Source organism: Cryobacterium tagatosivorans, from assembly GCF_004402215.1.
Taxonomy (GTDB): domain Bacteria; phylum Actinomycetota; class Actinomycetes; order Actinomycetales; family Microbacteriaceae; genus Cryobacterium; species Cryobacterium tagatosivorans.
Genome location: NZ_SOEZ01000028.1, coordinates 1 through 42,263 on the forward strand (window position 1 = coordinate 1; position 42,263 = coordinate 42,263).

Annotated in this window: 36 protein-coding genes and 1 pseudogene; 25 read left to right on the forward strand and 12 right to left on the reverse strand. The window is 71.3% G+C overall.

Going from position 1 to position 42,263, the window contains the following annotated elements; all coding sequences use genetic code 11:
- Positions 1–698: pseudogene (locus E3O23_RS18265) on the reverse strand (DEAD/DEAH box helicase); the annotation flags it as partial.
- Positions 699–1,043: 345 nt separating this feature from the next.
- On the opposite strand from E3O23_RS18265, the gene E3O23_RS05315 reads away from it, so the two are divergent.
- Both E3O23_RS05315 and E3O23_RS05320 read left to right on the forward strand, forming a co-directional pair.
- Complete coding sequence (locus E3O23_RS05315; protein ID WP_134488885.1) at positions 1,044–2,189, forward strand: FUSC family protein; 1,146 nt, start codon at positions 1,044–1,046, stop codon at positions 2,187–2,189.
- 76 nt (positions 2,190–2,265) lie between these two features.
- Complete coding sequence (locus E3O23_RS05320; RefSeq protein ID WP_166790411.1) at positions 2,266–3,270, forward strand: alpha/beta hydrolase; 1,005 nt, start codon at positions 2,266–2,268, stop codon at positions 3,268–3,270.
- A gap of 95 nt (positions 3,271–3,365) precedes the next feature.
- On the opposite strand, the gene E3O23_RS05325 is transcribed toward E3O23_RS05320, so the two are convergent.
- Positions 3,366–4,229 (reverse strand): IclR family transcriptional regulator, encoded by an 864-nt coding sequence (locus E3O23_RS05325; protein ID WP_134488889.1) that lies wholly within the window; start codon positions 4,227–4,229, stop codon positions 3,366–3,368.
- A 97-nt stretch (positions 4,230–4,326) separates the two neighbouring features.
- Between E3O23_RS05325 and hutH the strand changes: the two genes are divergently transcribed.
- The 8 genes from hutH to E3O23_RS05365 all read left to right on the forward strand — a co-directional run bounded on the left by hutH (position 4,327) and on the right by E3O23_RS05365 (position 14,878).
- Positions 4,327–5,877: a histidine ammonia-lyase gene (hutH, locus tag E3O23_RS05330; RefSeq protein ID WP_134488890.1), complete on the forward strand. Its 1,551-nt coding sequence runs from the start codon at positions 4,327–4,329 to the stop codon at positions 5,875–5,877.
- A 194-nt stretch (positions 5,878–6,071) separates the two neighbouring features.
- Positions 6,072–7,724: a M23 family metallopeptidase gene (locus tag E3O23_RS05335; RefSeq protein ID WP_134488892.1), complete on the forward strand. Its 1,653-nt coding sequence runs from the start codon at positions 6,072–6,074 to the stop codon at positions 7,722–7,724.
- Positions 7,725–7,872: 148 nt separating this feature from the next.
- A complete protein-coding gene (locus E3O23_RS05340; protein ID WP_134488894.1) occupies positions 7,873–8,547 on the forward strand; it encodes an IclR family transcriptional regulator in 675 nt (224 codons plus the stop codon).
- An 82-nt stretch (positions 8,548–8,629) separates the two neighbouring features.
- Positions 8,630–10,318 (forward strand): urocanate hydratase, encoded by a 1,689-nt coding sequence (hutU, locus tag E3O23_RS05345; RefSeq protein WP_134488896.1) that lies wholly within the window; start codon positions 8,630–8,632, stop codon positions 10,316–10,318.
- 124 nt (positions 10,319–10,442) lie between these two features.
- Positions 10,443–11,633, forward strand: a complete 1,191-nt coding sequence (locus tag E3O23_RS05350; protein ID WP_134488939.1) for an allantoate amidohydrolase — start codon at positions 10,443–10,445, stop codon at positions 11,631–11,633.
- The gene (locus tag E3O23_RS05355; protein WP_241983333.1) at positions 11,630–13,114 is read left to right on the forward strand and encodes a formimidoylglutamate deiminase; all 1,485 of its coding nucleotides are present in this window, start codon (positions 11,630–11,632) and stop codon (positions 13,112–13,114) included. The genes E3O23_RS05350 and E3O23_RS05355 overlap by 4 nt, the downstream gene beginning before the upstream one ends.
- Positions 13,111–14,289, forward strand: a complete 1,179-nt coding sequence (gene hutI, locus E3O23_RS05360; protein WP_134488898.1) for an imidazolonepropionase — start codon at positions 13,111–13,113, stop codon at positions 14,287–14,289. The genes E3O23_RS05355 and hutI overlap by 4 nt, the downstream gene beginning before the upstream one ends.
- Positions 14,282–14,878, forward strand: a complete 597-nt coding sequence (locus tag E3O23_RS05365) for a HutD/Ves family protein (protein WP_134488900.1) — start codon at positions 14,282–14,284, stop codon at positions 14,876–14,878. Before hutI ends, E3O23_RS05365 begins: the two co-directional genes overlap by 8 nt.
- A 395-nt stretch (positions 14,879–15,273) precedes the next feature.
- Here the strand turns inward: E3O23_RS05365 and E3O23_RS05370 are convergent, their stop codons facing one another.
- Positions 15,274–18,438 carry an efflux RND transporter permease subunit gene (locus E3O23_RS05370; RefSeq protein ID WP_134488902.1) on the reverse strand — a complete coding sequence of 1,055 codons (3,165 nt, stop codon included), beginning with the start codon at positions 18,436–18,438 and terminating at the stop codon, positions 15,274–15,276.
- Between the two features lie 121 nt (positions 18,439–18,559).
- Between E3O23_RS05370 and E3O23_RS05375 the strand changes: the two genes are divergently transcribed.
- Positions 18,560–18,763, forward strand: coding sequence for a dodecin family protein (locus E3O23_RS05375; RefSeq protein ID WP_134488904.1), 204 nt, complete (start codon positions 18,560–18,562; stop codon positions 18,761–18,763).
- Positions 18,764–18,806: 43 nt separating this feature from the next.
- Here the strand turns inward: E3O23_RS05375 and yczR are convergent, their stop codons facing one another.
- A complete protein-coding gene (gene yczR / locus E3O23_RS05380; RefSeq protein WP_134488906.1) occupies positions 18,807–20,267 on the reverse strand; it encodes a MocR-like transcription factor YczR in 1,461 nt (486 codons plus the stop codon).
- A 63-nt stretch (positions 20,268–20,330) separates the two neighbouring features.
- Here yczR and yczE point away from each other — a divergent pair, with 63 nt between their 5' ends.
- The 5 genes from yczE to E3O23_RS05405 all read left to right on the forward strand — a co-directional run bounded on the left by yczE (position 20,331) and on the right by E3O23_RS05405 (position 25,998).
- Entirely contained in the window at positions 20,331–20,963 is a 633-nt protein-coding gene (gene yczE / locus E3O23_RS05385) for a membrane protein YczE (RefSeq protein ID WP_134488908.1), read from the forward strand.
- 162 nt (positions 20,964–21,125) lie between these two features.
- Complete coding sequence (locus E3O23_RS05390; RefSeq protein WP_134488943.1) at positions 21,126–21,884, forward strand: LamB/YcsF family protein; 759 nt, start codon at positions 21,126–21,128, stop codon at positions 21,882–21,884.
- A 1-nt stretch (position 21,885) separates the two neighbouring features.
- Entirely contained in the window at positions 21,886–23,517 is a 1,632-nt protein-coding gene (locus E3O23_RS05395) for a 5-oxoprolinase subunit B/C family protein (RefSeq protein WP_134488910.1), read from the forward strand.
- A 4-nt stretch (positions 23,518–23,521) separates the two neighbouring features.
- Positions 23,522–25,276: an acetyl/propionyl/methylcrotonyl-CoA carboxylase subunit alpha gene (locus tag E3O23_RS05400; RefSeq protein WP_134488911.1), complete on the forward strand. Its 1,755-nt coding sequence runs from the start codon at positions 23,522–23,524 to the stop codon at positions 25,274–25,276.
- A gap of 35 nt (positions 25,277–25,311) precedes the next feature.
- Positions 25,312–25,998 (forward strand): GntR family transcriptional regulator, encoded by a 687-nt coding sequence (locus E3O23_RS05405; RefSeq protein ID WP_134488913.1) that lies wholly within the window; start codon positions 25,312–25,314, stop codon positions 25,996–25,998.
- Between the two features lie 139 nt (positions 25,999–26,137).
- Here E3O23_RS05405 and E3O23_RS05410 read toward each other — a convergent pair whose 3' ends face one another.
- From E3O23_RS05410 to E3O23_RS05420, 3 genes are all read right to left on the reverse strand, one after another.
- The gene (locus tag E3O23_RS05410) at positions 26,138–26,959 is read right to left on the reverse strand and encodes a putative hydro-lyase (protein WP_134488915.1); all 822 of its coding nucleotides are present in this window, start codon (positions 26,957–26,959) and stop codon (positions 26,138–26,140) included.
- A 9-nt stretch (positions 26,960–26,968) separates the two neighbouring features.
- Entirely contained in the window at positions 26,969–28,207 is a 1,239-nt protein-coding gene (locus tag E3O23_RS05415) for an NRAMP family divalent metal transporter (protein ID WP_241983334.1), read from the reverse strand.
- Positions 28,208–28,377: 170 nt separating this feature from the next.
- Positions 28,378–29,544: a M20/M25/M40 family metallo-hydrolase gene (locus E3O23_RS05420; RefSeq protein ID WP_134488917.1), complete on the reverse strand. Its 1,167-nt coding sequence runs from the start codon at positions 29,542–29,544 to the stop codon at positions 28,378–28,380.
- Positions 29,545–29,601: 57 nt separating this feature from the next.
- On the opposite strand from E3O23_RS05420, the gene E3O23_RS05425 reads away from it, so the two are divergent.
- From E3O23_RS05425 to E3O23_RS05435, 3 genes are all read left to right on the forward strand, one after another.
- Positions 29,602–30,441, forward strand: coding sequence for a CPBP family intramembrane glutamic endopeptidase (locus E3O23_RS05425; RefSeq protein WP_241983335.1), 840 nt, complete (start codon positions 29,602–29,604; stop codon positions 30,439–30,441).
- 212 nt (positions 30,442–30,653) lie between these two features.
- Complete coding sequence (locus E3O23_RS05430; protein ID WP_134488919.1) at positions 30,654–31,511, forward strand: DUF4097 family beta strand repeat-containing protein; 858 nt, start codon at positions 30,654–30,656, stop codon at positions 31,509–31,511.
- Positions 31,508–32,131, forward strand: coding sequence for a PadR family transcriptional regulator (locus E3O23_RS05435; protein ID WP_134488921.1), 624 nt, complete (start codon positions 31,508–31,510; stop codon positions 32,129–32,131). Before E3O23_RS05430 ends, E3O23_RS05435 begins: the two co-directional genes overlap by 4 nt.
- A gap of 81 nt (positions 32,132–32,212) precedes the next feature.
- On the opposite strand, the gene E3O23_RS05440 is transcribed toward E3O23_RS05435, so the two are convergent.
- Positions 32,213–32,446: a hypothetical protein gene (locus E3O23_RS05440; RefSeq protein WP_134488922.1), complete on the reverse strand. Its 234-nt coding sequence runs from the start codon at positions 32,444–32,446 to the stop codon at positions 32,213–32,215.
- A gap of 44 nt (positions 32,447–32,490) precedes the next feature.
- Here E3O23_RS05440 and E3O23_RS05445 point away from each other — a divergent pair, with 44 nt between their 5' ends.
- The 4 genes from E3O23_RS05445 to crcB all read left to right on the forward strand — a co-directional run bounded on the left by E3O23_RS05445 (position 32,491) and on the right by crcB (position 35,957).
- Positions 32,491–32,946 (forward strand): MarR family winged helix-turn-helix transcriptional regulator, encoded by a 456-nt coding sequence (locus E3O23_RS05445; RefSeq protein WP_241983336.1) that lies wholly within the window; start codon positions 32,491–32,493, stop codon positions 32,944–32,946.
- Positions 32,947–33,029: 83 nt separating this feature from the next.
- Positions 33,030–35,168, forward strand: coding sequence for an APC family permease (locus E3O23_RS05450; RefSeq protein ID WP_134488924.1), 2,139 nt, complete (start codon positions 33,030–33,032; stop codon positions 35,166–35,168).
- Between the two features lie 4 nt (positions 35,169–35,172).
- On the forward strand, positions 35,173–35,592 hold the full coding sequence (locus tag E3O23_RS05455) for a fluoride efflux transporter FluC (RefSeq protein ID WP_134488926.1): 420 nt from the start codon (positions 35,173–35,175) through the stop codon (positions 35,590–35,592).
- Positions 35,589–35,957, forward strand: coding sequence for a fluoride efflux transporter CrcB (crcB, locus tag E3O23_RS05460; RefSeq protein ID WP_166790413.1), 369 nt, complete (start codon positions 35,589–35,591; stop codon positions 35,955–35,957). Before E3O23_RS05455 ends, crcB begins: the two co-directional genes overlap by 4 nt.
- Before the next feature lie 85 nt (positions 35,958–36,042).
- Here crcB and E3O23_RS05465 read toward each other — a convergent pair whose 3' ends face one another.
- On the reverse strand, positions 36,043–37,128 hold the full coding sequence (locus E3O23_RS05465; protein ID WP_134488930.1) for an NAD(P)-binding domain-containing protein: 1,086 nt from the start codon (positions 37,126–37,128) through the stop codon (positions 36,043–36,045).
- Between the two features lie 151 nt (positions 37,129–37,279).
- Here E3O23_RS05465 and E3O23_RS05470 point away from each other — a divergent pair, with 151 nt between their 5' ends.
- A complete protein-coding gene (locus E3O23_RS05470; RefSeq protein WP_134488932.1) occupies positions 37,280–37,513 on the forward strand; it encodes a DUF3073 domain-containing protein in 234 nt (77 codons plus the stop codon).
- A gap of 273 nt (positions 37,514–37,786) precedes the next feature.
- On the opposite strand, the gene purM is transcribed toward E3O23_RS05470, so the two are convergent.
- From purM to E3O23_RS05485, 3 genes are read right to left on the reverse strand one after another with little or no spacing between them, the layout of a single operon-like run.
- Positions 37,787–38,890: a phosphoribosylformylglycinamidine cyclo-ligase gene (gene purM, locus E3O23_RS05475; protein ID WP_134488933.1), complete on the reverse strand. Its 1,104-nt coding sequence runs from the start codon at positions 38,888–38,890 to the stop codon at positions 37,787–37,789.
- The gene (gene purF / locus E3O23_RS05480) at positions 38,887–40,476 is read right to left on the reverse strand and encodes an amidophosphoribosyltransferase (RefSeq protein ID WP_241983337.1); all 1,590 of its coding nucleotides are present in this window, start codon (positions 40,474–40,476) and stop codon (positions 38,887–38,889) included. The genes purM and purF overlap by 4 nt, the downstream gene beginning before the upstream one ends.
- 24 nt (positions 40,477–40,500) lie before the next feature.
- Positions 40,501–40,818 (reverse strand): hypothetical protein, encoded by a 318-nt coding sequence (locus E3O23_RS05485; RefSeq protein ID WP_134488935.1) that lies wholly within the window; start codon positions 40,816–40,818, stop codon positions 40,501–40,503.
- Positions 40,819–40,886: 68 nt separating this feature from the next.
- On the opposite strand from E3O23_RS05485, the gene E3O23_RS05490 reads away from it, so the two are divergent.
- Positions 40,887–41,864, forward strand: a complete 978-nt coding sequence (locus E3O23_RS05490; RefSeq protein WP_134488937.1) for a ribokinase — start codon at positions 40,887–40,889, stop codon at positions 41,862–41,864.
- Positions 41,865–42,263 lie beyond the last annotated feature (399 nt).

Here is a 42,263-nt window from a genome sequence, read left to right on the forward strand (position 1 = left end):
TCGGTGCGGTTCGGGCGGTCGTTGTTGTACGCGGGACGGTCCGTGCGGGCGGGACGGTCCGTGCGGGCGGGACGGTCGCCGTAGGACGGGCGCTCGGTCCTGTTCGGGCGGTCACCGTACGACGGTCGGTCGGTGTTGTACGCCGGACGGTCCGTGCGCGCCGGACGGTCGCCGTACGACGGACGCTCGGTGCGGTTCGGACGGTCGCCGTAAGACGGACGGTCGGTGTTGTACGCCGGACGGTCCGTGCGCGCCGGACGGTCGCCGTACGACGGACGCTCGGTGCGGTTCGGACGGTCGTTGTTGTACGCGGGACGGTCGGTGCGCGGGGCGCGGTCGCCGTAGGCGGGACGGTCCTTGTTGTAGGCGGGACGATCCGTGCGCGGGGCGCGGTCGCCGTAGGCCGGACGCTCGGTGCGGTTCGGGCGGTCGCCGTAGGCCGGGCGCTCGCCGCGCTGGCCGGTGGCCGGTCGCTCGGTGCGTGCGCCGTAGGCCGGACGATCGCCGGCGGGACGCTCCGAGGCACGCGCCGCGCGCTCGTCCGCGTTCCAGCGCTGCTTCTTGGGCGCACCCTCGTCGGCGCGGTAGCCGCGGTGACCAGGGCTCTTGCTGCCGGAGTTCGAGCCGCCCCTGCTGGGGCCGCCCTTCGAGGCGTACTTCGGGTCGAAATTCTTGGCTGGCTTCTTGTCAAAAGGCATAACGGTGTTTCTGGGTTGTGTTGAGTACATGGCAGAACGACGACGCACATACGCGACGCAACCTGAGCACCCGGGCAGTCGATGGCCGGGCCGTTCACATACAGTGATTTTTCACCAGCGGATTACTGGGAAACCGGCCCATCCTGACTTACAAACCCATCCGCGCACACGTGAAAATAGCGCGGTGTCAAGAGCCGACTTACCTACGTTACCCGATTGTTCCCCCAATGTCACGGACCAATCTCAATTAGCCTGTAGCCATGCGCACGACCATTGCCATCGAATCGCCCCGTCAGGGCTACCGCGAGATCCCGCAGTTCGGCCAGTAAATCGGCGAGGAGTTCAGTGTCTGTTTCGCGAAAAGCCTCTGACCGGGCGGAGGACGGCCGCCTCAGGCGGGCCGCCGCACGGCTGAAATCCGGGGTGCGGCATCCGGAGCTTCTCCTGGCGGCCAAGGCCGCCCTCGCCGTCGGGATCTCGTGGTCGATCGCGCCGTACCTGCCGGGCGTCGCCAACGACTACCCGTACTACGCCCCGCTCGGGGCGCTGGTGAGCATGGCCCCGACGTTGATGGGTTCGGTGAAGAACGGCCTGCAGACCGTGGCCGGGCTGGCCATCGGCGTGCTCCTGGCGGGCGTGGTCATCGTATTCAGCGAGCCGAATGTTTTCACGATCTCGCTCGTGGTCGGCATTGGATTCCTTATCTCGGGCAACCACCGGATCACCACGGCCCGGGAGTTCGTGCCCGTGACCGCGTTGTTCGTGCTGATCGTGGGTGGGCCGAACGCGGACTCGTACTCGATCGGGTACCTGGTGCAGGTGTGCCTCGGCATTTCCGTCGGCCTGGCCGTCAACCTGCTGATCCTGCCCCCGCTCAGGCAGAACGCCGCCGCGGCAGAGCTCTCACGCTTCCGCACCACCCTGGCCCGGCACCTCCGGGACATCAGCGAAGCCCTGACGGAGAGCTGGCCGCCGGAGCACGAAGCCTGGGCGACACGCGGCGACACGCTCAGCCGGACGGCGGGCGAGGTGCGTGCGGCGGTGGTGCACGCGGACGAGAGCCGCCGGGGGAACCCGCGCGCGCTCATCCACCGCCGGGATCTCCCGGCCGACTACGACGACGTGGCGGCCCTGGAGACGGTGTCCTTCCATGTGCGGAACCTGACCGACGTGCTGGCCGGGGCGGTCTGGGGCAAGCCACTCCCGGTCGAGGTGCCCGGCGAACTGCGGCCTCCCCTCGGCGCCGCCATCCGATCGGTGGCCCGGATCCTGGATGAGTGGGACTCCGGCACCGGGGTGCTGGCGCCGCCCCGCGACGAGGCCGAAGCGGAGCTGCGCTCGCTCAGGGCGGAGCTGGACCGGCAACGGCACTCCGGGGCCGAGGCGATCAGCGCCGCGGCCGCGGTGGAAATGGACCTGCGGCGCATCCTCGTCGCCCTGCGCCCCAGCGTCGAGCGCGACGCCGAAGACATCCCCACCCCTGCCCCCTGAAGGGGATTCGCCGCCCGGGCACGAAGGGAACTATCCTCAACTCACCCGCACCCCCACCCTTCAGCCCGGAGCAGCCGTGACACCTGGCCATCGCCCGTCCCGCCGCCTCCGGCTCCTGGCCATCGCCTGCGCGGGCGGAATCGCCGTGGCGGCCACGGCCCTCCTCGGCGGGTTCCACACCGAGCTGCACCCCGTCACCCCTGACGAGCCGGGGGCCACCCGAAGTGAGCTGGTCACGACCGAGGTCGTCGGCATCCGCACCTTCAGCCGGCCCGACGGCATCAGCGTGGCCACGGATGTCGTCTACGGCACCCAGTCGGACGGCGCGCTGCTCACCCTCGACGTCTGCTCGCCCACCGGCGACACCGAAGCGGGTGCGCCGCGGTCGGCCGTCGTCTCCATCCACGGCGGCAGCTGGGCTCGCGGCGACAAGGGCAACTCGGACTGGCGGGCCGTGTGCACCTGGCTGGCCAGCGAGGGCTTCGTCGCCTACTCGGTGAACTACCGCCTCGTGCCGGATGCCCTGTTCCCGGCCGCCATCGACGACCTGGGCCTCGCGGTCGAGTGGATCCGCCAGGCGGACAATGCCGCGCGGTACGGCATCGATCCCGACCGCATCGGCGCGTTCGGCGGCTCGGCCGGCGGCAACCTGGCAGCGCTGCTCGGCGCGCGCGGCTCCGGATCGCTCACCGAGGGTGCCCGCGTCGCCGCCGTCGCCGAGCTCTCCGGGCCCACCGACCTGGGGCACGAGGCGCTCGTCGTCGGCAACGCGCCCGCCGGGCTGCAGCGGATCGTGCAGAGCTACCTCGGCTGCGCGTCGCTGGCCGATTGCCCGCAGGCCAGGGCCGCGTCGCCGCTCAGCGAACTCGACCGGAGCGACCCGCCCGTCTTCATCGGCGCGGCCGCCGAGGAGTTCATCCCACTCGCCCAGTCCATCGACTATGTATCCAGGCTCGACCGGCTCGGCATCCCGAACGAACTGGTGACCGTGCCAGGCACCCTGCACTCGATCGGCATCCTCGACGCGACGATGCGCGTGAAGGTCGCCGCCTTCCTGCACCGACACCTCGTGGCGCCCTGACGGCAGTCGGGTTGAGTCGCGGAGAAAGTACCTTCGTTGCGAAATTGAAGGTACTTTGTCCGCAACTGAACTGGGAACCTCCGGGGGCGTCCCGCTCAGGCCGGCTGCCGCCCGCGGATGCGCCGGGACAGCTCGGCCGCCGTGCCCGAGATCCGCTCGGCCAGGGCCGGCCAGTCCGCCTCCGCGATCGCTTCGCGGGGAAAGGTCACCGCGATGCTCGCGGCCGGCCAGCCGGCGTGGTCGCGCACGGCCACCGCGACCGAGGCCATGCCGGCGGTGATCTCACCGTCCTCCTGCGCGTAGCCCTGCCGGCGGACCTGATCGAGCAGGCGGCGCAACTCGGTCGCCGTGCGCGGGCCGCGGCCGTCCCGCTCCTGGAAGGCGGCCGCGTTCGGGTACAGCGCCCGCAGCTGGGCCGCCGGCAGCGCTGCGAGGAGCGCGCGGCCGCTCGCGGTGAGGTGTCCGGGCAGGCGCACCCCGACATCCGTCACCAGCGACGGCCGGAGAGGGGCGCGTTCCTCGACCAGGTAGATGACGTCGCGGCCGTGCAGCACGACAAGGTGTGCGCTCTCGCCGAGCCGGTCGACGAGCTGCGCGACCAGCGGGCGGCCGAGGTGGGACAGCGGCTCCTGGCGGGAGAACCCCGTGCTCAGTTCGAACGCGGCCAGGCCCAGACCGTAGCGGCGTTCCTCGGGCAGGTGCACGACGAAGCCGCGCTCGGCGAGCACCGCGAGCAGCTGGTACACGGTCGACCGGGGCAGGCCGAGGGCGGTCGCGATGGTGGAGGCCGGCACCGGCCCGCGCTGGGTGGCGAGGTGGGAGAGGATGCGCAGCGTGCCCTCCGCCGCGGGAACCTTGGACCGCGCGGGGGCCTTCGACCGCGCGGGGGCCTTCGACCGCGCGGGGGCCGTCGATCGTGCCGGCCCGTGGGAAGGTGCCGATTCCGTCGCCTGCGCCATCGCTCCGCCCTGCCCGGTCCGTGAAGTGTCCGGGATACCGGACGGTAACGAGTCTAGACACGCCCGCGGCAGCCCGGCGGTGGTGTGCAATCGGAGTATGACCTTCTCCGCAGCATCCGTGACCGTGGGCACCGGCCCGGTCTCCTTCGCCGACGTCGTCGCCGTGGCCCGCCAGGGCGCCCCGATCACGCTCGACCCGACCGCGCTCGAGGGGGTCACGGCGACCCGGCGCATCATCGACGCGCTGGCCGAGGACGTCGACCCGCACTACGGCATCTCGACCGGCTTCGGCGCCCTCGCGACGACGTTCATCACCGCCGACCGCCGCGCCCAGCTGCAGGCGAGCCTCGTGCGCTCGCACGCCGCGGGCAGCGGCCCCGAGGTCGAGCGCGAAGTGGTGCGCGCGCTCATGCTGCTGCGGCTCTCCACCCTGATGACCGGGCGCACCGGCGTGCGGCCCGCCACGGCACAGACCTACGCCGCCCTGCTCAATGCCGGAATCACCCCGATCGTGCGCGAATACGGCTCGCTCGGCTGCTCGGGCGACCTCGCCCCCCTGGCCCACTGCGCGCTGGCGATCATGGGCGAGGGTGAGGTGCGGGATGCCGCCGGAACCTGGCTGCACGCCGGCGACGCGCTCCGCGCGGCCGGCATCGAACCGGTCGTGCTGGCCGAGAAGGAGGGCCTGGCCCTCATCAACGGTACCGACGGCATGCTCGGAATGCTGGTGCTCGCCCTCGACGACCTCGGCCGGCTCCTGACGACGGCCGACATCGCGGCTGCCATGAGCGTCGAGGCCCTGCTCGGCACGGATGCCACGTTCGCCGCCGACCTGCAGGCCCTCCGCCCCCAGCTGGGCCAGGCCCGGAGCGCGACGAACCTGCGCGCCCTGCTCGCCGGTTCCCCGCTGCTCGCCAGCCACGCCGGGCCCGAGGACCCGACGGTGCAGGACGCGTACTCGCTGCGCTGTTCGCCCCAGGTGCACGGCGCGGCCAGGGACACCGCCGACCATGCCGCGCTGATCGCCGGACGAGAGCTGGAGAGCGCCGTGGACAACCCCGTCGTGACCCTCGACGGCCGCGTCGAGTCCAATGGGAACTTCCACGGAGCCCCGGTCGGCTACGTCCTCGATTTCCTCGCCATCGCGGCGGCGGACGTCGCGAGCATGAGCGAACGCCGCACCGACCGCCACCTGGACGCCTCACGGAACAAGGGCCTCCCGCCGTTCCTCGCGCACGAGGTCGGCGTCGACTCCGGCCTGATGATCGCGCAGTACACGGCGGCCGGGATCGTTTCGGAGCTCAAGCGGCTGGCGGCGCCGGCATCCGTCGACTCGATCCCGTCCTCGGCCATGCAGGAGGACCACGTGTCGATGGGCTGGGCGGCCGCGCGCAAGCTGCGGAAGTCGATCGATGGCCTCGGCCGGGTGCTGGCGATCGAGATCATGACCGCGGCCCGGTCTCTGGACCTCCGGGCGCCCCTGCTGCCCGGCCCGGCCACCGCCGCCGTGCGCGACCTGGTGCGCACGGTCGCCGAGGGGCCGGGGCACGACCGGTTCCTGTCGCCGGAAATCGAGGCGATCGTCGGGCTGGTGCAGACCGGTGCGGTGCGGGATGCCGCCGCGCGGATCGCCCCGACCCTGGGCTGACTCGCGCCTGGGGGGCCCAATACAGGTGGTTGTGCCCCCTATGGCCGCATGTAATACTGGCGCAACGCCGGTCCGTTCTGGTCGGTGCATCGAACCATCCATACCCCGAAGATGGATAGCCGGTCGGAATGTCGCTTCAACCGAACGAACTCCCCCGACGCCCAGCGGGCGTCGGAAGGTTGCGCCGTTGGGGCTTGCCGATTGCGAGCCTGCCGATCGCATCCGTGGTGGCGATGTCGCTCGTGGTCTTCGGTGCGCCCGCGATGGCCAGCGCCGAGGAAGTAACGTCGGCGCCTGCCCCGGTCTCCAGCGCGGACCCGGCGGTCTCGGATCCGACGGCTCCGGAACCGACGGCACCCGCCCCAGCGGCGCCGTCGGACGATGGAGCCGACCCCGCCCCGGTCCCGGCTCCCGCGCCGGAACCCGTGCCCGAGCCGGCCGTTGACACGACCCCCACTCCCCCGCCGGACGCCGAACCTACCCCCGTCGCCGAGCCGGAACCAGCGACGCCCCCGGATGCCACGGTCGATCCCGAACCGACGGTGGATCCGGAGCCAGATCCCTCCTCTGGTCCCACCCCCGAACCCACCCCCGAACCACAGACGGATCCCACTCCCGAACAAACCGCGGACCCGGAACCCGGTCCCACGCCTGCGACGCCGACTACCCCGCCCGCCGCACCGACACCGCCGGCACCCAAGCCGAAGCCCGCTCAGCCCGAGGTCGACCCCATCCCCGAGAGGGTGAACCGGCCGTCGGCCGCCCTCATGGCCGAGCGTGCCGCAGCAGCGGCCCGTGCCGCGGCGGCGAGGGCCGCGGAGGACAGGGCTGCGGTCGTCCGGGCCGCGGCCGAGAGGGCGGCGGCGTACTCCGCCGCACGGTCCGCGGTGGCGAGCGCCCAGGCCGCCCTCGACGCGGCGAAACTCGACTACGCGTCGGCCAAAGCCGAGTTCGACGCCGCCCTGGCCCGGGTCGACCTGGTCCACGCCCTCGCCGAAGACGCCGCGGCCACCGCCGACACGTCCAGGCGCGTCCTGGCCGCGCTCATCCGGGCCCTGGCCCAGCAGCAGTCCGGCACGGCGACCGCCGACGTCCTGCTCGACTCGCAGAACGGCGGCAACCTCCTCTACCAGCTGGGGACCCTCGACAAGTTGGCGAAGCTGACCGGCAACATGGACGCCATCCGCGAACGCGTCGAGGCCGACAGCGCGCGGGCGCTGGCCCTGTCCGAGCAGGAGGCCGCGGCGCAGGCGGCCGTGCAGCAGGTCCCCGTCGCGCAGGCGCTCACCGCGATGAACGCGGCCGAGGCCGCCCTGGCCGCCGCCACCGCGCGGCTGGCCCTCCTGTCCGTCAGCGCTCCGGTCGGGATGTCCGGGCTGACCCGGCTCAACGACATCCGCGCGGCGATCCCGGCCGGACGGCCGAACGCGCTGGGCTGGGTGACACCGGCCGTCGGCAGCATCAACGACGTTTTCGGCCCGCGCCCCACACGCCCCGTCCCCGGGGTGGGCGCCGTGCACTACGGCACCGACATCGGGGCGTCCTGCGGCGCGGCGATCTACGCGGCGAACGCCGGGGTGGTCGTGGCCGCCGGCTCGGCCGGCACTTACGGCAATTGGATCCTGATCGACCACGGGAACGGGGTGGAGACCGGCTACGCGCACGTGGCGCCCGGGCAGACCTTCGTGGCGGTCGGCGACGCGGTCATCGCCGGGGAGGTCATCGCGGGCGTCGGCAGCACCGGGGCGTCCACCGGCTGCCACCTGCACTTCGAAGTGCGGGTGAACGGCACTCGGGTCGATGCCCAGCCGTATCTGGCCGAACGCGGAGTCATCCTCGGCCGCTGACCCGCTGACCCGCGGCGCGTCGGCCTCTGGCGTTCCGGCGCGGGTGCGGGCACGCTCACTCCCGGGCGGGACGGGTTGCTCCGGCGCTATTGCCATTCAGTGACATTTGTATTTTACTAGATGGCAGACCGAGCACCGAAGGAGCACCGTGGCCGAGCCATCCACCCGCACCGTGGAACGCGCCCTCAGCCTGCTCGCCGTGATCTGCGACGGGGACGGCCTCACCCTCTCCGCCAGCTCCCGCGCCGTCGACCTCTCGCCGAGCACCGCCCTGCGCCTGCTGCGCACCCTCGAAACGAGCGGATTCGTGCGCAAGGACGACGACGGCAGTTACCGTCCCGGCAGCCGGCTGATCCAGCTCGGCGCACAGTCGCTGAGCAACGAGTCGCTCGCCCCGCTCTGCCGCCCGGTGATGGAGGAACTCGTCGCCGCGACCGGCGAATCCGTCTACCTGAGCGTCGAAGGCCACGCCCGCACGGCGTTGTACCTCGCCATCGTCGAGGGCACGCACTCGGTCCGGCACGCCAGCTGGGTCGGTCGCACCGTTCCGCTCGACCAGTCGGCCTCCGGCCAGGTGCTGGCCGGCCGAACGCCGGCGGCCGGCTACGTCGTCGCCGAGCGCGGCGTCGAGACGGATGTCACCGCGATCGCCGCCCCGATCCGCTCCGGCGAGCGCGTCGTGGCCGCCCTCAGCCTCGTCATCCCGAGCTACCGCGTCACCCCCGCCGACATCGAACTCTACGGCCCCCTGCTGGCCGCCGCCGCCGACCGCGTTTCCGCCGGCCTCGGCGCATCCCCCCTCACCCCTCTCACCGAACCGTGAGTTTGGCACCTTCGTTGGGTGAACGAAGGTGCCAAACTCACGGTTCGGCGCATATGAAAATGAAAATCCCAAGGAGACACCGATGTCTGAATCCCGCCCCGTCCGCGCCGCCCGCGGAACCGAGCTGACCGCGAAGAGCTGGCAGACCGAGGGCCCGCTGCGGATGCTGATGAACAATCTCGACCCCGAGGTGGCCGAGCACCCGGAGAACCTCGTCGTCTACGGCGGAACGGGCAAGGCGGCCCGCAACTGGGAGGCCTACGACGCGATCGTGCGCACCCTCACCACGCTGGAGAAGGACGAGACCCTGCTCGTGCAGTCCGGCAAGCCCGTGGGCGTGTTCCGCACCAACGAGTGGGCGCCGAGGGTGCTCATCGCCAACTCCAACCTCGTCGGCGATTGGGCCACCTGGCCGGAGTTCCGCCGGCTCGAGGCGCTCGGCCTGACGATGTACGGCCAGATGACGGCCGGCTCCTGGATCTACATCGGCACCCAGGGCATCCTGCAGGGCACCTATGAGACCTTCGCCGCCGTCGCCGCGAAGATCGCCGCCCGCAAGGGCGGGCCTGAGGGGCAGAGTGGCGGAACCCTGGCCGGCACCCTCACCCTCACCGGCGGGGCCGGCGGCATGGGCGGCGCGCAGCCGCTCGCCGTCACGATGAACGAGGGCGCCGTGCTGATCGTCGACGTCGATGAGTCCCGGTTGCAGCGCCGCGTCGACCACGGTTACCTCGACGAGCTGGCGACCGACCTCGACGACGCCATCGCCCGGGTGCTCGCCGCCAAGGCCGAGAAGCGCGCCCTCTCCGTCGGCCTGGTCGGCAACGCCGCGACCGTCTTCCCCGAGTTGCTCGCCCGCAAGGTGCCGATCGACATCGTCACCGACCAGACCAGCGCGCACGACCCGCTCTCCTACCTCCCGGAGGGCGTCACCGTGGAGGAATGGCACAGCTACGCGGCCGCCGAGCCCGAGGAGTTCACCGAGCGGGCACGCGCATCCATGGCGAAGCAGGTGAAGGCGATGGTCGAGTTCCAGGATGCCGGCGCCGAGGTCTTCGACTACGGCAACTCGATCCGCGCCGAGGCGCAGCTCGGCGGCTACGACCGCGCCTTCGACTTCCCCGGGTTCGTGCCCGCCTACATCCGCCCGCTCTTCGCCGAGGGCAAGGGGCCGTTCCGCTGGGTGGCACTGTCGGGCGACCCGGCCGACATCGCGGCCACCGACAAGGCCATCGTCGAGCTGTTCCCGGAGGACGAGCACCTGCGCCGGTGGATCACCAAGGCGCAAGACAAGGTGCACTTCGAGGGCCTGCCGGCCCGGATCTGCTGGCTCGGCTACAAGGAACGCCACCTCGCCGGCCTCAAATTCAACGAGATGGTCGCCTCCGGGGAGCTCAGCGCCCCGATCGTGATCGGCCGCGACCACCTCGACTCCGGCTCGGTCGCCTCTCCCTACCGTGAGACCGAGGACATGTTGGACGGCTCCGACGCGATCGCCGACTGGCCGCTGCTGAACGCCCTGCTGAACACCGCGTCCGGCGCCACCTGGGTGTCGATCCACCACGGCGGCGGCGTCGGCATCGGCCGCAGCATCCACGCCGGCCAGGTCATCGTCGCCGACGGCACAGCGCTGGCCGCCGAGAAGATCGAGCGCGTGCTCACCAACGACCCCGGCACCGGCGTGATGCGCCACGTCGACGCCGGCTACGAGCGGGCCGAAGAGGTCGCCAGGGAGCGCGGCCTGCGCGTGCCGATGATGGAGTCGAAGTGACCACGCCGGCCCGTTTCCCACGTGAGGGGTCGCAGATCGACGTTCCCGGGGCCAACGAAGGTCGATATGCGACCCCTCACGGGCTGAACGCGGTCCGCCGGTGAGCGGGCTCACCGCGCACGGCATGCTGGCCGGGCTCGACGAGATCGCCGAGACCGGCCGGGACGCCCACCGCGGCGGCTACTCCCGGCACGTCTGGCAGGCCGCCGACCTCGAACTGCGCGCCTGGTTCGTCGAACGGGCCCAGCGCCTCGGGCTCGATGTCGAGACCGACCGCAACGGCAACGTCTGGGCCTGGTGGGGAACCCCGGGGCCGGATGCCGTCGTCACCGGCAGCCACCTCGACTCGGTGCCCGGCGGCGGCGCCTACGACGGCCCCCTCGGCGTCGTGTCGGCGCTCGACGCCATCGCCCGGCTGCAGGCGACCGGCTTCACGCCGTCGCGCCCCTGTGCGATCCTCGTCTTCGCGGAGGAGGAGGGCTCCCGCTTCGGCATCGCCTGCCTCGGCTCGAGGCTGATGACCGGGGCGCTGGGCGCCGACCGCGCACGGGCCCTCGTCGACCCGGACGGGGTGACGCTGGCCGAGGCATCCGCGCGCGCCGGACTCGACCCGGCGCACCTCGGCACCGACCGTGAGGCCCTGGATCGGATCGGCCTGTTCGTCGAGCTGCACGTCGAGCAGGGACGCGGCCTGATCGACCTCGGCCACCCGGTGGCCGTGGCCTCGTCGATCCTCGCGCACGGACGCTGGCGCCTCACCGTGACCGGCCAGGGCAACCACGCCGGCGCCACCCTGATGGCCGACCGGCGCGACCCGATCGTCGCGGCCGCGCGCGCCGTGCTCGCCGTGCAGGACGCGGCCTCGGCCCGCCCGGGAACCCGCGCCACCGTCGGCCGGATGAACATCGTACCGGGCGGCACGAACGTGATCGCGTCAAGCGTGCAGGCCTGGCTCGACGCCCGGGCGGAGACCGACGAGGAGACCCGCGCCCTGCTGGGCGAGATCACCACCCGGGTCGACGAGGCGGTGGCGGAAAACGGATGCTCCGTCGCCGTCGTCGAGGAATCCTGGGCCGGCGCGGTGCACTTCGACCCCGCCCTGCGCGACCGGTTCAGCGCGGCGCTGGGCGGCGTGCCCGCCCTACCGACGGGCGCCGGGCACGACGCCGGGGTGCTCGCGGCGAGCGTGCCGAGCGCGATGCTCTTCGTGCGCAACCCCACCGGCATCTCGCACTCGCCCGAGGAGTTCGCCTCCGCCGAGGACTGCGTCCAGGGCGTCGAGGCGCTGGAGAAGCTGCTGAGGAGCCTGCTGTGAGCGACGCCGCGGGGGACGCTGTGAGCGGCACGGGCGCGAGGGGCGCGGCGAGCCCTCCGCTGGGTGACGCGGCCGGCGCGCCCGGACCCGCCTACTGGTGCGAGACGCTGCTCGTCGACGGCGTGCCGACTCCCGGGGTCCGCCTCGAGGTCGGCGCCGACGGTCGCTTGTCCGGGGTCACGGCCGGCTCCGAACCGCTGCCGGACGACGTGCGCCTCGGCACCGTGCTGCCGGGGATGGCCAACGCGCATTCGCATGCCTTCCACCGCGCCCTCCGCGGCCGCACCCACGCGGACGGAGGCGACTTCTGGCAGTGGCGGGAGGCGATGTACCTCGCGGCCGGCCGGCTCGACCCCGACCGGTACTACGCCCTCGCCCGCGCCATGTTCGCCGAGATGCTGGTCTGCGGCTGGACCGCGGTCGGCGAGTTCCACTACCTGCACCACCGGCCGGACGGCTCCGGGTACGAGACCGAGCACGCCATGGAGCTGGCGCTGGCGGCTGCGGCGCGCGAGGTGGGCATCCGTCTCGTGCTGCTCGACACCGTCTACCTGGCCGGCGGAATCGGGCTTCCGCTCGCGCCGGGGCAGCGCGCCTTCGGCGACGGCTCCGCGGCCGGCTGGCTGGCACGCTGGCACTCTCTGGGCGAGACGCTCGGCGCGGACCCGGACGCCCGGGTCAGCCTCGGAGCGGCGATCCACTCCGTTCGCGCCGTGCCCCCGGCCGCGATGCGGGAGGTGCTCGCGGGCCTGCCGGCGGCGGTGCCCGTGCACATCCACCTCTCCGAGCAGCCGCAGGAGAACGCGGACTGCCTGGCCGAGTACGGCCGGACGCCGACCGGCGTGCTCGCCGGCCTCGGCGCGCTGACGCCGCGGCTGAGCGTCGTGCACGCCACCCACCTCACCGGCGATGACGTCACGCTGATCGGGGCAGCCGGCGCGACGGTCGTCATGTGTCCGACGACAGAGGCCGACCTCGGCGATGGGATCGGCCCGGCGCGGCGGCTCGCCGACGCCGGCGCCCGGATCGCGCTCGGCTCCGACCAGAACGCCGTCGTCGACCCGCTGCTCGAGATGCGCGGCCTCGAGGCCGGCGAACGGCTGGCCTCCGGCGAGCGCGGACGGTTCGACCCGGGCGCCCTCCTGGCGGCCGCCTCGACCAACGGCTACGCCTCCCTCGGGCTCGGCGAGAACCGGCTGCGCCCGGGCGACCTCTGCGACCTCGTCGAGCTGTCGACGCAGAGCGTGCGCACCGTCGGGTCGGCGCCGGCCCAGCTGCCGCTCACGGCTACGGCGTCCGACGTGCTTCGGGTGATCGTGCACGGCGCGGTCGTCGCCGACTCCGGGCGGCTCGTGCCCACGGACGGCGCGGCCGGCCGGTTGCCGGGGACCATGCTGCCGGAAGACCTGCTTCGGGAGGCCCTGGCCGCCCTCGACGCAGCCCTGCCCACCCATCACGCCACGTCGGGAGACCCCGCATGACCACCGAACTGATCACCGGCATCCGCGAGCTGACCAGCCAGGCCGACGACGGACCGCGGCTGCGGGACGCCGCGCTGGTCATCGAGGACGGCCGGATCGCCTGGATCGGCCCGGCGGCCGACGCGCCGGCCGCCGACCGGCGCACGGATGTCGGCGGTCGCGCGGCGCTCCCCGGCTGGGTGGACACGCACACCCACCTCGTCTTCGCGGGCGACCGTGCGGCGGAGTTCGAGGCCCGCATGGCCGGGCGGCGCTACGAGGCCGGCGGGATCAACACCACCGTGCGGGCGACCCGCGCGGCGACCGAGGAGCAGCTGATCGGCAACGCCGCGCGGCTGCGCCGGGAGGCCGAGGCGCAGGGCACGACGTTCCTGGAGACCAAGACCGGCTACGGCCTCGACCTCGAGAGCGAAACCCGTTCGGCCCGGGCCGCGGCGGCCGTGGCCGACGTCGTCACCTACCTCGGCGCCCACCTCGTGCCGCAGGGCGTCGACCGGCGCGACTACCTCGACCTCGTGACCGGGCCCATGCTCGCGGCGGTGGCCCCGTACGTGCAGTACATCGACGCGTTCTGCGAGGCTGGCGCCTTCGACGTGGAGGAGACCCGCGAGGTGCTCCTCGCCGGCCGCGCCGCCGGCCTCGGCCTGCGCGTGCACGGCAACCAACTCGGCTTCAGCGGCGGGGTGCGGCTCGCGGTCGAGCTGGGTGCGGCGAGCGTGGACCACTGCAACCACCTCGAGGCCGCGGACATCGACGCGCTGGCCTCGTCGTCGACCGTGGCGACCCTGCTCCCGGCCTGCGACCTGTCCACCCGCGAACCGTTCCCGCCGGCCCGGCGGCTGCTGGACGCCGGGGCGAACATCGCCCTGGCCACCAACTGCAACCCGGGCACGTCGTACACGACCTCGATGCCGTACTGCGTGGCCACGGCGGTGCTGCAGATGGGCCTGACGATCGAGGAGGCCGTCTTTGCCGCGACCCGCGGGGCCGCCAGGGCCGTCGGCCGCGAGCACGGCCCGGATGCGGTGGGGTCGCTCCGGGTGGGCGGCCTGGCCGACCTGCAGGTGCTCGACGCGCCATCCGTCGCCCACTTTGCCTACCGGCCGGGCGTTCCCCTGACGGCCGCGGTCTGGCGGCGGGGCGTGCGGCGGGGGCTCGGACACCGCGGTGTCTGAGCCGGGCGGGGTGCGGGTGCCGGGCGGGGTGCGGGTGCTGACCGCGGCCGGCCGAGTCGCCCGGCCGTGGCTCAACGGCGACGGCGTGACCAGCGAAGTGGCGGCGCGTCCGCTCGGCGGCGACCCGGCCGCGTTCGACTGGCGGCTCAGCATCGCCACGATTGCCGGTGACAACCCGTTCTCCGGTTACCCGGGCGTGGACCGCCTGCTGATGCCGCTCTCGCCGCAGGGGCTCGACCTGCTCGACGGGGGCACTCCGCTGCACCTCGGTCAGTTCGACGTGCACGGGTTCGCCGGCGAAGACGACGTGGCATCCTTCGGCGTGACCGAGCCGACCCTCGACCTGAACCTGATGACCAGGCGAGGCCGGTGCACCGGGTCATTGCGTTCGGTGGACTTCTCCGGGCTGTGGACTGTGGAGGCCGGAGAGGGGGAAGACGTCGCGCTCGTGGTCCTGGCCGGGTCCCTCAGCCTGGGCGAGCGCACTCTGCCCGCCCTCGATGCCGTGCTGCTCGAGCAGGGCGGTCGCGCCACGTTGGAGGGAACCGCGCGCGTTGCCCTGGCCCGGGTGGCGCGCCTCCGTCGCTGACCCACAGCATCCTCCGCCGAGATTGACACTGCCGGTCGAGTTTGCCCCGCACACCGGCCAAACTCGACCGGACCACGCAAGGTCGGCGCCCGGCGGCGCCCGAAACCGCGCGGCGGATGCGAGACTCGGGGCATGATGAGCCTGCGATGGGCGGCACTGGGGTGCTGCTCGCGCCCGGATCATCCGCCGACGGCCTGCTCCACCTCACCCAGGCCGGGGCGCACGGATGCCCGGAAGTGCGCGTCACGCAAACGGGCAGCGTCCGAGGCGCGCGCGTGCAACGCCGCTGCGCGCGTAGTGCGCCACGCGCGCAGCGGCGTGTCACCCGCGCAGCTCTGATCGCCGGCCCATCGGCGTGTGGGGCACACGCCGATCGCGGGCGGCTGGGCCCTCGGCTAGGTGGTTGGCGCGGCCTCGACGGCGGCAAGGCGGCGGCCCCGGCGCTCGGCCCGACGCTCGCGCCGACCCTCGACGAGGAAGTACAACACCGGCAGCACGACGAGGGTGAGCAGCGTCGACGAGACCAGTCCGCCGATCACGACGAGCGCGAGCGGCTGCGAGATGAAGCCGCCCTGCCCGGTCAGGCCGGCCGCCATCGGCAGCAGCGCGAAGATCGTGGCGAGCGCCGTCATAAGGATCGGCCGAAGCCGGCGTGATGCCCCGAAGATGAGCGCCTCGCGCACCGAGAGCCCGCGCCGCCGGTACTGGTTCACCAGGTCGATCAGCACGATCGCGTTCGTGACCACGATCCCGATCAGCATCAGCACGCCGATCAGCGAGGGGACGCCGAGCGGGATGCCGGTGATGACCTGCAGGGCGATCGCACCGGTCGCCGCGAACGGAACAGAGACGAGCAGCAGGAGCGGCTGCAGCAGGGAGCGGAAGGTCGCCACCATGACGACGTAGACGATCAGGATGGCCGCGAGCATGGCGAGGCCGAGCTGCTGGAAGGCCTCGGTCTGGTCGGCGGTCACGCCGCCGAGCGTCGCGGTGGCGCCGGTGGGCAGCTCGGTTTCGGCGAGCACGGTGGCCATCTGACTGTTGGCGGTGCCGAGGTCGTTGCTGTCCGGCGTGGCCGAGACCGTCGCCGTGCGGAGGCCCTTCGTGGTCGTGATCGTCGACGGACCGTCGACCTGTTCGACGGTCGCGAGGGTGTCGAGGGCGACCGGGCCGGCGGTCGTGGGGATGGGCAGGGCGGCGAGCTCGGCCGTCGAAGCGGGCGTTGCAGCCGACTGGAGGTAGACGGAAAGGTTCGATTCGTCGATCACGATCGACCCGATGACGCTCGGCTGCATGGCCTGCGAGACCAGCGTGCCCAGGGCGAGCTCGCTGAGCCCGGCGCGGGCGGCGGCCTCGCGGTCAACCGTCACCGCGATGTACGGGCGTGAGGCCGCGAGGTTGCTCGTGCTCTGCTTGATCGCGTCGAGGTCCTGCACGCCGGCCAGGATCGCATCCGTCGCCGTCTGCAGGTCCGCGCTCGTGGCGGCCGTGACCTGCACCTCGATGTCGGATGATCCGCCGAAGCCGCCGGCGGACGCCACCGAGATCTCGCCGACGTCGTCCAGCTTCGCCAGCTCCTGCCTGACCTCGTCCTGCACCTCGTCGGGGTCGACCGTGTCGTCGGTCGTGATCGAGTAGGTCACGGCGTTCGAGGTGGGAGCGCCGCCGCTGAAGACCGCCGCGGCACTGCTGCCGCCGATCGAGAGCTGCACGATGTCGATGCCGTCGATGCCGTCGAGTGTGTCTTCGACGACGGCGGCGGCCTCGTCCTGCGCGGCCAGGCTCGTGCCGACGGGCAGGGTCTGGATGACGCGGAAGGTGGTCTGCCCGGTCGAGCCGAGGAAGTTGACCTTCATCAACGGGAGCAGGGCGATCGTGCCGCCGAGCACGAGCACCGCGAGCAGCAGCGTGGCGACGGCATGCTTGAGGGTCCAGCGGATGACCGGGAGGTAGCCCTTCTGCAGCCGGCTCGGGTGCTCGAGCGACTCGATGGCCGTTGCCGCGGCCTCGGCCCTGGTCGCGGTCGCGGTGATGCCTGGCTCGGCAGCCCGCGCCGGCTCATCGACCGCAGCATCGGCCGTGGCCTTGGGCGTCTTGAGGAACCAGAAGGCGAGCACCGGCACGATCGTGAGCGACACGAGCAGCGAGGCGAGCAGGGCGATCGTCACCGTGAGGGCGAACGGCCGGAACAACTCCCCGGTCGAGCCGCCGACGAAGGCGATCGGCAGGAACACCGTCACCGTTGTGACTGTCGACGCGGTGATGGCGCCGGCGACCTCGCGCACGGCCCGAACAATGGTCGCCGCGCGGTCGGGGCCGGCGACAAGGTTGCGGGTGATGTTCTCGATCACGACGATGGAGTCGTCGACCACGCGCCCGATGGCGATCGTGAGCGCGCCGAGCGTGAGGATGTTGAGCGAGTAGCCGACCGACTGCAGCCCGATGAACGTGATGAGGACCGAAGTGGGGATCGAAATCGCCGTGACCAGGGTGGCCCGCACCGACAGCAGGAAGACCAGGATCACGAGCACCGCGAAGGCGAGGCCGAGCAGGCCCTCCTGGGTGAGCGAGTCGATCGACTCCTGGATGAACGGGGCCTGGTCGAACACGACAGTGAAGGTCGTGCCGGCGACGGCCGCCTCGAGGGTCGGCAGCAACGCGCGGACCTGCTCAGAGACGTCGACGGTGTTCGCGGCCGGAACCTTCGTCACGGAGATCGTCAGCGCCGGCTCGCCGTTCACCCGGGAGATGCTCGTCACCGGGTTGGTGGTCAGTTCCACCGTGGCCACGTCGCCGATCGTCGCGGCGGGGGCGCCGGGCACCCGCGAGACGAGCGGGAGCGCGGCGATGTCCTCGGCCGAGCCCAGCTTCGAGCCGGTTTGTACCGAGAGGGTCTTGTCTTCCTCGGTGATCGACCCGGCCGGCAGCAGGGAGCCGTTCTGGGCCAGGGCCTCCCGAATGGCCTGGGCGCTCAACCCTCGGGCGGCGAGGGACGCGGCATCCGGTGTGATGCTCACGCGCTGGCCGACATCGCCGACCAGGGCCGCATCGCGCACGCCCTCGACGTCACGGATGTCGCCGAGCACGCTGCGCCGGAGGTCGTCGGCGAGCGTTTCGGGGTCGCCGCCGGACACGGCGATCGAGAGCACCGGGAAGTCGTCGATGCTGCCGCTGATCACCTGCGGGTCGATGTTCTCCGGGAGGGTGGACTTGATCCGGTTGATTGCCTGGCTGATCTTCGACTCCGCCTTGACCAGGTCGGTGCCATAGGTGAAGGTCGCGCTGATCAGGGAGGAGTTCGTGCTGCTCGTCGTCGAGGTCGATTCGAGTCCGGCGATGCCCTGGATCGCCGTCTCGATCGGAGTCGACACGTCGTCGTTGACGACCTCGGGCGAGGCGCCGGGATAGCTCGTCGACACCAGCAGCTGCGGCAGCTGGAGCGAGGGGATCAGCTCCTGCTTGAGGCTGGTCAGGGCGAGGCTGCCGAAAACCGCAGCGACGATCGTGATCAGCGCGATGAGCGCCCGGTTCTTCATACTCAATACGGCGAGAATGTGCACCCGCCCAGTATCTCATTGCAGTCCCTGCAGAATCCCGCTTTTCCGCCCCGCCGGGACGGGCTGTTGCGGTTGGTCGGGTGGGCGTACTGTCGGCCGAACAAGCCCAAACCCTGGAGGAACCATGACTGTTGCACGCGTGACCACCCTGAGCGTGAGGTCCGACACATCGTTCGAGGATGCCGTTGCGGCCGGGATCTCGCGCGCCCACAAGACCCTGCGCGGCATCTCCGGAGCCTGGGTCAAGGAGCAGAAGGTCGTCGTCGAGGGCGGCGCGATCACGGCCTGGGACGTCGTGATCGAAGTGACCTTCGTGCTCGACGACTAGCCCGCGCCGATCCGCCGGCCCGCCGGCTGACGAGCTCGACTCGCTAGACCACGTCGGCGAGGTAGCCGGTGTCGGCCACCGGATGCCGCAGCAGCGATTCCCAGGCGAGCCCGAGCGCGTCGACGGCGCGGTCCATCTCGTCCGCGCTGTAGCAGAACGGAACCCGCAGGAACCGCTCGAAGGCGCCGTCGATGCCGAATTGCGGGCCGGCGGGCACGAGGAGCCCGTAGGTGCGCGCGGCGAGCGCGAGCTGGGAACTGACCGGGATGCCCAGGTTCACCCAGGCCGTGATCCCGCCGTCGACGTGCGGCACGTGCCAGTCGGGGAACCGGTCGGCCAGCAGCGCCTCCAGGTGGTCCCGGCCTCGGCGGAGCTCCTCGGAGCGCCGGGCCAGGATGGCGGGCATGTCGGCCAGGAAACGGGCCACGATGAGCTGCTCGAGGATCGGGGTGCCGAGGTCGTTCGACGACCTGGCCGAGACGAGCTTGCGGATGAGGGAACGGTCCGCGCGGATCCAACCGATCCGCAGGCCACCCCAGACGGTCTTGCCGACCGAGCCGATCGACACGGCGGTCCCCAACCGGCCGGCCTCGGCGTAGGCGGCGAACGGCAGGAAATCGCCCACCCGGTCGATGGCCAGTTCGGCGATCGTCTCGTCGGCGATGAGCACGGTGCCCGCCCGGGCCGCGGCGGCGAGCACCCGTTCGCGCTGGTCGACGGGCATGCTCTGCCCCGTCGGGTTGTGGAAGTCGGGCATGAGGTAGCCGAGCACGGGATTGCTGCGCTGGAGGGTCTGCAGCAGCGCGGTTTCGTCCCAGCCGCCGCTCGCCGGATCCTCTCCCGGTCCCGCCGCCGCCACGCCGACCGACACCAGGCGCGCGCCCACCCCGCGCAGCGCCTCGTAGGCGTGCGGGTAGCTCGGCATCTCGATCAGGGCGCGGTCGCCGCGGCCGATCAGCACGCGGGCGAGCAGGGCGATCGCATGCTGCGCGCCCAGGGTGACCATGATCTGCTCCGGATCGGTCGGCAGTCCGCGGGCCGCATACCGGTCGGCGATCGCGGCGCGCAGCTCGGGGATCCCCACCGGGTCGAAGCCCGAATCACCGAGGTGACGCGACAGCTCCGGCGCGGCGAGAGCGGCGACATCCGCGAGGCCGGGCAGGGCCGGCATCGTGGCCTTGCTGAAGTCGAGGATGCCGCCCTGGCTGTCGGCAGGAAGCCCGGGTCCGGCGCCCGGCAGCCTGACCATGCTGCCGGAGCCGCGCACGCTGACCAGGGCGCCGGCGTCGCGCAGTTCGCGGTACGCCGCGGTCACCGTCGTGCGACTGAGCCCGAGGCGCGCGCTGAGATCGCGCTCCGCGGGCAGGCGGGTGTCGGTCGGGATGCGCCCGTCGAGGGTGAGCAGGCGGATCCGGTCGGCCAGGGCGAGGTAGGCGCTCGCCCCGCTGCGCCAGTCGCCGAGGAGCGCCTCGAGCGCCCGGGCGCTCACCTGGTTCACGGACATGAAGCCACTGTAATCAGATTGGCTACTTGATAACAGGCCAATAGTGCAATTGGATTGGTTTTCATGACCCGGCGCATCGCTCAACTCCTTATTGGCCTCTTCCTCTACGGAATCGGCATCGCCTTGATCGTGCGCGCGGCCATCGGCGTCGCCCCGTGGGACGTGCTCACCCAGGGCGTCGACAAGCACACCCACCTCGGTTTCGGCCTGATCACCGTGCTCACGAGCGGCGTCGTGCTCCTGTTCTGGATTCCGCTCAGGCAGAAGCCGGGCATCGGCACGGTGCTGAACGCGTTCCTGGTCGGGCCGTCGGCGGACCTCGGCCTCTGGCTGATCCCGGAGGGCCTGGACCTCTGGGTCCGGATCCCGCTGTTCGCGGCCGGCCTGCTCGTGCTCGCCGCGGCGACCGGGCTCTACATCGGCGCGCACTTCGGCCCGGGGCCGCGTGACGGCCTGATGACCGGCCTGCACAAGCGCACGGGCTGGAAGATCTGGACCGTTCGCACCGGGATCGAAGTGTTCGTGCTCGGGATCGGCTGGGCGCTCGGCGGCAACGTGGGCATCGGCACCGTGCTCTTCGCCGTGCTGATCGGGCCGCTCTGCCACTGGACGATCCCGTTCTTCGCGATCAAGCGTGCCGCGCCGGAGGCCGCACTGGCGGCCGCGCCCGTTCCGGTGGTCGATCCCGCCCGGTGAGCCCGCCCGTCGCGATCGGGGGTCTCGACGGGCTCGACCACCGGAACAAGGTCCTCCACCGGACAACGTCGACAACCGGACCCGTCAATTCGCCTCGGATTGTTGAACAATCGCCGAAAATAGTGCATCCTTAGGAAAACTTCTTGAGGAAGGCGGATGACGGTGTCCACCATTGACCTGAACAGCGACGTCGGAGAATCCTTCGGCAACTGGAGCTTCGGCGACGACGAGGCGATCATCGCCTCGGTGTCCAGCGTCAACGTCGCCTGCGCCTTCCACGCCGGGGACCCGAGCACGATCCGGGCCACCTGCACGGCCGCCGCCCTCGCCGGCGTCGCGGTCGGCGCGCATCCGGGCTACCGCGACCTGGCCGGTTTCGGCCGCCGGTTCATCGACATGGCCCCCGACCACCTCACAGACGAGATCATCTACCAGATCGGCGCCCTCCAGTCGCTCGCCCGGGTCGCCGGAACCACGGTCAGCTACGTCAAGCCGCACGGCGCGCTCTACAACACGATCGTGCACCACCCCGAGCAGGCCAGGGCCGTCGTGGATGCCATCGTGTCCGTCGATCCGGCCCTGCCGGTGATGGTGCTCCCGAACTCCGAGATCGAGCGCGCCGCCCGTGCCGCCGGGCTCCGCACCGTCTCCGAGGCGTTCGCCGACCGCGCCTACAACGCCGACGGGACCCTCGTCGCCCGCACCCGGCCGGGGTCGGTGCTGCACGACGTCGGCGAGGTCACCGACCACGTGCTCCGCCTGGCCATCGACCGCCAAATCCGCGCCATCGACGGCACGCTCATCGACGTTCGGGCCGAGAGCATCTGCCTGCACGGCGACACGCCGGGCGCCGTCGCGATGGCCGCCGCCGTCCGCGCCGCCCTTCTGGGCTCCGGCATCGAAATCCGAAGTTTCGTCTGACATGGCCGGGCAGATCCGCGGCATCCGCCCGGTCGGCGACCGTGCGGTGCTGGTCGAGCTGGACGACCTCGCCGAGGTGCTGAGCCTGCAGGCCCAGTTGCGGGAGCACCCGCTGGACGGTCAGCTGGATGTGCTCGCCGCCGCCGAAACCGTGCTCGTCACCGCCGTCTCCCCCGCCGCCGCCAGCGGTTTCGCCGCCCGGCTGCGCCGGATGGATCTCGGCACGGTGACGGACGCCGACGCCACGCTCGTGATCATCGACACGGTCTACGACGGTGAGGACCTCGCCCGCGTGGCCGAGCTGACCGGGCTCGGCGCCGACGGCGTCATCGCCGCGCATTCGGAGCAGACCTGGACGGCGGCCTTCGGCGGCTTCGCCCCGGGCTTCGCCTATCTCGTCGGCGAGGCGACGTCGCTGGCTGTGCCCCGGCGGACCACGCCGAGGAGCGCCGTACCCGCCGGATCCGTGGCCCTCGCCGACACGTATTCGGCCGTCTACCCGCGGGCATCCCCCGGCGGCTGGCAGCTGATCGGCCGCACGACCGCGCTGATGTGGGACCTCGGCCGCGACCAGCCCGCCCTCGTGCGGCCCGGGAACCGGGTGCGGTTCCGGCCCGTGCGCGAGCTCGTGCTAGCGGCCGGCGGCCTGGCCCCCGGCCTCACAGCGGAGCCCGTGATCGCCCGCGCCGACCGAGCGGCGGACGGTGTCATCGTGCGCTCCCCCGGCCTGCAGACCACCGTGCAGGACCTCGGCCGGGAAGGCCGGGCAGCGCTCGGTGTTCCGGGCAGCGGCGCCCTCGACCGAGGCGCGCTGCGGAGGGCCAACCGGCTCGCGGGTAATCCCGCGGGCGCCGCCGGGCTCGAGAACGCCCTCGGCGGGCTCGCGCTCGAAGCCGTCACCGACCAGGTCCTGGCCGTGACCGGCGCTCGCGTCCCGCTCACTGTCACCGGCCCGACGGGCGCACGGACCGTCCAAACGGAGACCCCGTTCGCGCTGCTGGCCGGCGAAACGCTCACCCTCGGCGCGCCCAGCGCCGGGGTGCGCAGCTATGTCGCGTTCCGCGGCGGGCTCGACGTTCCCCCGGTGCTCGGCAGCCGCTCCACCGACACCCTCTCCGGGATCGGCCCGCGGCCGCTCGGCGCCGGCACCCCGCTCCCCGTGTTGGCCGCACCGCCCTCGAGCGTCGTCGGCGCCCCGGGCGTCGAACCCGAACCGCCGGCCGCGGTGACGGACCTGCGCTTCGTGCCGGGACCGCGCTCCGACTGGTTCGACCCGGAGACGATCGAACGCTTCGCCGGCGCCACCTGGACCGTCACGGCCCAATCCAACCGGATCGGCCTGCGGCTGGACGGCGAACCGCTGGAACGGTCGCGGCCGGGCGAGTTGCCCAGTGAGGGCACCGTCACCGGCGCCATCCAGCTGCCGTCGTCCGGGCTGCCCGTTCTCTTCCTCGCCGACCACCCGGTCACCGGCGGCTACCCCGTGATCGGCGTCGTGCTTCCGGCCGACCTCGACCGCGCGGCCCAGCTCCCCACCGGCGCACGGATCCGGTTCACCCCGGCTCCCGGCGCCGATCCGCTCCTTCCCTCTCCCGGCGCCACCCCCGCGCGCCAGCACACAACCGACAGGTGACACCATGCAGAAAGTCCTGATCGCCAATCGAGGCGAGATCGCCGTCCGCGTCATCCGCGGCTGTGACGACGCGGGCCTCGAGTCCGTCGCCGTCTACGCGGATGCCGACGCCGACGCCCTGCACGTCGGCCTCGCCACCGAGGCGTACTCCCTCGACGGAAACGGCCCGGCCGAGACCTATCTCGACCAGGCCAGGCTGCTCGACATCGCGCGCCGGTCCGGCGCGGACGCCGTGCACCCCGGCTACGGCTTCCTCTCCGAGAACGCCGACTTCGCCCAGGCCGTGCTGGACGCCGGGCTGACCTGGATCGGGCCCAGCCCCGCGGCGATCCGCACCCTGGGCAACAAGGTGTCCGCCCGCGAGATCGCCATCCGGGTCGGCGCGCCCCTCGTGGCGGGCTCGGAGGGCACGGTCGAAACCGGCGCTGAGGTGCGGGCCTTCGCGGTGGAGCATGGCCTCCCGGTGGCCATCAAGGCCGCGTTCGGCGGCGGCGGGCGCGGGCTCAAGGTGGTCTGGGAGCTGGATGACATCGAGGAAGCGTTCGACTCGGCCGTGCGCGAGTCCCAGGCCGCGTTCGGCCGCGGCGAGTGCTTCGTCGAGCGGTTCCTCAGCCGGCCCCGGCACGTCGAGGCGCAGATCCTCGCCGACGGACGCGGCAACGTGATCGTCGTCGGCACCCGCGACTGCTCGCTGCAGCGCCGCAACCAGAAGCTGGTCGAGGAGGCCCCCGCGCCGTTCCTCACCGCCGCGCAGCGCGAACAGATCCACTCCTCGGCCAAGGCCATCTGCCGCGAGGCCGGTTACGCGGGCGCCGGCACCGTCGAGTACCTGCTCGCCGAAGACGGAACCGTCTCGTTCCTCGAGGTGAACACCCGGCTCCAGGTGGAGCATCCGATCACCGAGGAGACCTCCGGGATCGACCTCGTGCTGGCGCAGCTGGCCATAGCCGCCGGCGGGGACCTGCCGGTCGACAGCGACCCCGAGCCGCGCGGGCACTCGATCGAGTTCCGGATCAACGCGGAGGACGTCGGGCGCGGCTTCCTGCCCTCCCCCGGCACCGTCACGGCGTTCGTCCCGCCGACCGGGCCAGGCATCCGGGTCGACACCGGCGTGCGCGCCGGCGACGTCGTGTCCCCCCAATTCGACTCCCTGCTCGCCAAGCTCATCGTCACCGGCGCCGACCGGCAGCAGGCCCTCCGCCGGGCGCGCCGGGCGCTGGCCGAATTCGAGATCGCCGGGCTGCCCACCGTGCTGCCGTTCCACCGCGCGGTGGTGCAGACGCCCGCGTTCTCCTCGCCCGACCACCTCGGCGTGCACACCGGCTGGATCGAGTCCGACTTCGCCGAGCAGCTCGCCGGTGACCCCCAGTTCACACCGGCGGAGCCCGACGCCGCCCGCCGCACCATCACGATCGAACTCGACGGGCGACGGATGGCGCTCGGCCTGCCGGCCGGGCTCCTCGACGGCCTGGCGCGCTCCGGCGGGGCTGCCGAAGGCCGGGCTGCCGAAGGCGCCGCGGCAGCCGACGGCGACCCCGTCGACAACGGCACCCTGCGATCGACGATGGGCGGCTCGGTCGTGAAGTGGCTGGTCGAGGCCGGAAGCGAGGTCGCGGCGGGCGATCCGGTGCTCGTCGTGGAAGCGATGAAGATGGAGGCCACCGTCGCCGCCCACCGGAGCGGGACCCTCGTCGCGCACCTCGTCGGACCGGGCGACGTCGTGACGCTCGACACCGCCGTCGCGTCCATCCGCTCGTGAACCGCCGGGCAGCCGACCCCCGATAGCGTGGGCACATGACTCTCGAGGACATCCTGGCCGAACTGCGCCTGCAACGCGAAGGGGCCAGGCACGCCGAGACCGGGATGTGGGTGGCATCCGTGCTGCGGGAACGGATCGCGGCCGGGCAGCTCGCCCCCGGGTCGAAGCTCTCCGAAGAGGCGCTGGGCGAGGCGCTCGGCGTCTCCCGCAACACCCTCCGCGAGGCGTTCTCCGCCCTCGCCGCCGAACACGTCGTCACCAGGATCCCGAACCGGGGCGTGTACGTGGCCCGCCCGTCGGCGGACGACATCCGCGAGATCTATCGGGTGCGCCGGTACCTCGAACCGGCGGCGTTGGCCTGGTCGCCGGCGACCGACGTCACGCCCCTGCGGCTCGCTGTCGAGCGGTCCCGCGCGGCGCGCGAGGCCGGCTCGGTGACGGGCATGGCGGATGCGAACCAGGCCTTCCATGCCGGCGTGGTGGAGCTCGCGGGCAGCGAACGGCTCACCCTGCTGATGAAGCAGGTCCTCGCCGAGATGCGCCTGGTCTTCCACTCCATGGCCGCCGACCCCGTCTTCCACGCGCCATACGTGGAGGACAACGCCCGGATCGTGGAGCTCCTCGGCGCGGGTCAGCGCGCCGAGGCCGCCGAGCTGATGGCCGACTACCTGCGCCGCGCCGAGGCGCAGCTGCTGGCCGCCATGGCCGGGAACGGCGCCTGACTACGGGACGAGGTAGTCCGAGTCCCGGGCGTCGGCAACCGCGACCGCGACTGCCGCGACTGTTGCTGAACCGGACAATTGTGGCCAGCACACCGGCCACAGTCGTCCGGTTTGGGAACAGGTGGGGCGCCCGGAGGGCCTACGGGACGAGGTAGTCCGAGTCCCGGGCGTCGGTGATCAGCATGAAACCGGGCGCGTGACCGATCGCCAGCGACGGCCGGGACTCCATCACGGCGGCCTGCGGAGTGACGCCGCACGCCCAGAAGACCGGGACGTCGCCGTCCCTGAGCTCGACGGCATCGCCGAAGTCCGGCGCGGCCAGGTCAACGATGCCGAGCACCGCCGGATCCCCCACGTGCACGGGCGCCCCGTGCACGGCGGGGTACCGGGCGGTGATCCGCACGGCGTCGGCCACCTGCGCGGCCGGGATCGGCCGCATCGACACGACCATCGGCCCGGCCAGCGCACCGGCGGATGCCGAGCGCACGGTGGTGCGGTACATCGGCACGTTGACGCCCTGCTCGATGTGCGCGATGCGGATGCCGGCATCCTGCAGCGCCGCCTCGAAGGTGAAGCTGCAGCCGATGATGAAGGTCACGAGGTCGTCCCGCCACCAGCCGGTGATGTCACCGGGTTCGGCCACGAGCACGCCGTCCTCGTAGACGGTGTACCGGGGCAGGTCGGTGCGGATGTCGCCGCCCGCCAGCAGCGGACCGCTCGTCTCACCGGCGCCCTGCACGCCGAGGATGGGGCAGGACTTCGGGTTGCGCTGCGCGAACAGCAACACGTCGAAGGCCTGGGCCCGCGGGACGATGATCAGGTTCGCCTGGGTGAATCCCCGCGACCAGCCGGCCGTGGGCGAGGCGAGCCCGCCGCGGAACAGGGCGCGGGCCTCGGCCGGAGCGAGCGAGGCCGGGTCAACGGGGGCCGCGGCCCTGTCGGTCACCGTGCGCGGCGGCATCCGGTTCGCCTAGGCCCAGAGCAGCGCGAGGCCGCTCAGCGACTTGTAGCCGAGGAAGAGCGTGAGCAGCCAGGCGGCGAGGCCGATGTAGAGCAACACCCTGGGGTAAACGTAGCCGCCGAGGAGGTCGCGGCGGCGCCAGGCCACCCAGAGGATGACGGCGAAGCCGACCGGCAGGATCAGCCCGTTGATCGCGCCGGCCATGATCAGCAGGGTGGCCGGGGCCTGGCCGAGCAGGGTGAAGACCACGGTCGAGACGGCGATGAAGACGACCGTGGCGATGCTGCGGGTGCGCGGCTTGGTCTTCGCCGTCGTCACGAAGGAAATCGAGGTGTACGCCGCGCCGATCACGGAGGTGATCGATGCCGCCCAGAGCACGATGCCGAAGAGCTTGAGGCCGACCTCGCCGGCGGCCGCCTGGAAGGCCTCGGCCGGCATGTTGTCGCTGGTGAGGGCGACGCCGCCGGCGACGACGCCGAGGATCGCGAGGAAGAGCAGCACGCGGATGACGCCGGTGATGATGATGCCGAGAACGGAGCTGCGGGTGATCTCCTTCACGTTGTCCGGGCCGGAAACGCCGGCGTCGATCATCCGGTGCGCGCCGGCGTAGGTGATGTACCCGCCGATGGTGCCGCCGATGAGGGTGGTGATGATGAGAAAGTCGACGTTGTCCGGGATGACGGCGTTCTTCAGCGCGAGGCCGAGCGGCGGCTGGGAGACGATCGCGACGTAGGCGATCAGCAGGATCATCACGGCGCCGAGGATGACGACGATCTTGTCGAGCGCCAGCCCGGCCCGCTTGCTCAGGAAGATCGCGATCGCGATGACGGCGGAGATGACGCCGCCGACCTTGGCGTCGACGCCGAAGAGCACGTTGGTGGCCAGGCCTGTGCCGGCGATGTTGCCGATGTTGAAGACGAGTCCGCCGAGGCAGATCAGGACGGCGAGGAACCAGCCGGCTCCGGGGAGCACGGTATTCGCGAGCTCCTGGGCGCGCTTGCCGCTGACGCCGATGACCCGCCAGACGTTCAGCTGCACGGCGATGTCGACGAGGATCGAGACCACGATCGCGAAGGCGAAGGCCGCCCCGAGCTGCACCGTGAACGTGGTGGTCTGGATGATGAAGCCAGGGCCGACGGCACTGGTGGCCATCAGGAACATCGCGCCGAGCAGGGCACTCCTGTGCTTGTTCTTCGGACGCGTCTTCTTCGGACGCTGGACCTTGGGTGCTGCGGCGGTGGTGGCCATGGGCGCGCTCACTTCGTTGTGGGGAAATGCGTCAGCACCGGAGGTCACTGATTTCGTGAAAGCCTACGATTGTTCAACAATCACCGCAACCTTTTCACCAAAGTCGCTGGTCAGCGGGGCGGAACCCGGCGCCGGCCGGCCGACCCGGGCGCCGGGGAGTTCGGTGCGGCTCAGCCGCAGAAGTCGGTGATCGTGCCGGTGAGGATGTCGGTCAGCCGGTGCACCGACTCCACCTCCGCCCACTCCGTGTCGGCGTGGGCGCCGCCGCCTTCGACGCCGATCAGCAGGCACGGGATGCCGGCCTCGAGGATGAGGCCGGCATCGGTCCAGAAGGGCTCGCCGCGCCGGGTGGGCTTCCGGCCGAGCACGCGCTCGGCGTTGCCGCTCAGGGCCCGCACGATGGGCCACTCGGGGTCGGCCTCGAAGGCGCCGCGCGCGACCAGGCGCGTCAGGCGGGCGGTGAACTCGGGCGTTTCGGCCGCCAGCCGGCCCAGCAGCGCCGCCAGCTCGGCCTCGACGGCATCCGGCGCCTCTCCGGGCAGGGTGCGCCGCTCGACGGTGAGGGTGCAGGAGGGCGCGACCGTGGCGGCATCCTCCCCGCCCCTGATCATCGACACGCGCACGGTGCCGTGGCCCAGCAGCGGGTGTGCGGGGGCCGACTCGAGGCGGCCGCGCAGTTCGTCCAGCGCCCGGAGCACGAGGCCGGCGTGCGCGATCGCGTCGACGCCCTGCTCGGGCATGGACCCGTGCGCGGCCCGGCCGGTGAGTTCCACCTCGAACCAGGCGAAGCCGCGGTGGGCGACGGTGAGGCAGAGCTCGCTCGGCTCGGCCACGATGGCGGCGTCCGCGCGGTAGGGGCGCAGAACCTCCTCGGTGCCGAGGCTGCCGAACTCCTCGTCGGCGACGAGGGTGACGATCACGTCGCCGGCCAGGCCGGTCGCGGAAGCGCGCGCGGCCGCGACCAGGATCGCCGCGATGCCGCACTTCATGTCGAACGCGCCGCGGCCGAAGAGCATCCCGTCGCGGACCTCGCCGCCGAACGGGTCGCCCTCGTAGCCGACGACGCCGACGGTGTCGAGGTGGCCGTTCAGCATGAGCGAGCGCCCTCCCCCGGTTCCGCGCGCGATGCCGACGACGGACGGGCGCCCCCTGCGGTCCTCGAGCCGGTGCACCTCGAAGCCCTGCCGAGCGAGCCAGCCGGAGCACCAGGCCGCGATCGCGTGCTCTCCTGCGGCGCCGGGCACGAGGTCGGGGTTGACCGAGTCGATGGCGATGAGCCGTTGGGAGACCGCTATGGGGTCGAGGTCACGGTCACGGGGAAGTTCTGGCTGGGGCACGGGTCGAATCTACCGGCCGCACGCGAGTGCGCCGGGCGCACTCGGTAGGGTTTTGCCATGGGTGTCGACAAGAGTCCGGTTGCGAGCGGTACGGCCACGCGGATGCCCCCGCGCGCCTCGTGGGGGCTGGTCCCGGCGGCCCTGGTGTCGGCATCCGCCGTGCTGCTCTTCGGCCTGCGTATCCCGGTCGCCGGCTACGCCGTGCTGGGCGCCGCCCTGCTGCTCGCGTTCGTCATCAACCGGGCGCTGTTCCGGGACCTGCTCCTGATCGGGCTCGGCCTGGTCATCATCAGCACGATCTCGGTCGAGGCCAACATCAGCTACCCGAACATGGCGCTGATGGGACTCGTGCTCGGCCTGGCCGTGCTCGTGCCGTACCTGATCGCGCGCTACGCATACCGCACGCACGCGATCCGGTTCCCGATACGGACCGGCCAGCGCTGGACCACGCTCGAGCGCTGGTACCTGGTGCTCGTGGTCCTGCTGGGCTGGCTCATCCTGCCGACCTACTTCATCCGCTCGGGCGCGTACGAGAACTGGCCGGCCGTGACCGCGCCGGACGAGATCGCGCGCCTCTTCGTCGGCGTCAACGTGGTGGGCATCTGGGACGAGCTGTTCTTCATCTGCACCGTGTTCGCCCTGCTACGGCGCCACTTCCCCGACTGGCAGGCGAACCTGCTGCAGGCGGTGATCTTCACGTCGTTCCTCTGGGAGCTCGGGTACCGCAGCTGGGGGCCGCTGATGACCTTCCCCTTCGCGCTGCTGCAGGGCTACACCTTCAAGGTCACCAAGTCCCTGACCTATGTCGTCTGCGTGCACCTCCTCTTCGACCTCGTGGTCTTCCTCGTGATCGTGCACGCGCACACCCGCGAGTGGCTGCCGATCTTCGTCTACTAGCCCGCCCAGTTCCTCGCGCACGCTGGCGAGAGTCGCCGTTGCCGCCGAGAATCGCCGCTCCAACGGCGACTTTGGGCGGAAACGGCGATTCTCGGCGTCGAGGCAGCTCGGGGCGCGCCGCACCCCTTGCGCAACCGCAACACGCGATATATCGTGTTCACTGAGACGCGATATATCGCGTGCAGACGTGTTGTACGACTGAAGGAGCAGAAGTGGAAAAGTGGCTAGTCACCCCCGGGCAGACCAAGGTCATCGACGTCGAGCTGGTGCGGAATCTCAAGGTCGGCATGATCGCCGGCAAGGTTGACGTCATCGGCCACGACGAGCAGGGCGCCCGCGTCGAGGTGCACAGCGTGACCGGCAAGGACCTCAAGATCTCGATGGACGGCGACACCCTCGAGATCGACCACCCGCAGTTGCGCTGGGACAACTTCATCGACGTGTTCGCGTCGTTCCGCGGCACGGCCAGGGCGGATGTCAGCATCATGGTGCCGCGCGATGTGGCGTTGAAATTCGGTGTCATCTCGGCCAGCGCACTCGTCTCCGGGCTCCGCAACGGCGCCCGGCTGAGCACCGTTTCCGGCGACATCGTCGTGGATGATGTGGTCGGCGACCTGGAACTCAACGGCGTGAATGGCGAGATGTCGGTGCAGGGTCACGTGGGCAACATCACGGCGCACACCGTCTCGGGCGAGATCACCGCGAGCGGGCGCATCCGCCGCTTCTCCCTCGACGGGGTCAGCAGCGACGTCTTCCTCGACATCGAAGGCACACCGGACGAGATCAACACCAACACCGTCAGCGGCAACCTCACCGTGCGCCTCGGCGCCGACGTGGCCACCCGCTACCGCCTCAACACTGTGTCCGGCACCCTGCAGCTCGACGACCAGACGATCAAGGGCACGCTCGGCAAGGGCTACGAGGCCAGTTCGGGCGCGCTCGACGGCGCCTGGCTGGAGCTCCGGGCGAACTCCGTCTCCGGCAACATCTCGGTCGTGCGCCGCGCCAACGCGAGCCAGGCTCCCGCCGGCGAGGGGTCGACGGATGCCTCCGGGCAGGCCCGGGCATGACCCCCGTCTTCGCGCACGGCAGCCTCCGCCTGTACCTGCTCAGCCTCCTGGCCGAGCAGCCGCGACACGGCTATGAGCTGATCCAGGCGCTGAGCGAACGATTCGGCGGCACCTACAGCCCGAGCGCCGGCACGATCTACCCGCGGCTGGCCAAGCTCGAAGAGGAGGGGCTCGTCACCAAGTCCAGCGACGGCCGGAAGACGGTCTACGTGATCACGGATGCCGGTCGCACCGAGCTGGCGGCCCGCGCCGGCGAGCTCGACGCGATCGAGAGCGAGGTGACGGATTCGGTCCGGCGCCTCGCGGACGAGGTGCGGCTGGGCGTCAACGCGGCGATGAAGAGCCTCCGGGCCGACCTCGCCTCGGCCGCCCGGCAGGCCAGGGACGAGTCGACCGGGCCGGGCGGTACGGCTAGCGTGCACACCGAGTCGAACCTGCACACCGAGTCGAACCTCGCGCTGCACGAGGCGGACATGGTGTTGAACGAGTTCCGGCAGAAGCTGCGCGCGGACCTGCGCATGCAGGCCTCCCGCGGGCGCGTCCCTGCCGAAGCCGTTCCGGAACTCCGGCGGCGCCTCGCCGAGGTACGTACCGACATCCTCGCCACGCTCGGCCGGTAGGCCGGTCCCGCGCCGCCGTGAGGGGTCGCAGATCGACCTTCGTTTGCCCGTGGAAGGTCGATTTGCGACCCCTCACGCGCGCTATTCGGGCTGCGGGTGGTGGATCATCGTTCGCTCGCCGGAGCGGTCGACCGTGTGCCGGTTCATCAGCTCACCGCAGATCGGGCAGACGGACTGCGCCTTCTCCGCGCGCACCGCGGACTCCGAGATCTCGGTGTACGGCCCGAGGGGCGGCGGCCCGATCCAGGGCAGCAGCGTCCGGTTGAGCCAGGCCGTGACGCCACCCCGCCCGCGTATGGATTCATTTCGTGCCATAACCATTAGTGTACTAATGAATGTGGCGACGATCGCCGAGCGAGATGGGAGCCCTCATGGCCACGGATGCGACGAACCTCCTCCGCCTGGAAGACCAGGTCTGTTTCGCGCTCGCGATCGCCTCGCGCAGCGTTATCTCGGTCTACCGGCCGGTGCTCGAGCCCTACGGCCTCACGCATCCGCAGTACCTGGTGCTGCTGGCCCTGTGGGAGCGGAGCCCCCGGTCGGTGAAGGACCTCGGGGCCGAACTGCGGCTCGACCCGGCGACGCTGTCGCCGCTGCTCAAGCGACTGGAGGCGGCCGGCCTTGTCACCCGGAATCGCAGCGCGGCCGACGAACGGCAGCTCGATGTCGCGCTCACCGAAGCCGGCACAGCGCTGCGCAGCGAGGCCGAGACGATCCCCCCGCGGATCATCGACAAGCTCGGCATGAGCCTGGACGAACTGGTCGCCCTGCGCTCCTCCCTGTGGCGCGTGATCGAGGCCGCCGGGGGCGCGTAGCGGGACTCGCGCGCGCGCCTCCGCGGAGGGGCGGGTTCGGCGCCAATTTGACAGGGGTGGGCAACAGAGTAGTGTCGTCCCTCGTGGCACCTGAGGGAACCCCCCAAATTCCGGAAACGCGTTCACCGAAACGGTGGATCATCGGCGATCCGCTGCCGAGCGAGCACCTCGAGGGCCAACTCCTTCCCAAGCACCTCGCCCTGCCGATCTTCGCGAGCGACCCGCTGTCGAGCGTCGCGTACGCGCCGCAGGAACTTCTGATGATCCTGACCCTCGGCGGGCTGGCCTTCCTCAGCTTCGCGCCGTGGGTCGCCGGCGTCGTCGTGCTGCTCCTGATCACGGTGGTCGCGTCGTACCGGCAACTGATCAAGGCCTACCCTTCCGGCGGCGGCGACTACGAGGTCGCACACAAGAACCTCGGCGAGAAGGCCGGCCTGGTCGTCGCATCCGCCCTGCTCGTCGACTACGTGATGACCGTCGTCGTGTCGGTCGCCAGCGGCGTGGACAACATCATCTCGGCGATCCCGGAGCTCAATTCGTTCCGGGTCGAGATGGCCGTCGTGTTCGTGATCCTGCTCGCCGCGGTCAACCTGCGCGGGGTGCGGGAATCGAGCAAGGCCTTCGCCGTTCCCACCTACCTGTTCGTCGCCAGCGTCGTGATCATGGTCGGTGTCGGCCTCGCCAGGACGCTGCTCGGCGACGCCCCGGTGGCCGAGTCGGCCGGGTTCGACGTGGAGTCCCAGAACCTGGCCCAGACCGCGTTCATCCTGCTCCTGTTGCGCTCCTTCGCCAGCGGGTGCAGCGCGCTCACCGGCGTCGAGGCGATCGCGAACGGGGTGCCGGCCTTCCGGCATCCGAAGGTCAAGAACGCGCAGGCCACGCTCACCCTGATGGGCGGTATCGCGATCGTGCTCTTCATCGGGCTGACGGCGCTCGCGCTCATCTCGCAGGTGCACTACGCGGAGAACCCCTGCGACCTGATCGGCTGGGACGAGTGCGCGACGAATCCGCAGCGCAGCCTGATCGCCCAGATCGCCGCGGCCACCTTCGGCAACAACTCGATCATGTTCTTCGTCCTGCAGGCGACGACCGCGGCCATCCTGCTCCTCGCCGCCAACACGGCCTTCAACGGCTTCCCGCTGCTCGGCTCGGTGCTGGCGAAGGATTCCTACGCGCCGAAGTCGCTGAGCACTCGCGGCGACCGCCTGATCTACTCCAACGGCGTGCTGATCCTGGCCCTCGCGGCCTGCGTCATCATCATCGTGTACCAGGCCAACCTGACACTGCTGATCCAGCTGTACATCATCGGCGTCTTCGTCTCCTTCACCCTCGGCCAGACCGGCATGGTCAAGCACTGGATCTCGCTGCTGCGCACGAATCCGCCGAACCGCGGGTCGATCATCCGGAGCATGTCGATCAACGCGTTCGGCGCGCTGCTCACCGGAGTCGTGCTCATCGTCGTGACCGTGACGAAGTTCACGCACGGCGCCTGGCTCGTGTTCCTGCTGATGCCGGCGCTCTTCATCCTCATGCTCGGCGTCAACCGTTATTACCGTGATGTCGCCAAGGAGATCGAAGTCGACCCGGTGACCACGTTCGGTTCCAAGGGCGACCACGCGATCGTGCTCGTGGGCAAGATGCAGAAGCCCGTGCTCAAGGCGCTCGACTACGCCATTGCCGCCCGACACGAGAGCCTCGAGGCCGTGCACATTTCCATCGACGACCTGGAGACCAAGCAGCTCAAGCGCGACTGGGTGAAGCAGAACATCCAAGTGCCGCTGCGCATCGTCTCGTCGCCGTACCGGGACATCAGCTGGCCGCTGATCAGCTACATCAAGGATCGCCGCGAGGAGCACGGCTCCGAGGTCGTCACGGTGTACACGCCGATCTACATCGTCGGGCACTGGTGGGAGAACCTGCTGCACAACCACAAGGCCAGGCGCCTGCGCCAGAAGCTCATGCTCGTGCACGGCGTGACGATCGCCCTGGTCCCATGGCTGCTGGACTCCTCCGAGCTCATCTACGGCCGTCGCTCCCGGCCGATCCCAGGCCAGGATCGTCGCGGCGAGCCGGTGCGCCCGCGCCCGGTGCCGCGCAAGCCGCTGACCCCGGCGGCGGTGGAGGCCGCGAATCGGGCTGCTGCCGCGACGAAGCCGCCGGTCGTCGGTTCGACCCCGCCGCAGTCCCGGCCGTCGGCGTCGCGCCGTCGGAAGCGCAAGTAAGCGGATGCCGCTCGCGCTGGCCGCTTTCGTCGGCGGCGTGCTCGGCACCGGCCTGCGCCTGGCCGCCGACCTCGCCTTCCCGCATTCGGATGCCGCCTTCCCGGCCTCCACGCTCGGCGTCAACGTGCTCGGGGCGCTCGCGCTCGGCTGGCTGGTCGGCGGGCTGTGGACGCGCCCGGGCGTTCCGCGCTGGCTGAAGGTCGCGCTCGGGCCGGGCGTGCTGGGGTCGTTCACCACGTTCTCGGCCGTCATGGTGTCGCTCGTGGAGCAGTCCTCTGCCGGGCTGTGGGGGCTCGCCGGCGGGTATCTCCTGGCCACCCTCGTCCTCGGCTTCGGCGCGGCGGCGTTCGGCCTCTGGTCGGGCAGCCGGCTCGCCCACCGGCCGATCCCGGTGGAGATCCCCGACGACGGGAGCACGCTGTGAGCGCCTGGGTCGCCCTGGGCGTACTGGCCTGCGGGGGCGCGGCAGCGGCCATCCGGTACCTCGTGTCACGGGCGCTGCCGGTGCGTCCGGGGCACATCCCCGGCGGAGTGCTGCTCGTGAACGTGGTGGGGGCGTTGATCGGCGGAGCGGTGCTCGGGCTCGCCGAACGCGCGGCGGTCTCGGACGATCTCCGGCTGATCGTCCTGGCTGGCGTGTGCGGCGGCCTCACGACCTTCAGCACCTGGAGCGTCGAGACGTTCGAACTCGTCGGCAACGGACGCTGGCGGGCCGGCCTGGTCAATGTCGGCGTCACGCTGCTGCTCGGCCTCGCCGCCTGCGCCGCCGCCTACGCCCTCTGCCGCTAACCTCGCCTCCCCTTTTCCCCGCGAAACCGCAGTTGTGCGCGAAATACGGGCGTTTTAACGCGCACAGCTGCGGTTTCGCGGGGATTTAGAGCAGGGCCATGACCTGGCGGGCGATGACACGGCCCGCCCTGGCCGCACCGATCGTGCTCGCCTGCGGTCCATAGCCGGCGAAGAATATCCGCGGGTCGGTCCAGGATGCGCCCGCGCCGACGGTCACGCCGCCGGCCTTCTCGCGCAGCCGGAGCGGGGCCAGGTGGCGGAGTTCGGGCCGGAACCCGGTGGCCCAGATGATGGCATCCGCTTCAACGAACCGGCCATCGGCCCAGCGCACGCCCCGCGGTTCGATCGACGCGAACATCGGCCCGGCAACGAGCAGGCCGCGGTCGATTCCGGCCGCGATGCGCCGGCTGACCGGGACTCCGGTGCCGCTCACGATGCTCGGCAGGGCGCGTCCGGAGCGGGCGGCCTCATCCTGCGCCGCGACCGCTGCCGAGGCGCCCTCGAGGTCGAGCTGGCCGGTGTGCACCCAGTCGATCGGGCGCCGGGCGACCCAGGTCAGGTCGGCGGCTGACTCCTCCAGCTCGAGCAGGAAGCCGATCGCCGAGGTTCCGCCGCCGACAACGACGACCCGCTGGCCGGCGAAATCCTCGGCGGCGGTGAACGTCGAGGTGTGCACGTGCCGTCCGGCGAAGGTCTGCGCCCCCGGGTAGTGGGGCAGGAACGGCGAGCCCCACGTTCCACTGGCGTTGACGAGCACCTGGGCGCTGATTTCCTGGTCGCCGTAGGCCGCGGACCGGGTGGAGACGACGAGGTCGGCCCGCCGGTTGGCCACGGAGGTGACGTTCACCGGGCGCACCACCCGGAGGTCGTAGTAGGCCTCGTAACGGTGGTAGTACTCGGCGACGACCTCGCGGGCGGGCCGGGACCGGTCCGCCGTGTCGAAGCTGATCCCGAGAGCGCTCATGCCGGGCAGGTCATTGACCCGGTGCGCGGTTCCGAGGCGAAGGGCCGGCCACCGATGCTGCCAGGCGCCGCCGGCATCCGGGCCCCGGTCGAGGATGACGAAGTCGGCTCCGGCGACGAGGTCGAACTTGCGCAGATAGTGGGCCACGGAGAGCCCGGCCTGCCCGGCGCCGATGATGACGACGGGCACGGTCAACTCGCTCGCCATCACACCCTCATTCCAGCAGCCGCGCCTGTGAGCGGCGTCGGCAAGGGCTTGCGCCCATCATGCTAAACTAGTGCCTAGTTTTCACCATTCCGTTCGGCAACTCCCGAGTGACTCATTCCTCACTTGGCCTGGCATCGTTAGGGGGTCACGCATGGGGCGCGGCCGTCAAAAAGCAAAGCACACCAAGGTTGCCCGCGAGCTGAAGTATTTCAGCCCGGACACCAACTACAACGCGCTCGAACGCGAGCTCACGGGGCATCCGGTCACTGACCCGCGCCTCGACGAGGACCTGGCCAAGTGGCCGGAGTACGACGCGCCCAAGGCGGATACCTCCGAGGAGTACGTCGACACCTACGCGACCGAAGACGAGCAGAAGCGCGCCTAGGCCGCAGTCCCGGCGACGGGCCGCGGCGCCGCGCTCGCCCACTTTGACCGTTCCGGTCGAGATTGACAGGTGCGCGCGGCGAAGTCGACCGCAACCGTCAAGCTCGGCGGCCACCGGCTCGCCCAGTGTCGCCGTTTCCGCCGAGGTGCCCCGTTGCGGCGGCGACTGTCGGCGGATTCGGCGACTCTCGGCGGACCTCGGACCTCGGACCTCGGGGCGCGGGCGTGCGGCGACGCCCGCAGGCGCGGCCCGCAGTCACGGGCTGGGCACGGGCTACCGGGCGAACGACCCCACGAGGCGCACGGCGCCGCCGTTGACGCCCTTGGCGCCCTGCTCGAAGCCGGCGAGGTCACGCGGAGCCGTCGACACCCGGCCGGCCACCCAGGACGGGATGCCGTCGGCCGCGAGGCGCGCGATGACGGAGGAGGCGGAATCCGCGGCCACGACCGCGAACATGCCCACGCCGAGGTTCCAGGTGCCCTCCGAACTTTCCAGGGACGCCCCGGCCATGTCGCTGAGCACCCGGAACACGGCTGAAGGCGACCAGGTGGCCCGGTCGACCTCCACCCAGGATCCGACCGGGAGCACGCGCGCGAGGTTCGCGGCGATGCCGCCGCCGGTGACGTGGCTGAGCGAGTGCACGGCCCCGGCCAGGTCGGGGTCGGCCAGCACGCGGAGCAGCGGCCCGGTGTATAGGCGCGTCGGCTCGAGCAGGACCTCACCGACGACGCCGCCGAGTTCGGCAGACGTGTCGGTGTAGCCGATGCCGCGCTGGGCCAGGATGTGGCGGACGAGGGAGTAGCCGTTGGAGTGCAGGCCCGAGGATGCCATCGCGACGACGATGTCGCCGTGCCGCACGTTCTCGGCGCCGAGCACCTGGTCGGCCTCGACGACGCCCGTCGCGGCACCGGCGACGTCGTAGTCATCCGGACCAAGCAGTCCGGGATGCTCCGCCGTCTCGCCGCCGACGAGGGCCGTCCCGGTCTCGGTGCAGGCCCGGGCGATGCCGGCGACGATCGAGGCGATCCGCTCGGGAACGACCTTGCCGCAGGCGATGTAGTCGGTCATGAACAGCGGGCGCGCGCCGACGACGATGATGTCGTCGACGACCATGCCGACGAGGTCCTGGCCGATCGTGTCGTGCTTGTCAATGGCCTGGGCGATGGCCACCTTCGTGCCGACGCCGTCGGTCGAGGTCGCCAGCAGGGGGCGGCGGTAGTCGGTCAGGAACGACACGTCATAGAGCCCGGCGAACCCGCCGAAGCCGCCCAGGACCTCGGGGCCGTGCGTGCGGGAGACCGCGGCCTTCATCAGGGACACGGCGAGGTCGCCGGCAGCGGTGTCTACTCCCGCTGCCGCGTACGAAGCGTTGCTCATTCCTGTCTTCCTGGATCGCCGAACGGGATTTGTCCCTGCCGGGCCAGCGCGGTCTCGCGCAGGATGGCCGGGTCGAGCACTGCTTCGAACTCCGCGTCGGGCCCGGGGTCGCATCCGTTGGATGCGACGGGGCGCTCGAGCAGGTTCTTGCCGAGGAGAGCTGAGTCGGGCAGCGGGATCGGGTATTTGCCCGTGAAGCAGGCGGTGCAGAGGCGTTCCCGCGGCTGCTCGGTGGAGGCGATCATGCCGTCTTCGCTGAGGTAGCCGAGCGAGTCGGCGCCGATGACCTGGCGCACCTCGTCGACGCCGAGCCCGGTCGCGATGAGTTCGGCGCGGGAGGCGAAGTCGATGCCGTAGAAGCAGGGCCAGGTGATGGGCGGGCTGGAGATGCGCACGTGCACCTCGGCGGCGCCGGCCTCGCGGAGCATGGCCACGAGGGCGCGCTGCGTGTTGCCGCGCACGATCGAGTCGTCGACGACGATGAGCCGCTTGCCCTTGATGACCTCTTTGAGCGGATTGAGCTTGAGCTTGATGCCGCGCTGGCGGATCGTCTGCGAGGGCTGGATGAAGGTGCGGCCGACGTAGGCATTCTTCACCAGGCCCTGGCCGAACGGGATGCCGGACGCCTGCGCGTAACCGATCGCGGCCGGGGTCCCGGACTCCGGGGTCGGGATGACGAGGTCGGCTTCGACCGGGTGCTCGGCGGCCAGGCGGCGACCCATTTCGACCCGGGCCTCGTGCACGCCCCGGCCAGCGATGGTCGTGTCGGGACGGGCCAGGTAGACGTATTCGAACACGCAGCCGGCGGGCTTGGACTCGGCGAAGCGCTGGGAACGCAGCCCATTCTCGTCGATCGTGATCAGCTCACCCGGCTCGACTTCACGCACGAAGGTCGCCCCGACGATGTCGAGGGCGGCGGTCTCGGAGGCGACCACCCAGCCGCGCTCGAGGCGGCCGAGCACCAGCGGGCGCACGCCCTGCGGGTCGCGGGCGGCGTAGAGCGTGGTCTCGTCCATGAAGACGAGGCAGTAGGCGCCGCGCAGGTGCGGCAGAACCTCGAGCGCGGTGGCCTCGAGGGTGTGGTCGAGGTCGCCGGTGAGCAGCGCGGTGACGACGGCGGTGTCGGTGGTGTTGCCGCGGGCGAGTTCGCCATCCGTCTCGGGGTAGCGCTCGTGCACGAGCTGGAGGAGCTCCGCGGTGTTGGTCAGGTTGCCGTTGTGACCGAGGGCCACGGTGCCACCCGCGGTACGGCCGAGGGTGGGCTGGGCGTTCTGCCAGCTGGATGCCCCGGTGGTCGAATAGCGGGTGTGGCCGACCGCGATGTGGCCGAGCAGGGTGCTCAGGGATGCCTCGTTGAAGACCTGGGCGACGAGGCCCATGTCCTTGTAGACGAGGATCTTCTTGCCGTCGCTCGTGGCGATGCCGGCCGATTCCTGGCCGCGGTGCTGCAGCGCGTAGAGGCCGAAGTAGCTGAGCTTGGCCACCTCTTCGCCGGGAGCCCAGACGCCGAAGACGCCGCAGGCATCCTGCGGACCCTTCTCACCAGGAAGAAGATCGTGACTTAACAGTCCGTCGCCACCGGCCAAGCCGCAGCCCCTTACTTGAGTGTTCTACTCGGTTTTTTCGGTAATTTCGGTGGAGCCCAGTCTATCGGCGACGACTTTCGCGGTCGTGCGCCGGAGCAGGCGGTCAAGGATGAGTGCGACGAGGCTGCCGAGCGCGACGCCGAGGGTCACGCCGGCCAGCAGCAGGAAGCCGAAGACCTGGGCCCGGTCGAAGTCGGGGTTCTCGGGGAAGGTGAGCGTGAGCACGAGGGCGAGGATCGCCCCGATCACGGCGCCGACGATCATGAAGCTGAAGTAGCGCGGCGAACGGTGCACCGTCACGGTGGTTACCGTTTCGGAGTCGGTCGGCCCGGGGGAAGTCACCTGTCTATTCTCGCACGTCCCTCGCCCCTGTTCGCCGGGGCGGGGACGAGCAATGGCAGACTGGCCCGGTGAACAGGATTGCGGTACTCGGCAGCGCGAACATGGACCTCGTCGTGCGGCAGGAGCGGCTTCCCCAGCCGGGCGAGACGATCTTCGGCTCGGGCTTCACCACTGTGCCCGGCGGCAAGGGCCTGAACCAGGCCGTCGCCGCGGCCCGGCTCGGCGGTTCGGTCGACTTCCTCGGCGCGGTCGGAGCCGACGCCTACGGGACGGAGCTGCGCGCGCTGCTCGTGGCCGAAGGCATCCGGGCCGACGGGCTCGCCTCGTCGCCGGAGCCGACCGGAACCGCGCACATCTCGGTGGTCGATTCCGGCGAGAACTCGATCGTCGTGGTGTCCGGCGCGAACAGCACGGTGACCGCGCTGACCGCCCCGCAGCGGGCGACCATCGAAGCGGCGGCGTTCCTGGTGATGCAGTGCGAACTGCCGGTGCCGGTGCTCGTGGAAGCCATCAGCGCCGCCCGGGCCGCGGGCGTCTTCACGGTGCTCACCCCCGCGCCGGTAGTACCGCTGCCGAGCGGATTCCTCGCCTCGGTCGACCTCGTCGTGCCCAATCGGCTCGAAGCCTCCGAGCTCACCGGCGAGCCGGACCCGGTGCGCGCGGCGGAGCTGCTCAGCGCAGGCAAGACCTGGGCGATCGTCACCCTCGGCGCCGAGGGATCCGTCGTCGCCTACGACGGCTCCGTGCTGGGGCTGGCCCCGGCCCGCCCGGTGCGCGCGATCGACACGACGGCGGCCGGCGACACGTTCGTGGGCGCGCTGGTGGCCCGGCTGGCGGCCGCGGGGGTTTCCGGTCCGGGCGCGGGCGCGGCTGCGGCCGGGGCTGGGGCTGGTCCGGGTGAGGCGGGCTCGGGCGAGGGTCCGGGCGAGGCCGAGATGGTGGAGGCGGTGCGCTGGGCGACCGTCGCCTCGTCGGTGTCGGTCACCCGGCATGGAGCGACCAGCTCGATGCCGACCGAGGCCGAGGTCGCCGCGATCCTGGGCTGAGCCCGCGCGCAGCTCGGCCAGGGACTTCCCCGCTGAACTGCGGAGAAAGTACCTTCGATGGGGCGGTGAAGGTACATTGTCCGCAAGTCAGATGCGATGCGAGGGCAGATGCAGCCAGAGTCGCCACTGCTGCCAACTGCTGCCAGCCGCACCTACGCCCGCGCCCAGTCCCACAGGCGAGCGTCGCGAACCCACCCCGGGAGTTGAACTGCGGAGAAAGTACCTTCGTGGGCCCGGGGAAGGGTGTTTGTCCGCAAGTCAACGTGGGGGCGAGCATGACACTGGCGCGTGAGTCCCCCGGGGGGGGTGCCCCTATGTTTTTGTCAAGCGGCGAGTGGGTGCTCGGCTTGATAGAGCGTGCCGTCGCGGAGCATGGCGTAGATGACGTCGCAACGGCGG

Coding starts and splice junctions, on each gene's coding strand:
- E3O23_RS05325 (WP_134488889.1), bottom strand. CDS start 4,229: ATGGCGCAGGCGACGGAATCGGCACCTTCCCACGGGCCGGCACGATCG.
- hutH (WP_134488890.1), top strand. CDS start 4,327: ATGACCTTCTCCGCAGCATCCGTGACCGTGGGCACCGGCCCGGTCTCC.
- hutU (WP_134488896.1), top strand. CDS start 8,630: ATGTCTGAATCCCGCCCCGTCCGCGCCGCCCGCGGAACCGAGCTGACC.
- E3O23_RS05350 (WP_134488939.1), top strand. CDS start 10,443: ATGCTGGCCGGGCTCGACGAGATCGCCGAGACCGGCCGGGACGCCCAC.
- hutI (WP_134488898.1), top strand. CDS start 13,111: ATGACCACCGAACTGATCACCGGCATCCGCGAGCTGACCAGCCAGGCC.
- E3O23_RS05375 (WP_134488904.1), top strand. CDS start 18,560: ATGACTGTTGCACGCGTGACCACCCTGAGCGTGAGGTCCGACACATCG.
- yczR (WP_134488906.1), bottom strand. CDS start 20,267: ATGTCCGTGAACCAGGTGAGCGCCCGGGCGCTCGAGGCGCTCCTCGGC.
- yczE (WP_134488908.1), top strand. CDS start 20,331: ATGACCCGGCGCATCGCTCAACTCCTTATTGGCCTCTTCCTCTACGGA.
- E3O23_RS05395 (WP_134488910.1), top strand. CDS start 21,886: ATGGCCGGGCAGATCCGCGGCATCCGCCCGGTCGGCGACCGTGCGGTG.
- E3O23_RS05400 (WP_134488911.1), top strand. CDS start 23,522: ATGCAGAAAGTCCTGATCGCCAATCGAGGCGAGATCGCCGTCCGCGTC.
- E3O23_RS05405 (WP_134488913.1), top strand. CDS start 25,312: ATGACTCTCGAGGACATCCTGGCCGAACTGCGCCTGCAACGCGAAGGG.
- E3O23_RS05410 (WP_134488915.1), bottom strand. CDS start 26,959: ATGCCGCCGCGCACGGTGACCGACAGGGCCGCGGCCCCCGTTGACCCG.
- E3O23_RS05415 (WP_241983334.1), bottom strand. CDS start 28,207: ATGGCCACCACCGCCGCAGCACCCAAGGTCCAGCGTCCGAAGAAGACG.
- E3O23_RS05425 (WP_241983335.1), top strand. CDS start 29,602: ATGGGTGTCGACAAGAGTCCGGTTGCGAGCGGTACGGCCACGCGGATG.
- E3O23_RS05435 (WP_134488921.1), top strand. CDS start 31,508: ATGACCCCCGTCTTCGCGCACGGCAGCCTCCGCCTGTACCTGCTCAGC.
- E3O23_RS05440 (WP_134488922.1), bottom strand. CDS start 32,446: ATGGCACGAAATGAATCCATACGCGGGCGGGGTGGCGTCACGGCCTGG.
- E3O23_RS05445 (WP_241983336.1), top strand. CDS start 32,491: ATGGGAGCCCTCATGGCCACGGATGCGACGAACCTCCTCCGCCTGGAA.
- E3O23_RS05455 (WP_134488926.1), top strand. CDS start 35,173: ATGCCGCTCGCGCTGGCCGCTTTCGTCGGCGGCGTGCTCGGCACCGGC.
- E3O23_RS05465 (WP_134488930.1), bottom strand. CDS start 37,128: ATGGCGAGCGAGTTGACCGTGCCCGTCGTCATCATCGGCGCCGGGCAG.
- E3O23_RS05470 (WP_134488932.1), top strand. CDS start 37,280: ATGGGGCGCGGCCGTCAAAAAGCAAAGCACACCAAGGTTGCCCGCGAG.
- purM (WP_134488933.1), bottom strand. CDS start 38,890: ATGAGCAACGCTTCGTACGCGGCAGCGGGAGTAGACACCGCTGCCGGC.